This window comes from Halomonas marinisediminis, assembly GCF_004347715.1.
Classification (GTDB): Bacteria; Pseudomonadota; Gammaproteobacteria; order Pseudomonadales; family Halomonadaceae; genus Halomonas; species Halomonas icarae.
On sequence record NZ_SLTR01000009.1, the window covers coordinates 1 to 57,671 of the forward strand.

Here is a 57,671-nt window from a genome sequence, read left to right on the forward strand (position 1 = left end):
AGCTCGAAGCTCGAAGCTCGAAGCTCGAAGCTCGAAGCTCGAAGCTCGAAGCTCGAAGCTCGAAGCTCGAAGACGAGCTTAAATCAAACCACCTCCGTAGCAAGGCCACGGAGGTGGTTTTCTTCCAGCTTCGAGCTTACGGCTTACGGCACCGGGCGTAGCCCGGCATGGCTAATTCACCTGATAACGGTGCAGGCGGTTGCGACGCACGAAATCCTGTACGCGCTGTCGAGCGAACTCCACCGTCTGGGCGGTCATCACGCTCTGGTGCTCGTCCTTCAGCTCGCCGCCCAGGTGGCGCACGATGACCATGGCGGTCTCGACCATCGCCTCGAAGGCGGCACCGCTGTCCTCGGCTCCCGGCAGCGGCATCAGCAACGTGATGCCCGGCGTGCGGAAATCATCGATCGCCTCAATGGGGAAGGTCCCGGGCTTGACCACATTGACCATGGAGAACTGCAGACGGCTCTCGGGGTCCTCGGTCTCGAAGCGATGGAAGATGCCCATCTCGCGATCGTAGCGCAGGCCACAGGCAAGCATCAGATCGAGTAAAGCGGTTCCGGAGAACCCCTCCTCGTCACGGGCCATGACCGAGATGACGATAATCTCCTCGGCCTGGCTGAGCGTCAGTCGGGCATGTTCCGCACTCACATCGTGGCGTAGCGCCTTTTCCAGCACCGGATGGACACGTACCTTGTCGCTGTGGCGGGGTGCCTCGAAGGCCTTCTCCTCGGCGGATACCGCCGCCGCTTCGTTTGCTTCCGCTTCGGACGCCAGGCGACGGCGCTCGGCACCACGGGCAGATTCCGCTTCTGCCTGGGCCTGACGCTTGCGTTCGGCCTCATCGGCCAGCTTGCGTGCCTTCTCTTCCTTGCGCTCCTCCTCACGTCGCGCCCTGTCCACACGCTTCTGCTCACGGCGCTCGGCCAGATTCTTCTGCAGCGAAGCACCGAAGCGCTGAACCGAGCTCCCCATGCGCTTCGAACCGCTCTTCAGGGAGTCACCCATGCCGTCGAAATCCACCAGGCGATAGTGCTCATCTTCGTCGACACTGTCATGATCCTGTGGGTCGGCAACCAGCGGCTCGGTAGAACGATGCGAAGGGCCAAACTCTGCCCTCCCCTCATCGGACGCAGGCGCAGAAACGTCCTGGGACGTGTCATCCAACGAGGCAAGCGTTGGTTCAAGACGCTCCTCCGCATGAAAATCACCCTGTGTGGCGAAACTGCTGGCTGGCGACGTCATCGGCTCGGCAGACTCTGACGCGGCCTCTCCCTCCCGAGAGGTAGAGGCCTTCCAGCTGGAAAGCACCCGCGATGGACCAGGATGTTCCTGGCGCTCCAACTTGGGTTTGGGCTGCACATGGCCGTAGTCCGCAGGTCTGACGACCCGCGCCCCTCCATTGGGCAATTCCCAGTTAACCTCGGCCTTGCGGGCCGCTTCGTCGGGGTCGGTGCCAAGGACGTCCTCCGCCACCTCATCGAGGCGTGGGGTTCGTCGTTGACGCTGCAGACGCCGCACTCCATCCACCACGATAAGGGTTACCAACGCCAACCCCAGGATGATCAGCCACTCTCTAAGTTCCATGGATCGTCAGCCTTTCGCTAGGGCGCCATGCCAGATGCGTGTTTGTCACCAGCATAGCGCGATTGCCGAAAAAGGAGCTAATTTTTTTATTTGTCAAGCATCGGTGATCTATCAAGACAAGCTTGACTCGCCCCTTGCAATCGCCCTTCGATAATTCCCCTGCTTCCATGCACTGCAACATATAATCTTTCCTTGTTACCCCTTTTCGACGCTTCCTTCAAGCGTTCAAGCCTCGGCCAGCGCCGCGGCTTCCTCGACATCCACCGCGACCAATCGTGACACCCCCGGCTCCTGCATCGTCACTCCCATCAACCTCTCGCCGGCCTCCATGGCGATCTTGTTGTGGGTGATATAGATGAACTGCACGCTCTCGGACATCTCCTTCACCAACCGGGCATAGCGCCCCACATTCGCATCATCCAGTGGGGCGTCCACCTCGTCGAGCATACAGAAGGGGGCAGGATTGAGCTGGAAGATGGAGAATACCAGCGACAGGGCCGTCAACGCCTTTTCGCCACCCGAGAGCAGATGAATAGTGCTGTTCTTCTTGCCCGGGGGCCGCGCCATGATCGCCACTCCCGTCTCCAGCAAGTCCTCACCGGTCAGCGTCAACCATGCGGTCCCGCCACCGAAGACTCGAGGAAAAAGCGATTGCAGCCCCGTATTGACCCGTTCGAAGGTATCACGGAAACGACTGCGGGTTTCCTGGTCGATGCGCCGAATGGCGCGATCGAGGGTCTCCAGCGCCTCGTTCAGCTCGGCGTGCTGCGCCTCCAGATAGTCGCGGCGCTCGGCCTGCTGGTCATACTCCTCGATGGCCGCCAGGTTGATGGCACCCAGGCGACGAATGCGCTCGGCAAGCTGCTCCAGGCGTGCCTGCCAGGCGGATTCGGTGGCGGCGGGGTCCAACGTCTCGGACAGCTGGCGCTCGTCATGCCCCAGCTCCCGCAGCTGTTCATCCTGCCCCTCGGCCTTGAGACGCAGCGCCTGAACCTGCATGCGCGACTCCTGCAGGCGCTCGCGGATACCCTCCAGTGCCCGCTCGTGGGACTGGCGTGCCTGCTCGTCCTCGCGCAGCCGCTCGACCAGCTCGGCGGCACGCGCGCGCACCGCATTGAGACTACGCTCCTCGCGCTCACGCCGGTCGAGCAGCTCCTCCAGGCGCTCACGGCGCTCCTCCTCCGGCTCGCTGAGCCGCTCGCGCTCCTCTTCCAGCTCCGCGAGGCGCTCCTGGAGTCGCTGACGGCTCTCGCCGGCACGCTCCCGTTGCTCGGCCAGGCCGGCTCGCTCGGCCACCAGGCGTTCCTGCTCCAGTGCCAGACGCTGCAACTGCTCGGCCAGGGGGCGCTGCTGCACGCGCAGGCTACCCAACCGCTCGCGTGCCGCCTGACGCTCTCTCTCCAGCCGCTCACGGTGATCGGCGCCGGCCTCCAGGCGCTCCATGGCGGCCTGCCACTGCTCGCGCACCTCGTCGATGGCCAGGCGGGCCTCTTCGCGTGACTCCCCCAGACCGGCGAGCTCCTCCGCCAGCTCTGCGGAGCGCCCCTGCAGGTGCTCCAGCCGACTGCTCAGGCCACTATCCTGGACGGCGAGCCGCTGATAGCGTCGTTCGAGGTCACGCTCCGCCTGGCGACACGCCTCGAGGTCGGCCTCGGTTCGCTCGGCGCGCTCATTGGCCGATGTCAGGCTTGCCTCATGATCGGCCAGGCGTGCCTCGACCCGGTCGAGCGCCTCGCGGACCTCTCCCTGTCGACGCCGGCTCACCAGCAAGGCATCCGGGCCATCGCCGCTGGCGCGCTGACGCGCCCAGCCACGGCCCAGCCACAGGCCATCGGCGGTGATCAGGCTCTCCCCTGGCCCCAGCTCATCACGTCGACGCCAGGCCTCATCGCGGCTTTCGACACAGCGCACCGCCGCCAGCCACTGGGCGGCGGCCCCGGCACCCTCCACCTTGGCGGCCAGGCTCTCTGATGCGACCCGGGGCTCGTTCGCGTCGATCAGCCCCAGCTCCCCCGGTGTGGCCACCAGGGCCTCGAGGCGCCCCTCGAGGGGGGCGACCCGGGCGCGCAGCCAGGGGGCCAATACCCAGGAGGCGACCGCCTCCCAGCCGGGGGCCACCGTGAGACACTCGCCGAGGCGCGGCGCCTCTCCAAGGCCATGTTCGGCGAGATGCGCCTCCAGGGCGTCATCGTGGTCGGCCAGTCCTGCCTCGATCAGCGCCTCCAGCGAGGCCAGCTCACCGGCCAGCTCGCTGCGCGCCTGGCGCTCCTCCTCTCGCCCGGCTTCTGCGGCGCGCGATGCCTCACGGGCCACCTCTCGGGCATCGGCGAGGGCCTCGCGACGCCCCTCGAGAGCCTCGCGCTCGAGCTCGATCTCGGCCAGCTGTTCGGCGAGCTCATCGCGCTGGGCGGTCAACGCCTGGAGATCGGGCAACTCCTGCTGCTGCTGGCGGCGTCGCGCCAGGTCGGCATCGAGCCCCTCCAGACGCGATTCCAGCCCGCGCAGGCGATCCTGGCAACGCTCGGCGTCTCGACTCTGTTCGCGCCAGCGCTCGCCGAACGCCTCCCAGGCGGTGTCGGCCTCCTCCGCTTCGGGCTCCGCCTCCTCCAGTGCGGCCTCGAGCTCCTCGAGACGCTCGGCGAGCTCTTCCCGCTCGGGAGCCAGGGTCGCCAGGCGCTCATCCAGGCTGACCAGACGCTCGCCATCGTTCTCGCCGAGGCGGTCGAGGTCGGCGAGCTCACGGCGCGCCGCCTCGAGGTCACGGGCCAGCTGAGCATCACGGGTACGGCCATGCTCCAGATCCTGCTCCAGGCGGGCAATGGCGGTGGTGGTCTCGAAGAATCGCGACTGTTCGGCATCGAGTTCGGAAGCGAGGCGGTCGTGGTCGGCCCGCGCCTCTTCCAGGCGGGTCTCGCACTGACGCAGCCCCAGCACCTCGCGCTCCACGGCGGTCTCGAGCTCGGCGACGCGGCTCTCCTCCTCGCCCTGGCTGGCCCGCAAAGCCCGTGCGCGCAGCAAGGCCAGCTCGCCCTTGACGCGATGCTCGTCATTCTTGAGCTGCTGGTAGCGGCGCGCCGCCTCGGCCTGACGCTTCAGGCGCTCGAGCTGCTTGTCGAGCTCCTCCCGGATATCCTCGAGACGCTCGAGATTCTCCTGGGTGCGCCGCATGCGGTTCTCGGTCTCGCGGCGCCGCTCCTTGTACTTGGAGATGCCCGCCGCTTCCTCGAGGGTGGCGCGCAGCTCCTCGGGGCGCGCCTCGATCAGTCGTGAAATCATGCCCTGGCCGATGATCGCGTAGGAGCGTGGGCCGAGCCCGGTCCCCAGGAAGAGGTCGGCAATATCCCGGCGTCGGCACTTCTGGCCGTTGAAGAAATAGCTCGACTGCCCTTCGCGGGTCACCTGGCGCCTTACCGCGATCTCGGCATACTGGGCATAGGGGCCTCCCATGGCCCCGTCACGATTGTCGAAGTGCAGTTCGATGGCGGCCTGTCCCACCGGCTTGCGGCCGGTGGAGCCGTTGAAGATGACATCGGCCATGGACTCGCCACGCAGGGTCTTGGCCGACGACTCGCCCATCACCCAGCGCACGGCGTCGATGATATTGGACTTGCCGCAGCCATTGGGCCCGACGATGGCGGTCATGTTGCTGTCGAAGGGGACCGTGACCGGATCGACGAAGGACTTGAAGCCCACCAGGCGTATCGATGTCAGACGCATCGGCGGCTACCCCACGGGCTCATTCGACGACGCGATCGATCACGACCTCGACCGGCTCGCCGTCGGTCTCCCCCACGGCCACGCCGGTACGCTCGCCGAACATGTCCCCGGCCTTGGGCGTGGCCTGCCCGCTCGACGAGACACGAACCACCAGCCGCGCTTCATCCACCTGTGCGAGACTGGCTTGGGGCGACATGGCATGGCGACGGTCGAGCACCAGCTCGGCAGGCAGATCACCCAGCGTCAGGCGTGCCACGGCCAGTGGCGGCAGTTCGCCGGCCATGTCCCGGGCCACCACGAACACCGCGGTCGTGTCGTCGAGACGGCCTGCGAGCCCGTCACCCAGGCGGACCCGGGCGAGGATGCCCGGGCCCTGAGGCTCGGCGTCGGCCAGCGGGGCGCCCTCGGGCACCTGGCCGAGGCGCTGCTGGGCGATCTGGATACCCTGGCGCAGGGCCTCGCCGGTAGCGGGGTCGTTCATGCCGGCGATGGCGCGCCGCCAGTTGTCGATGGCTTCCTGATAGGCACCGCGGTCGAAGGCCTCGATACCCAGCAGGCCGAGCACCGTGGGTTCGCTCGAGTTCTTCTCCAGGGTCTCGTCGACCAGCGACTGAACACGGTCGGTCAGCCGACGGCCGGCGACGAAGAACTCGATCTGGGCCAGCTGTGCCAGCAGCGCGGGCTGCCGGCCCTCGATCTCGATCAGCCGTTCCAGGGCGTCGATGGCCTGCTGACCCTGGCCGCCGTCGCGATAGAGGGGGAACAGCATGCCCCAGACATTGGGGTTGTCCGGCTGGCGGGCGGCCTGCTCCTCGAGGCGCTCGACCAGCATCTGCGCCGAACCCTCGGGATGGGCCATGACCTCACTCTGCACCGCAAGCAACGCCAGGTCGCCCTCGGCCCCCTGCCGCTGATACCAGAGCACACTGGCCACCACGACCCCAAGCATCACCAGCGGTACCGCCAGCCGCCCGGCGGCCGACGGCTTGAGCGGTGCGCGCTTGAGGCGCTCGGTGTCCTCGAGCAGGCCACGCTCGAGTGCCAGGCGATCCTCCTGGTAGCTCGCCTCGTCGGTATCGCCACGTTCGAGGGCCGCCTCCAGGGAGGCGAGGCGGCGCTGGTAGATGGCCACGTTCTGCTCGGCCGAGCGGTCGTTGTCCTCATGATCGCGCTGGGCATCGTGCAGCGCGCGAGCTCGCTTGAGCGGCGCCACCAGCAGCCACAGGGCCGGCAGCAACAGTAGGGCGAAGGCGATCCACAGCAGGGTCATTCGGTTCTCTCGCGGTTGATCAGGGCATCCAGGCGGGCACGCTCCTCGGCGGAGAGCGCCCTGTTGGAGGCGTTGCGACGGGCGCGCACCAGCAGGCCCACCAGCACCAGGCCAAGCAGGCCCAGGACCACGGGCAGCCCCCATAACAGGAAGGTGCGACCCTCGAGACGCGGGTTGTAGAGCACATAGTCACCGAAGCGCTCCACCATATGGTTGCGGATCTCGATATCGGCCCGCCCATCCATCAGCAGCTGATAGACGCGGTCACGCATATCGCCGGAAACCGGCGCATCGGAGTCATTGATCGCCTGATTCTGACAGGTCGGGCAGCGCAGGGAGGCGGTGATATCGCGATAACGTTTCTCGAGTACCGGGTCGTCGAACTCGCGCACCTCGATGGCGGCAGCCTGCGCTAGCCCGGCCATCAACAGCAAGAACAGGCCGGCCACCAAAATCAGCGGATCTCGTCGCATCAACGCCATTGCTCCACCTCCGGAAGGATCGTCTCGGCGACATCGTTGGGCGCGATGTAGCCGGTGTGGTGATAGCGAATCACCCCGTCACCGTCCACCAGGAAGGTTTCGGGGGCGCCATAGACGCCGAGCTCGAAGGCCAGCTTGTTTTCGGGATCGAAGATATTGACCTCGAAAGGGTCACCGAACTCCTCCAGAAAGCCCAGCGCCTTCTCCCGGGTATCCTTCCAGCTGACGCCGACCAGGCGTATGTCATGGCGCTCGGCGAGATCGAGCAGCTGAGGCATCTCGCGCTTGCATTCGGGGCACCACTCCCCCCAGACGTTGACCAGGGTCAGTTCGCCGGTGGTCAACAAGTCGCGGTTGACCCGTCGCTCGGGCGCCTTGAGGGTCGCCAGATCGAACTCGGGAAAGTCGCGCGCCATCAACGCCGACTCGCGATGGAAGGGGTTCAGGGAGAGCCCCTGGTAGAGGAACACCGCCAGGGCCAGGAAGCCGGCGAGCGGCAGCAGCAGAAGCAGACGACGATTCATGCATTGGCCTCCCGCCGGGTCGTGCCGAGCGCCCGGGACTCGGGGTCGGGCGCGGTAGCCAATCGGCGATAGCGCTTGTCGGCCACCGCCAGCACACCTCCGAAGGCCATCAGCAGCCCTCCCAGCCACAGCCAGCGAACAAAGGGCTTGTACTGCACCCTCAGTGCCCAGCTACCGTCTCCCAGGTCCTCGCCCATGGCCACGTAGAGGTCACGCAAAAAGCCGGGGCGCAGCGCCACCTGGGACATCGGCATGCGTGTCGCCAGATAGAGACGCTTCTCGGGATTCATCATGAAGCTGCGGCGGCTGTCACCCCGCTGTACCGAGATATTCGCCCGGTCGGCCACGAAGTTGGCCCCCTCACGATGGGAGAGCTCGTTCATGGTGAAGGTGTAGCCCGCCACCTCGACGCTGTCGCCCGGCGCCATGCGCACGTTCTGCTCGATGCTGTAGTTGGAGACCACCGCCACCCCGACGATGGTCACCGCGACCCCAAGGTGGCCGAGCTGCATGCCCCAGTAGGCCAGTGACAGCCTCTTCAGCCCAGCCCCCACGGAGCTTGCGTTGCGGGTCTTCTCGACGAGGTCACGCAGCATCGGCAGCACGATCCAGAGCGCCGCCACCAGGCCCAGGGCGACCGCCGGGCTCCACCGCTCGGCGAACAGCAGCGGCAGCGCCACCCCCAGTACCACGGCCCCCACGGCGGCGAGCCATAGCCGTCTGACCAGCAGGCCCACCGGGGTCTGCTTCCAGCGCGCCACCTGCCCAAGGCCCATAAACAGCGCCAGGGTCAGGGTGAGCGGCACGAAGAGCGCATTGAAGTAGGGAGGGCCAACGCTGATCTTGCCCAGATCCAGGGCGTCGAGCAGCAGCGGGTAGACGGTGCCCATCAGCACGGTGATCGTCATGATCACCAGCAGGATGTTGTTGATCAGCAGCAGCGCATCCCGGGAGAGCCAGGTGAACCCCACCTTGTGGCCGACTCGCGGCGCGCGCAGCGCGAACACCAGCAGCGACAGGCCCACGGTGATGCCCAGCAGCATCAGGATGAACTGGCCGCGCGAGGGGTCGTTGGCGAAGGCGTGTACCGAGGTGAGCACTCCGGAGCGCACCAGGAAGGTGCCCAGCAGCGACAGCGAGAAGGTGAAGATCGCCAGCAGCAGCGTCCAGCTCTTGAAGGCGCCACGCTTCTCGGTCACCGCCAGCGAGTGCATCAGCGCCGTGCCCGTCAGCCAGGGCAGCAGCGAGGCGTTCTCCACCGGATCCCAGAACCACCAGCCGCCCCAGCCCAGCTCGTAGTAGGCCCACCAGCTGCCCAGGGCGATGCCCACGGTCAGGAAGGCCCAGGCGAGGTTGGTCCAGGGGCGAGCCCAGCGTGCCCAGGCGGCATCCAGACGCCCCCCCAGCAGGGCGGCAATGGCGAAGGCGAAGACCACCGAGAAGCCCACATAGCCCATATAGAGCATCGGCGGGTGCATGATCAGGCCGATATCCTGGAGCAGCGGGTTGAGGTCGGCACCATCGGCCGGCACGCTGGGCAGCAGGCGCTCGAAGGGATTCGAGGTGATCAGCACGAAGGCCAGGAAGCCCATGCCGACCAGCCCCAGCACTCCCAGCACCCGCGCCACCATGTCGCGGGGCAGCTCCCGGGAGAAGCGTGCGGCGAAGTAACCCCAGGCCGCCAGCAGCAGGCTCCACAGCAGCACCGAGCCCTCATGGTTGCCCCATACGGCGCTGAGCTTGTAGTACCAGGGCAGCATGGAGTTGGAGTTGTTGGCCACGTTGGCCACGCTGAAGTCATCCAGCATGTAGCTGGCCGTCAGGCAGGCGTAGGCGATGGCCACGAACAACAGCTGCCCGGCCGCCATGGGCCGGGCATAGGCCATCCACAGCGGGCGGCGGGTGGCCGCTCCGGCCAGTGGCAGCACACCCTGCACGGTGGCCATCAGCATGGCGATCACCAGGGCATAGTGGCCGATCTCGGGGATCATCAGGATCTGCATGGGGTCTCCGCTCGTTACTGGCTGGCGCCTTGCTGCTTGGCGTCCATACGCGCGCCCACTTCGGCGGCCTTGGCCTGGTAGTCCTCCGGCGAGTAGCCGGCTTCTTCCAGGGCCTGGGCCACCTCGGGGGGCATATAGTTCTCGTCATGGCGCGCCAGCACCTGATCGGCGCGCAACCACCCTTCGGGCTGCAGCTCACCGACCACCACCACCCCCTGCCCCTCGCGGAACAGGTCGGGAAGAATGCCGCTGTAACGGACCTCGAGATCATCGACGTAGTCGGTCACCATGAACTCGACATCGAGACTCTCCGGGTCCCGGGCCACGGTGCCCTCCTTGACCATCCCGCCGGCGCGGATCTGGCGCTCGAGGGGCGCGTCTCCGGCGGCGATCTGGACCGGGCTGAAGAACAGGTTGATATTGCTGCGCAGGGCATAGAGGGTCAGCCCCACGGCGATTGCCGCCAGTGCGATCAACCCCAGCGACAGATAGAGCTTCTGCCTGCGTTTAGGCCTCATGGCGTGGTCCCCCCGTTCGATGTGAAGTCTGGTGTGTCGCTGCCTGGCGGCGACGGCGACGCTGGAGCATGTGCAGCAACCGACAGCGCTCCGCCCTGGCATGCAAGACGATGCCGATCAGCAGGGCGCCGGTCACGCCCCAGCTGGCCCATACATAGGGGGCATGCCCCCCCATGGCGAGAAAGTCCTGGAAGGAGTCGAAAGCCATCAGCCCTGCTCTCCGGCGATGTCGCGCACCCAGCGCTTGTTCGATTCACGGCGCAGGATCTCGCTGCGCGTGCGCATCAGGGTGACGGCGATAAAGAAACAGTAGAAACCCAGCACCATGATCAACAGCGGCGCCCACATCTCCATCGGCATCGCCGGGCGCGAGGTCACGCTGAAGGTGGCCGGCTGGTGCAGGGTGTACCACCAGTCCACCGAGTACTTGATGATCGGGATATTGATCACCCCGACCATGGCCAGCACCGAGGCCGCCCGCGAGCCACTGTCACGACTGGAGAAGGCGCCACGCAGGGCGATGACGCCCAGGTAGAGGAACAGCAGGATCAGCATCGAGGTCAGGCGTGCATCCCACATCCACCAGGTCCCCCAGGTGGGCACGCCCCACACCGCCCCGGAGAACAGCGCGATAAAGGTCATGGCGGCGCCCAGCGGCGCCATCATCGCCGCCGCCATGTCGGCGACCTTGATCTTCCAGACCATGAAGATCAGCCCCGCCACCGCCATGCTGACGAAGATCGACTGGGCCAGAAAGGCCGCCGGGACATGTACGTAGATGATGCGGAAGCTGTTGCCCTGCTGATAGTCCTGCGGAGCGAAGGCCAGTCCCCAGACGCTGCCCGCCAGGATCAGCACCACGGCGGCGGTCCAGAACCACGGCATCAGGCGTGCACTGATACCGTAGAACCATTTGGGCGAACCAAGCTTGTGAATAAAGGACCAGATCTTGCCCATTGATTGCGTCTCTCGCTTGAACGTTCAACCGTTGATGCTGATGCGCAGCGATGCCGCGATCGCCCAGGGAGCCAGCATCAGTGACAGGGCCAGCAGGGCCCCCAGGATCGCCAGATGCGCCGCGGCGCCATCCCCCATGATTGCCGCTTGTACCGCTCCGGCACCGAAGATCAGCACCGGGATATAGAGTGGCAGCACCAGCAGTGACAGCAGCACCCCACCACGTGACAACCCCACGGTGAGTGCCGCGCCGATGGCGCCGATAAGACTCAGGCTGGCAGTGCCCAGGGCCAGGGAAAAAGCCAGAATCAGATAGCTCCCTGACGGCAGCGCCAGCATGATGCCCAGCAGTGGTGCCATCAGCGCCAGGGGCAGGCCGGTCAGCAGCCAGTGCACCGCCACCTTGGCGAGCCCCAGCATGGCCAGCGGCTGCGGGGTCAGCAACAGCTGCTCGAGAGAGCCATCCTCGTAATCGCTGCGAAACAGACTGTCCAGTGACAACAGTGCCGCCAGCAGCGCCGCCACCCACAGCAGCCCGGGGGCGATGGTCGCCAACAACTCCGGGTCCGGCGAGATGCCGATCGGAAACAGCGTAATCACCAGGGCGAAGAACACCAGCGGGTTGAGTACCTCGCTACGCCGACGCATCAGCAGGGTCAGATCACGCTTGAGTGTTGCCCAGACTGCGACCAGCAGACCGCCGCGAGGTTCCCCGTCGCTGCCTTGACGCCCCTCGCTCATACGCGTGTCAATGCTCGGCATCCTGTCCTCCCCGACCGAGACGAATATGCCGCAGCTGATGTGAAGCCTTGAGTTCATGGTGGGTGGTCACCAACACACACCCGCCCGAGCGGGCATGTGTCACCAGGCGAGCCTCCAGCGCCTCGACGCCTTCGCGATCGATGGCGGTGAAGGGTTCATCGAGTACCCATAGTGGCCGCGGCGTCAGCTCCAGTCGGGCCAGCGCCACCCGGCGCTGCTGACCGGCAGAGAGCTGACCTGCGGGAAGATCCTCGAAGCCAGCCAGCCCCACCGCCTCCAAGGCCGCCAGTCGCGTTGGCTCCTGAACCAGCTCACCGGCCAGCGCCTGATACCAGGCGAGATTCTCCAGCGGCGTCAGGGCCGCCTTCACACCTGGGGCATGGCCCAGATAGAGCAGATTCTCGAGGAAGGCCTGGCGCGCTTGGCGCATCGGACGCTCGTTCCAGAACAGCTCACCCTGATAGTCGGCGAGCTGCCCGGAGAGGATCTTGAGCAGGGTGGTCTTGCCGCTGCCGTTGGGGCCCTCAACGCGCACGATCTCGCCCCCTCGAATATCGAGGTCGAGGCCCTTGAACAGCCACCGGTCATCCCGTTCACAGGCCAGGTCACTAGCTTGCAGGCGCAGGGTCAAGACACACTCCGGTGGATGGGTAGTTTGGCCCGAGACTCTACACGTAAAGCCCTTTTCCTGCCAGAGAGGGGTACCGCGTCGGCCGGTCGCAGTTGACGTGCATCAAGCGCATCGTCGATTACTCACCTTGCCAGATTTGGCGTCCCTGCTATGCTCCCTAAACACTGTATGTTTCAACAGGAGGTATGCCATGTTCGAGGCCAGCACGCGGTACATGATACGTCACCCCAACCGGCGCCTCGCCGAGGCGTGGTCGCCCTGCCCTCTTCCCGGCGATCCCCAGGACGCACTCGAGGAAATGGTCGACATCCCCCTGCTGGGCAGCGTCGCGGCGGGGATGCCTATCGAGGCCTGCCCCAGCGTCAGCCATATTCGCGTTCCTCGTCGCATGGTGCGTCGCAACACCTACGCCCTACGGGTGTGTGGCGACTCCATGATCGATTGCAACATCTTCGATGGAGATGTGATCATTATCGAACAGTGCGAAAGCGCGGAGAATGGCGAGACCGCGGTGGTAATGATCAATGGCCAGGAGGTCACCCTGAAGAAGCTCTATATCGAAAAGTCCGGCGTGCGTCTGCAACCCGCCAACCGGCAGATGGCCCCCATCTTCCTGAAGAACAGCGATATCCAGGTGCTGGGGATGGTGATGGGCGTGGTACGTCAGGGCGAGCTGGCCGCCTGATGCGTTACCCGGTACCCGATCTGCCCCCCGGCGAATGGCAGGAGAGCGAACTGGAGGTGGAGAGGAGCCGCTTTATCACCTGGCTCTGCCATGCCCCGACCATCGCCGACTTCGAGGCGCTGCTGGCGCAGGCGCGCGAGCGCCACCCCAGCGCCAGCCACCACTGCACCGCCTTTATCGCCGGACCTCCCGGTGAGCAGGCGGCCATTGGCTTCTCCGATGATGGCGAACCCGGCGGAACCGCCGGGCGCCCCATGTTTCAGGTGCTCGAGGGCTCCGGGCTGGGTCAGGCGGGCTGCGTGGTCATTCGCTACTTCGGCGGCACCAAGCTAGGCACCGGCGGACTGGCCCGAGCCTACGCCCAGGCCGTCTCCCAGGCACTGGAGGTGCTGCCCCGTCGCGAGGTGGTCGAGCGTACCGCTCTGAGGCTCCGGGTCGATTTCTCGGGAGAAGCCGAGGCGCGGGGCTGGCTGAGCGAGCGCCGGATCCCGGTGGAAGAGGCCGATTACGCCGCCGATGGTGTCTGGCTGACCGTTGGCTGGCCGAGTGATGTCGAGGTCGACCTGAGTCCGCTGGCCTCGCGGCTGCGTGGCAACCTCGAAATTCTCGCCGACGACTAGTCAAGACTCGGAAAGGCATGCAGAAAGGCATCCGGAAAAAAGAAAGGCGCCCGCGGGCGCCTTTCACTCGCATGGCCGATGCCGTCATCAGCCAAGGTACTTGATCATCACCCCCGCGGCCACCGCCGAGCCGATGACACCGGCCACATTGGGCCCCATGGCATGCATCAGCAGGAAGTTGTGCGGGTTGGCCTCGAGCCCCACCTTGTTGGAGACCCGGGCCGCCATCGGTACCGCCGAGACACCCGCCGAGCCGATCAACGGGTTGATCGGTACACGGCTGACCACGTTCAGCAGCTTGGCCATCAGCACGCCGGCGCAGGTGCCGATTCCGAAGGCCACGATGCCCAGGGCCAGGATCCCGAGTGTCTCCACGGCCAGGAAGCTGTCGGCCATCAGCTTGGAGCCCACCGAAAGGCCCAGGATGATGGTGACGATATTGATCAGCGCATTCTGTGCCGTGTCGGAGAGGCGCTCCACTACCCCACACTCGCGCATCAGGTTACCGAAGCAGAACATCCCCAGTAGCGGCGCCGCATCGGGCAGGAAGAAGGCAACCAGCAGCAGGATGGCGATGGGGAAGGCGATCTTCTCGCGCTTCGACACTGGCCGCAGCTGGGTCATGGTGATCTCGCGCTCCTTCTGGCTGGTCAGCAGCCGCATGATCGGCGGCTGGATCAGCGGCACCAGCGCCATGTAGGCGTAGGCCGCCACGGCGATCGCCCCCAGCAACTCCGGCGCCAGCACGCTCGACACATAGATCGAGGTGGGGCCGTCGGCGCCACCGATGATGCCGATGGCGGCGGCCTGGTTGAGCGAGAAGTCCATCACCCCCAGCGACGAGAGCCCCACCGCCCCGAACAGGGTGGCGAAGATGCCGAACTGCGCGGCCGCTCCCAGGAACAGGGTACGCGGATTGGCCAGCAGCGGCCCAAAGTCGGTCATCGCCCCCACGCCCATGAAGATGATCAGCGGCGCGATACCGGAGGCGATGGCCACCTTGTAGAAGCTGTAGAGCATGCCGTCACCGTAGCCGACGCTGGCTGCCACATCGCGACCCGCACGCAGCGCATCCGCCGTGGCCCCCTCCTCGACCATCCCCTTGAGGAGTTCGCGCCACGACTCGACGCTCGCCTGAGGATCGAGGGCCACCCCGAGGGCCCCGGCGATCCGCTCCAGCACCGCCGGCTTGGCCACCTCGATGGCCTGGTCCAGCGCCGACAGCGCCAGGCCCGCCTCGGGAATATTGGCCAGAATGCCACCGAAGCCGATCGGTACCAGCAGCAGCGGCTCGAACTTCTTGGCGATGGCCAGATAGAGCAGCAACATGCCGACCAGAATCATCACGGCCTGGCCCGGGGTCAGGTTATAGACCCCCGAGCCGTACCAGAGTGTCAGTAGTTTCTCCATGACGGGTCCCTTAGAGCTCGATCAGCACGTCACCGACGGCGACGCTGTCGCCCTCGCCGACCTTGACGGCGGAAACGGTGCCGGCGCTCGAGGCACGCACCTCGGTCTCCATCTTCATCGCCTCGAGGATGATCACCACATCCCCCTCGGCGACGCTGTCACCCTCACGCACGTTGACCTTGAAGATATTGCCGGCCAGGGGGGCAGTGATCGTCTCGCCGGGCGACGCTTCGCCCGGCGACGCTTCGCCGCTCGCGGCAGGGGCAGCCGGTGCGGCCTGCTCCTGGATGGCGCCGACCTCGCCGCCTTCGGCGACCTCGACCACGTAGGCCTTGCCGTTGACCTTGACGGTGTAGGTCTCCGGGCCGGAAACCGGCGCCTTGGCCTCTGCCCCGCCCTGCTGTGAAGCGGCCGGCAGCTTAGCACCGGCACCGGGGCTCTCACTGCCTGGTGCCTGAGGAGTCGGTTCGAAGGCGTCGGGGTTATCGCGGTTGGCGAGGAACTTCAGGCCGATCTGGGGGAAGAGCGCATAGGTCAGCACGTCGTCGATCTCGCGCTCGCCTTCGGCCAGGCGGATGCCGTCGGCCCTAGCCTTCTCCTTGAGTTCGGCGGCCAGCCTGTCCATCTCGGGGCTCAGGTTGTCGGCCGGGCGGCAGGTGATCGGCTCGCCTCCCTCCAGGACGCGCGCCTGCAGCTCCTTGTTGAACGGCGCCGGGGCGGCACCATACTCGCCCTTGAGCAGCGCCTGGACCTCCTTGGAGATCGACTTGTAACGCTCCCCCATCATCACGTTCATCACCGCCTGGGTGCCGACGATCTGGGAGGTGGGGGTGACCAGCGGGATGAAGCCCAGGTCCTCGCGCACGCGCGGGATCTCCTGGAGGACGTCGTCGAGCTTGTCGCCGGCCCCCTGCTCCTTGAGCTGCCCCTCCATGTTGGTCAGCATGCCGCCCGGCACCTGGGCGATCAGGATGCGTGAATCGATGCCCTTCAGCGAACCCTCGAAGGCGGCGTACTTCTTGCGCACCTCGCGGAAGTAAGCGGCGATCTCCTCGAGCAGTTCGAGGTCCAGGCCGGTGTCACGCTCGCTGCCCTGGAGAATGGCCACCACGGACTCGGTGGGGCTGTGACCATAGGTCATGGACATCGAGGAGATGGCGGTATCGACGTTGTCGATGCCCGCCTCGGCGGCCTTGATGGCGGTAGCGGTGGACATGCCGGTGGTGGCATGACACTGCATGTGGATGGGAAGATCCACGGCCTTCTTGAGCCTGGAGACCAGCTCATAGGCATCGTAGGGCTTGAGTAGCCCCGCCATGTCCTTGATGCAGAGCGAGTCGGCCCCCATGTCGGCGATGGTCTTGCCGAGCTCCACCCAGCCATCCAGGGTGTGCACCGGGCTCACGGTGTAGGAGAGCGTGCCCTGGGCATGACCCTCGACCTTGCGCACCGCCTGAATGGCACGCTCCAGGTTGCGCGGATCGTTCATGGCATCGAAGACCCGGAAGACATCGACGCCATTGGTCCTGGCGCGCTCGACGAAGCGATCCACCACATCGTCGGCGTAATGGCGATAGCCAAGCAGGTTCTGGCCACGCAGCAGCATCTGCTGGGGAGTATTGGGCATGGCGGCCTTCAACGCCCGTATCCGCTCCCACGGATCCTCGCCGAGGTAGCGGATACAGGCGTCGAAGGTGGCCCCGCCCCAGGATTCCAGCGACCAGAAGCCGACACGGTCGAGCTTCTCGGCGATGGGAAGCATGTCATCCAGACGCATGCGGGTAGCAAACAGCGACTGGTGGGCGTCGCGCAGGACGACATCGGTAATGCCCAGCGGGCGAGCGTTGTCAGTCATGGGGAGACCTTGGAGTTGTGGTTGGTGGTGGTAGGAAAGACACCGGAGAAGGAGGGGTCAGCGACGGTGGCGGCGGCGATAGCGATGCACCGCGGCAGAAATCGCCACCATGACATCATCGTCCTGACTCGCCTGAGAGGCTGCACGGCCACGTGTCGGCGACACCGCCGGCGTCACGGGCTCGGGGAAGAAGCGACCGATAAACTTCGACATCAGGGTGGTCACAATGACTAGCAAGGTAAGAAAAACAAAAACAAAGCCCATGCCCAGGGCCATGAGGGAAAGTCCCTCCTCCAGAAGCTGCATGTCCTGCATTGGGCGCCTCCCGTATGAATCGTTCGCCACCACCGGCGCGGTTACGCCATGCTGGGTGGCTTGCGTAGAATCTGCAATGCTATAACCTGCCAGATTGTCGACAAATTGCAATGGGGTCATGGTGGAAGTCAGCGTTGTTAATTTACTACAAGATACTCCCGGACGTCTCGGCCTGGCCCCCATGGAGGGCGTCATCGATGCCCACACCCGGGCCCTGCTGACTCAGCAGCCGGGCTTCGACTGGGTGGTCACCGAGTTTGTGCGCGTGGTCGATACCCGCCTGCCGCCACGGGTCTTCTACAAGCACTGCCCCGAACTGCAGCACTCCCCCCGGACGACCCCCTCAGGCGTACCGGTCCAGCTGCAGCTGCTTGGCTCCGACCCCAAGGCCCTGGCCGCCAACGCCGTCCAGGCACTGCGCCTCGGCGCCATTGGCATCGATCTCAACTTCGGCTGTCCAGCCAAGCTCGTCAATCGTCATGATGGTGGCGCCTCGCTGCTGCGCGACCCGCGGCGCGTGCATGCCGCGGTTGCCGCCGTCCACGAAGCGGTCGGCCACCGCATCCCGGTGACCGCCAAGATTCGCCTGGGATACGCCGACCGCCGCCTGGCACTGGACTGCGGGCGCGCCGCCCAGGCCGGCGGCGCTCGGCACCTGGTGGTGCACGGCCGCACCCGTGAAGAGGGCTATCGCCCACCGGCCCATTGGGAGTGGATCGGCCGCATACGACGCGACCTTTCCATCCCGGTGATCGCCAATGGCGATATCTGGACTCTCGAGGACTACTGGAAGGCGCGTACGCTCTCCGGCTGTCGACATGTCATGCTTGGACGTGGCGCCCTGGCCGACCCCTGGCTGGCGGCCCGCATTCGCCACTGGCATCTCACCGGTGAGCGGCTGGCAGCCACGCCCTGGGCGGCGCGGGCAGAGATCCTGCACGAGTTCGCCACCCTCAAGCGCAAGACCCTTCCCGAACGCATCGTGGCCTCGCTGATCAAGCAGTGGCTCAATCATATGCGCCGGGCAGACGCCGAGGCGGCTCGCCGCTTCCAGCGAGTCAAGCGGCTTACCCTGCTCGACGAGCTACTGGCGGGCCTGCAGGCAGACAGTGCGCAGTCAGCCAGTCCTCCTCCGAGCCTGGCAGGCGCGGCGGCGGGGTAAGCTGACGCCACTGCAGGATAGACAGACACTATTCTCAGGAAAGAACGGCATTAACCGAGGAAAGAAAGGTACTATCGCAGTAAAGAAAGGCACTATCGCAGGAAAGAAAGACACTAGGGCAGGAAAGAAAGACACTAGGGCATGAAAGAAAGACACTGGGGCAGGCAAAAAAAGAGGCGCACGTCGCAATGGCGACGGCGCCTCAAACGATCGCGGAACCGGTGCCCACGCTGGGTACGACCGGTCCGGCTAGCGAGAAAACATCACGAACAAAACAGAAGACCCGCCCTGCGAGAGGACGGGTCGGTATCTGGCGCGCCCGGGAGGATTCGAACCTCCGACCACCTGATTCGTAGTCAGGTACTCTATCCAGCTGAGCTACGGGCGCTTAGTGCGGTGTTGTCACGGTGACCGCCATCACCTGCTGCGTGTAAAGCTGGCGCGCCCGGGAGGATTCGAACCTCCGACCACCTGATTCGTAGTCAGGTACTCTATCCAGCTGAGCTACGGGCGCTGATGCTTCACGGTATCGTTATGGCGGAGAGGGAGGGATTCGAACCCTCGAAGAGGCTATAAACCCCTTACTCCCTTAGCAGGGGAGCGCCTTCAGCCACTCGGCCACCTCTCCCTAACGACACGGCGCATATCTTACCGTTTCCGAAGGGGTTTGTCCAGCACCCCGGCGGTTTTTTTATTAACCGCCCCTGCGCACTACACGTCGTGGTCAGAACCTTCCTCGTCGCTCCTCTCACGCTGAATGCGCTGGTAGATCTCTTCGCGATGGACTGCCACATCCTTCGGTGCATTCACACCGATACGGACCTGGTTACCCTTCACGCCCAACACCGTCACGGTGATGTCATCACCGATCATCAGGGTCTCGCCGACACGGCGGGTCAGGATGAGCATGGCTGATCTCCTTCTCAGACTTGTTCTCTGGCTGGCAACGGGGTGCTGGCCGACGGCATCACGCCGTCTCAGTATGTGGCAGAACGCCTTCCATGACCAACACGGCGGCCCATGAAACACCAGGCCCCCGTTGAAGGGAAGCCCCACCGAGAGATGCAGCGGACCTCCCTACCAGCGTAGAAGGGAATCTGCCCCCGAGGGGTCGGCTTATTCCTCGTTCTCGATATCGGCCTTGTCAAGGCCGAAGGCCTTGTGCAGGGCGCGGACGGCGAGCTCCATCTGCTTCTCGTCGATCACCACGGAGATCTTGATCTCGGAGGTCGAGACCATGCGGATATTGATGCTCTCCTCGGCAAGCACGCGGAACATCTTGGAAGCCACACCGGCATGCGAGCGCATGCCGACACCCACCAGCGAGACCTTGGCGATATTGTCGTCGCTCTTGACCTCACCCTCGCCCAGGTCGGGCAGCACCTGCTCATTGAGGATCTTGAGGGTCTGCTTGTAGTCCCCCTTGGCCACGGTAAAGGTGAAGTCGGTGTAGTCGCCAGCCGGAGCCACGTTCTGCACGATCATGTCGACTTCGATATTGGCGCCGGCGATGGGCCCGAGAATGCGCGACGCCACACCCGGCACGTCCGGGGTATTGAGCAGCGTCAGCTTGGCCTCGTTGGCAGTGAAGGCGATACCGGAGATCAGTGGTTCTTCCATGGAGTCCTCTTCTTGGTCGGAGTCTGCAACGATCAGGGTGCCGGGGCCATCCTGGAAACTGGACAGCACGCGCAGCGGAACATTGTACTTGCCGGCGAATTCGACGGCGCGAATCTGCAGCACCTTGGAGCCGAGGCTGGCCAGCTCCAGCATCTCCTCGACGGTGATGCGCTCGAGACGCTGGGCCTTGCTGCAGACGCGGGGGTCGGTGGTGTAGACACCGTCGACATCGGTATAGATCTGGCACTCATCGGCCTTCAGCGCCGCGGCCAGGGCCACACCGGTGGTGTCGGAGCCGCCACGACCGAGAGTGGTGATATTGCCCTCCTCGTCGACGCCCTGGAAGCCCGCCACCACGACCACCTGGCCATCATCCAGGTCGGCCTGCAGCTCATCGGTCTCGATGCGCTGGATCCGCGCCTTGGTGTGGGCGCTGTCGGTCTGGATGCCCACCTGGGAGCCGGTATAGGAGGTCGCCGGCACCCCCAGCTTGTGCAGGGCCATGGCCAGCAGCGAGATGGTGACCTGCTCACCGGTGGAGACCAGCATGTCCATCTCTCGCGGAGTGGGCTCGTCATTGATCTCGTTGGCCATGCCGATCAGGCGATTGGTCTCGCCACTCATCGCCGACACCACCACCACGACCTGGTGGCCGTTGTCACGGAAGCCCTTGACCTTCTCGGCCACGGCCTTGATGCGCTCCACGGAGCCCACCGAGGTACCGCCGAATTTCTGTACGTATAGTGCCATCTGCAATTTTCCCTCGTGCGTCGGGCGCGAGCGCCCGGGTGAGTGAAAGGTGACTCCTTGCGAACAGGGCCGGCGCCTCACGGCAACCGGCCCTGTCAGATCCTATTTCAGGCGCTCTTCGACCCAGGCGGCGACACCCTCCAGGGCCCCCGGCAGGGCGGCGACGTCGCTGCCGCCCGCCTGGGCCATATCGGCTCGCCCACCGCCCTTGCCGCCCACCTGGCCGGCCACGTGATTGACCAACTCGCCGGCCTTGATGCGACCGGTGAGGTCGTCGGTGACCCCGGCGATCAGGCTCACCTTGCCGGCAGCCTCATCGCCCACTCCCAGCACGATGATGCCGGAGCCGAGCTTGTTCTTGAGCTGGTCGAGCATGCCACGCAGCTCCTTGCCGGAGACGCCCTCGAGGGACCGGGCCAGGACCTTGACCCCGGCCACCTCGCTCGCCTCGGCAATCAGGTCGCTGCCGGCGGCGCTGGCCAGCTTGGCCTTGAGTCGCTCGAGCTCCTTCTCCAGGCCACGATTGCGCTCCACCAGTGACGCCACGCGCTCCTCGACCTGCTCGGGCTTGGCCTTGAGCCGTTCGCCGATGCGGTTGAGCCGGGCCTCCTGCTCATGGAACCAGGACAGCGCCCCTTCGCCGGTGATCGCCTCGATGCGGCGCACGCCGGAGGCAATGCCCTGCTCGCTGACAATATGGAAGCAGCCGATATCGCCGCTGCGCGCCACATGGGTGCCGCCGCACAGCTCGATGGAGAAATCGTCGGCACCGATGGTCAGCACCCGTACGCTGTCGGCGTACTTGGCCTCGAAGAGCGCCGCTGCTCCCCTGGCCTTGGCCTCGTCAAGGGTCATCTGTTCGACACGGGTCGGGGCATTGGCCAGGATCTGCTCGTTGACCAGACGCTCCACCTCGGCAAGCTGGTCGGCGGTTACCGGCTCGAAATGGCTGAAATCGAAGCGCAGGCGCTCTGGAGTGACCAGAGACCCCTTCTGGGCCACATGATCGCCCAGCACCATACGCAGCGCCTTGTGCATCAGGTGGGTGGCGGAGTGGTTTCGTACCGTGGCGGTGCGCAGGCCGGCATCCACCACCGGGCGCACCCTGTCTCCCAGGGCCAGCGCGCCCTCGAGCAGCACGCCGTGGTGCAGGTGGTGGTCGCCCTGCTTCTGGGTATCCTCCACCAGGAAGCGACCACCGCCGTCGAGATGCAGATAGCCGGTATCGCCCACCTGGCCGCCGGACTCGCCATAGAAGGGAGTACGATCCAGCACCACCACCGCCTTGTGCTCCGGGGTGAGCCGCTCCAGGGCATTGCCCTCGCGGTCGGCCAGCGCGCTGACGGTGGCGTGATCCTCGAGACGCTCGTAACCGGTAAAGGCGGTCTCGCCCTCCAGCTCCAGGGTGCCGCCATAGTCGGCGCCGAACTGGCTGGCCGCTCGGGCACGCTCGCGCTGGGCCGTAAGCGCTCGTTCGAAACCGACCTCATCGAGGGTCACGCCACGCTCGCGACAGACATCGGCGGTCAGGTCGTAGGGGAAGCCATAGGTGTCATACAGCTTGAAAACCGTCTCGCCGGGCAGCACCTCACCGTCGAGACCGGCCAGCGCCTCCTCGAGCAGGCCCATGCCATGTTCCAGGGTGCGGGCGAACTGCTCCTCCTCCTTGAGCAGCACCCGCTCGATCTGGGGGCGCGCCTCACGCAGCTCGGGATAGGCCTCGCCCATCTCGGCATCCAGTGAGCCCACCAGCTGGTGGAAGAAGTTACCCTGGGCGCCCAGCTTGTGGCCGTGGCGGATGGCGCGCCGAATGATACGTCGCAGCACATAGCCCCGCCCCTCATTGGAGGGCAGCACGCCGTCGGCGATCAGGAAGGCGCAGGAGCGGATATGATCGGCGATTACCCGCAGCGAGGGGTTGCGGGTATCCGCATGTCCGGTATGTTGCGCCGCCGCTGCCAGCAGGTTCTGAAACAGGTCGATCTCGTAGTTGGAGTGCACTCCCTGCATCACCGCGGCGATGCGTTCCAGCCCCATGCCGGTATCGATGGAGGGCTTGGGCAGCGGGTGCATGTTGCCCTCGGCATCGCGGTCGAACTGCATGAACACCAGGTTCCAGATCTCGATATAGCGATCGCCATCCTCCTCGGGGCTACCGGGAGGGCCACCCCACACCTCGGGACCGTGATCGAAGAAGATCTCGGAGCTCGGCCCACAGGGACCGGTGTCACCCATCTGCCAGAAGTTGTCTTCGTCGAGCCTGGAGAAGCGCTCGGGGTCGATCCCGACCTCCTCCTTCCAGATGCGCTCGGCCTCGTCATCGCTGACGTGCACCGTGACCCACAGCTTCTCCTTCGGCAGCCCCAGAGTCTCGGTCAGGAACTCCCAGGCGAAGCGGATGGCATCACGCTTGAAGTAGTCGCCGAAGCTGAAGTTACCCAGCATCTCGAAGAAGGTGTGATGGCGAGCGGTATAGCCGACGTTATCGAGATCGTTGTGCTTGCCCCCGGCACGCACGCAGCGCTGGGAGGATGTCGCACGCACATAGGGGCGCGGATCGCGACCCAGGAAGACGTCCTTGAAGGGCACCATGCCCGCATTGGTGAACAGCAGGGTCGGGTCGTTGCCGGGAACCAGAGAGCTGGAAGGCACGACGCTGTGGCCGTGCGCCTCGAAGTAACTCAGAAAGGCCTGTCTGATGTCTGCGCTTTTCATGGGGTATCCGTGGCGATGAACGGGAGGACCCGGCGGGCGACGCTGGCTCGAGACGGGCACCGCGACGTGCCTGAGCAGGCCACATCGCACTACCACGGGATGCCACCCGGGGCGTTCGCAAAGGGAGTCATTATAGCGCAGTCGTCAAGGGACTGAAGGGGCAGCCGCGTCGGCGGCGAAGGAACGAGTGCACAGCGAGCCTGAGCTAGGCATCGTCAGGGTCAGCACTCCAGGCGTGGGTCAGGGCGTGGCGCACCTGGTCGAAGTCGAAGCCGCGTCCCGCCAGAAAGCGCTCGCGGCGGGCGCGCTCCCGGGGGGAGTCACCGGGACCGGGGAAGCGCCGCGAGAGTGTCTCACAGGCCAGGGCCTGCCAGTCCACCTCACCCGACGCGAAGGCCTCTCGCACCTCCTCCGGGTCGAGGCCACGACGCTCCATCTCCAGACGGATCTTCACGGGCCCCTGCCCGCGGAAGAGGCGCGAGCGCAGGAAGCCCTCGGCGAAACGGGTATCCGACTGCAACCCCTGCGCGACAAGCTCGTCGAGACACTCGCCGATGTCTGCCTGCGCATGCCCCTTGGCCGCCAACCGCTCTGCCAACTCGGCGCGAGAGTATTCGCGGCGAGCCAGCAGGCGGAGCGCATCGTCTCGGGGCGTGGAGTCACCTGCGCTGCGCTCGAACATGGCTTACAGCCGATCGCTGCCCTGATCGCCATCGGCTGGCAAGGCGACCTCATTGCCCTCCTCCTTGGCGGGCTCTGCCGTGGCAAGCAGCTGAGCACGAATCTGGCTCTCGATCTCCTCCATCACCGCCGGATTATCCTCGAGGAACTGGGCGGCATTGGCCTTGCCCTGGCCAATCTTGTTGCCCTGGTAGCTGTACCAGGCACCGGCCTTGTCGACCAGCTTGCACTGCACGCCGAGATCGACCACCTCTCCGGCATGGTAGATCCCCTTGCCATAGAGGATCTGAAACTCGGCCTGGCGGAACGGGGGCGCCACCTTGTTCTTGACCACCTTGACCCGGGTCTCGTTGCCGGTCACCTCGTCGCCCTGCTTGACCGAGCCGGTACGCCGGATATCCAGACGCACACTGGAGTAGAACTTGAGCGCATTGCCGCCGGTGGTGGTCTCGGGGCTACCGAACATCACGCCGATCTTCATGCGGATCTGGTTGATGAACACCACCATGCAGTTGGCGTTCTTGATATTCCCGGTGATCTTGCGCAGCGCCTGGGACATCAGGCGCGCCTGCAGACCGACATGGGAGTCGCCCATCTCGCCCTCGATCTCGGCGCGCGGGGTCAGCGCCGCCACCGAGTCGATGATGATCACGTCGACACCACCGGAGCGCACCAGCATGTCGCAGATTTCAAGGGCCTGCTCGCCGGTATCGGGCTGGGAAACCAGCAGGTCATCCAGATTGACGCCCAGCTTTTCGGCATAGCTGGGGTCCAGGGCATGCTCGGCGTCGATAAAGGCGCAGGTCTTGCCCTGCTTCTGTGCCTGGGCGATCACCGAGAGCGTCAGGGTGGTCTTGCCCGAGGATTCCGGGCCGAAGATCTCGACAACCCGACCCAGCGGCAGACCGCCGATGCCGAGGGCGATATCCAGCCCCAGCGAACCGGTAGAGACCGAGGGCATCACCACCCGCGGCGCATCGCCCAGGCGCATCACGGTCCCCTTGCCGAACTGGCGGTCGATCTGGGATAGGGCGGCGTCCAGCGCCTTGGAGCGATTGTCTTCCTGAGCCATCACGGATCTCCTCAATCTGGGTCTCTTCATACTGTATGACTGAACAGTATTATGGGGAAAAATGGCGCGCTCGGCCAGCGAAAGTTTTCCAGGGCGCCCATGGACTCAGCGCTCCTCAAGGCGTTGCACCACGCCGACCAGCGCCTCGCGCACCGCCTGCTCGCGAACAGCTCGGCGATCGCCAGGATAGCGGTAGCATTCGGCCTCGGCCCCCTTGCCATCGCCCCAGGCCAGCCATACGGTACCTACCGGCTTGTCGGCGCTGCCACCGCCCGGCCCGGCCACGCCACTGACCGCCACGCCGAGATCGGCACCGCTGTCACGGCAGGCCCCCATCACCATCGCTTCCACCGTCTCACGGCTCACGGCACCGTGCTGGTCGAGCAGCGCCTCGGGCACCCCGAGAAGACGGACCTTGGCGGCATTGGAGTAGGTCACATAGCCGGTCTCGAAGTAGTCGGAGCTGCCGGCGACCGAGGTGACCACGCTGGCCACGCCACCACCGGTGCAGGACTCCGCACAGGTGAGGGTGACCCCCTTTTCGCGACACAGTCGGCCCAGGCGCTCGGCCAGGGTAGCGAGGTCGAGATTGGCAAGGCTCGCGGCTGAGTGGGACATGCTGAAGACTCCTGCTCGGTGGATCGAAGGCAAGCCTGACGAGGCGAGACCATCTGCGTAGAATACTGCCTTTGCCGCGGGGTTGCAGGCACCGCCACCCTGTGTGCGTCTCTGCCGACCGCTCAACGAGACCATCGACAAGACCTTCTACAAGATCAGGAGCCCAGCAATCGCCATGTCCCAGGCCAGCACCCAGCATACGCCGATGATGGCCCAGTACCTGAAGATCAAGCGCGAGCATCCCGAGGTGCTGCTCTTCTATCGCATGGGTGACTTCTACGAGCTATTCTTCGACGATGCCAGGCGCGCCGCGGCACTGCTCGACATTACCCTGACCCAACGCGGCCAGTCTGCCGGCCAGCCGATTCCCATGGCCGGGATCCCCTACCATAGCGCCGAGGGCTACCTGGCGCGCCTGGTGGCCGCCGGCGAATCGGTGGCGATCTGTGAGCAGATCGGCGACCCCGCCACCAGCAAGGGGCCGGTAGAGCGGCGCGTGGTACGCATTGTCACCCCCGGCACCCTGTATGACGAGGCGCTGCTCGATGCTCGTCGCGACAACCTGCTGGTGGCTGTGCATGCCCCCGCCGAGCGTATCGGCCTGGCCTGGCTGGAGCTCTCCAGTGGACGCTTCAGCGTGCTGGAGGTGGAGGGTGAGAGCGAACTGCTCGCCGAGCTCCAGCGCCTCGACCCGGCCGAGCTGCTGGTGGCCGAGGGTCTGAATCTGCCGCCGGCCCTGGAGGGGCGTCGGGGGCTGCGTCGCCAGAGCGACTGGCTGTTCGACCCGGAGAGCGCGACCCGTCTGCTCTGCGACCAGTTCGGCGTCCAGGATCTGCGTGGCTTCGGCTGCGCGCACCTCTCCGCGGCCATCACCGCCGCCGGCGTGCTGGTGGAGTACGCCCGGGATACCCAGCGCTCGCGCTTGCCCCATGTCACCGCCATCGGCGTGGAGAGCCGCGACGACGCCGTGGTCATCGACGCCGCCAGCCGTCGCAATCTGGAGATCGACACCAACCTCGCCGGCAGCGGCGACAACACCCTGGCGAGCGTGCTCGACACCACCGCCACCGCCATGGGATCACGCCTGCTCAAGCGCTGGCTCAACCGTCCACTGCGTGACCGCGAGCGTGTCCAGGCTCGCCAGTCCGCCGTGACGCTGCTGCTGGAGGCGGATGGCTTCGTGGCACTCGGCGACTCGCTCAAGGCGATCGGCGATGTGGAGCGCATCCTGGCCCGGGTGGCCCTCTTCAGCGCCCGCCCGCGTGATCTGGCCCGGCTACGTGACGCCTTCAATGCCCTGCCCGACCTCGAGGCCCGGCTCGCCGACTTTCCCGGGGGCTCCACCCTGGACGAGCTGAAGCACCATATTCGCCCCTACCCCGAGCTCGCCGACACCCTGAATCGCGCCCTGGTGGAGAACCCCCCGGTGGTGATCCGCGACGGCGGGGTGATCGCCGAAGGCTTCGATGCCGAGCTCGACGAGCACCGCGGCCTCGCCGAACACGCCGGCGATTACCTGGTGAGACTGGAGACCCGGGAGCGCGAACGCACCGGCCTGCCCGGCCTCAAGGTCGGCTACAACCGAGTGCACGGCTATTTCATCGAGATCCCCAGGGCACAAGCCAAGGATGCCCCGGCGGACTATATCCGTCGTCAGACCCTGAAGAATGCCGAGCGCTTTATCATCCCCGAGCTCAAGGAGTTCGAGGACAAGGCCCTGTCGGCGAAGTCCCGCGCCCTGGCACGCGAGAAGCTGCTCTACGAGGGGCTGCTAGAGACCCTGAACAGCGAACTCGACGCCCTTCAGGCCAGCGCCCGGGCCCTGGCGACGCTTGATGTGCTGTGCGCCTTCGCCGAGCGCGCCCATGCGCTGGAATTCGTGCGCCCACACCTTGCCGAGGCCCCGGGCATCACCATTCATGGCGGCCGTCACCCGGTGGTGGAGCGGGTCAGCGACGCTCCCTTCGTACCCAATGACCTGATCATGGAAGAGGGTCGCCGCATGCTGGTGATCACCGGCCCCAACATGGGCGGCAAGTCGACCTATATGCGCCAGGCCGCGCTGATCGTGCTGCTCGCCCACACCGGCAGTTTCGTGCCTGCCAGCGCGGCCGACATCGGCCCGGTGGATCGCATTTTCACCCGCATCGGTTCATCGGACGACCTGGCCGGCGGCCGCTCCACCTTTATGGTGGAGATGACCGAAACCGCCAGCATCCTGCACAACGCCACCGATCACAGCCTGGTGCTGATGGATGAGATCGGCCGCGGCACCAGCACCTTCGACGGCCTCTCCCTGGCCTGGGCCAGCGCCGAGCACCTGACCCGAACCCGTGCCTTTACACTGTTCGCCACTCACTATTTCGAGATGACCGCCCTGGCCGAGCAGGCCGAGGGGGTGGCCAACGTGCACCTGACCGCGGCGGAACACAAGGATGGCATCGTCTTCATGCACCGGGTTGAGGAAGGCCCCGCCAGTCAGAGCTACGGCCTGCAGGTGGCTCAGCTGGCCGGTGTCCCCCAGGGGGTGATCGCCCGGGCCCGAGAGAAGCTTGCCCAGCTCGAGCAGCAGGAGGTCGACCAGGGCAGTCGGGCCCGACTGGCTGGCACAGACGATGCTCAGACACCGCTGCAGAGCGACCTCTTCGCCAGCCCGCCACACCCGATGGTGGAAGAGCTCGACGGGCTTGCCCTCGATGACCTGACGCCACGCCAGGCGCTCGAGATGCTCTACCGCTGGCGCGAGATACGATGAGGCCATTGCCGATGCTGACGGCACTATCGCTCGAGGGGGCGCCACCTCCGGGTCGGCCAGGCCTTTGCTTGCGACGGTCAGGCAGCGGCGACTAGAATGGACGAATCCCCGGACTCCTTAGAATAAGAGGCCTGGTTTTTATTACTTTTTAATATTTACATAGGTCGGGACCCGCCACGACAGCGCGAGCCAGGCCATGAGGGAGGAAAAAGCGGCATGACATTCGTCGTCACCGAGAACTGCATCAAGTGCAAATACACAGACTGCGTCGAAGTATGTCCCGTGGACTGCTTCTACGAGGGCCCCAACTTCCTGGTGATCCACCCCGACGAGTGCATCGACTGCGCCCTGTGCGAGCCGGAGTGTCCCGCCGAGGCGATCTTCTCGGAGGATGAGCTACCCGAGGGTCAGGAGGCGTTCATCGAGCTCAATGCCGAGCTTGCCGAGGTATGGCCCAATATCAGCGAGAAGCAGGACCCGCTGCCCGACGCCGAGGAGTGGGATGGCAAGCCGGGCAAGCTGGAGCAGCTGGAACGCTGAACCGCACTCGCTTACTGCCGCGGCTTCAGTCGGCAGGAAGCGATCAGCGAGGCACCAGATACAGCAGCGCCGACCGCCACAAGGCGGTCGGCGCTGCTGTATCTATCCGGTGAGTGGCGAGACAACGATAACGCCACGCAAGAAAAAAGGCGGCCCAGGGGCCGCCCGCTCCAAGCCATTCCATGAGCGACTCCTTCCGCTCAGACTCCCGTGATGACATCCCTGCCCGGAAACAGCATCCTGCCGTACCGGGCGCATCACCTGACTACATCCCATTGCATCCTGCCGAGGCGACATCCCGTGGGCCCCTGTGCTGCGTGGCTGATTGTCTCAGAATTGCGCCACGGCACAATCTGACATAAACGACGACATATCTAACGCCGGCACGCTCGACCGGCATGCAGACAGGAAACTTATCTTTTTATTTTCAACAAGATAAAACAAAGGCCGGCACCCTGGGTGCCGGCCTTCTCATTCAAATGGCGTCAATCACGACGCCACCTTGTCAGCAATCTCCTACACGCCACTACTGGCCCTTGATGGCCGACAGCCCCGGGTAGGTCGCCCCTTCGCCCAGCTCACTCTCGATGACCAGCAGTCGGTTGTACTTGGCGACACGATCGGAGCGACACAGCGAGCCGGTCTTGATCTGGCCGGCGCAGGTACCCACGGCCAGGTCGGCGATGGTGGTGTCCTCGGTCTCGCCGCTGCGATGGGAGATCACCGCGGTGAAACCGGCATCCTGGGCCATGCGAATGGCATCCAGGGTCTCGGAGAGGGAGCCGATCTGGTTGAACTTGATCAGGATGGAGTTGCCAATCTTCTCGTCGATACCACGCTTGAGGATGCGGGTATTGGTCACGAAGAGATCATCCCCCACCAGCTGCACCCGGTCGCCGAGCCTGTCGGTCAGCGCCTTCCAGCCGTCCCAGTCGGACTCATCCATGCCATCCTCGATGGAGACGATGGGATACTCATCGCAAAGGCCGGCCAGGTAATCGGCGAAGCCCGCGGCATCATACTGCTTGCCCTCGCCGGAGAGGTCGTACTGGCCATCCTTGAAGAATTCGGAGGAGGCGCAGTCCAGCGCCAGGGTCACATCGCTGCCGAGCTTGTAGCCGGCGTCTTCCACCGCCTGCTTGATCACCGCCAGGGCCTCGGCGTTGGAGGCGAGGTTGGGTGCAAAACCGCCCTCGTCACCTACCGAGGTGGACAAGCCACGCGACGAAAGCACCTTTTTCAGGGCATGGAAGATCTCGGCACCCATGCGCAGACCTTCACGGAAGCTCGCGGCCCCCACCGGCTGCACCATGAACTCCTGGATGTCGACGTTATTGTCGGCATGCTCTCCACCATTGAGGATATTCATCATCGGCACCGGCATGGAGTATCGGCCCGGCTGACCATAGAGCTCGGCGATATGGGCATAGAGCGGCACACCCTTGGCGTTGGCTGCCGCCCTGGCGGCGGCCAGCGATACGGCCAGGATGGCGTTGGCGCCAAGCTTGGCCTTGTTGTCGGTGTCATCGAGCGCCAGCATGGCGTCATCGAGGCCACGCTGATCACGCGCATCCATGCCGACTAGCCTGGCACGAATGTCGCCATTGACGGCGTCGACAGCCTTCAGCACGCCCTTGCCGAGGTAACGGGCCTTGTCGCCGTCGCGCAGCTCGAGGGCCTCGCGGGAGCCGGTAGAGGCACCGCTGGGAGCACAGGCCACGCCCACGGCACCGCTCTCCAGGCGCACTTCGGCCTGGACGGTGGGGTTGCCGCGGGAGTCGAGCACCTCAAGGGCACGAATATCGACGATCTTGGTCATGCGAATCTTCCTCAGTCGTGTCAGCGTTGGAGTGTTATGAGATTTCGAGCGGCGCGAAGCCCTTTACCAGGTCATCGAGAGCCTTGAGCTGGGTCAGGAACGGCTCGAGCCGGTCCAGCGGCAAGGCGCAGGGGCCATCGCACTTGGCGTGATCGGGGTCCGGATGGGCCTCCAGGAAGAGACCGGCCAGCCCCACGGCGACACCGGCACGCGCCAGCTCCGCCACCTGTGCCCGGCGGCCATCGGCACTGTCGGCGCGCCCCCCCGGGCGCTGCAGCGAGTGGGTCACATCGAAGAACAGTGGCAGGCCGCTCTGCTTCATCTCGCCGAAACCAAGCATGTCGACCACCAGATTGTTGTAGCCGAAGCTCGAGCCTCGCTCGCAGAGGATCACCCGGTCATTGCCGGCCTCCTCGCACTTGCGGACGATATGACGCATCTCGTGGGGCGCCAGAAACTGGGGCTTCTTGATATTGATCACCGCCCCGGTCCTGGCCATGGCCACCACCAGATCGGTCTGGCGGGCCAGGAAGGCCGGCAGCTGGATCACATCGGCTACCTCTGCTACCGGCTCGGCCTGCCATGGCTCGTGAACATCGGTGATGATCGGCACACCGAAGCGCTCTTTCACCTCGGCCAGGATCTCGACGCCCTTCTCCAGGCCGGGGCCACGGAAGGAGTGGATGGAGCTGCGGTTGGCCTTGTCGAAGCTGGCCTTGAACACATAGGGCATGCCGAGCCTGCCGGTTACCTCGACATAGGCCGCGGCCACCTCCAGGGCAAGCTCGCGGGACTCCAGCACGTTCATGCCGCCAAACAGCATCAGCGGCAATGAATTGCCGGCCTTCAGGCCGGCAATCTCGATGGTTCTTTCGGGAGCACTCATCCGACTCACTCCTGGTAAGAGGACTGGGCGCGGCCGCGTGCTGCCTTTTGCTCCAGCGCCGCGTTGACGAAGCCGGTGAACAGCGGGTGACCGTCTCGGGGAGTGGAGGTGAATTCCGGGTGGAACTGGCAGGCCACGTACCAGGGGTGATCGGGAAGCTCGACCACCTCGACCAGGGAGTTGTCCACACTCTTGCCCGAGACGACCAGGCCCGCCTGCTCGAGCTGCTCGACGAACTGCTCGTTGACCTCGAAGCGGTGACGGTGACGCTCGACGATCTCATCGGCGGCATAAGCCTCGCGGGCCTTGCTGCCGGCCTTGAGCTGGCAGACCTGGCCGCCAAGGCGCATGGTACCGCCAAGATCGGAGGCCGCGTCTCGCAACTCGATCTTGCCCTCGGGGCTCAGCCACTCGGTGATCAGGCCAACAACCGGGTGCTGGGTGTCGTGGGTGAACTCGGTGGAGTTGGCGTCCTCCCAACCGGCGACGTGTCGGGCGAACTCGATCACCGCCACCTGCATGCCGAGACAGATGCCGAGATAGGGAATGCCACTCTCACGGGCGTAGCGCGCCGTGGCGATCTTGCCCTCCACGCCACGCTCGCCGAAGCCGCCAGGCACCAGGATCGCATCCTTGCCGGCCAGACGTTCGGTGCCGTGACGCTCGATATCCTCGGAGTCGATATAGTCGACATTGACCTTCACGCGGGTCTGGATACCGGCGTGGATCAGCGCCTCGTTGAGCGACTTGTAGGCATCGAGCAGCTCCATGTACTTGCCGACCATGGCGATATTGATCGACTTGAGCGGATTGAGCTTGGCATCGAGTACATGCACCCACTCGCCCAGGTCGGCCTCGTCGGCCGTCAGGCGGAGCTTGTCGCAGACGATCTCGTCGAGCCCCTGCTCGTGGAGCATCAGCGGGATACGGTAGATGGTATCGGCGTCCTGCAGCGGAATGACCGCGCGCTCCTCCACATTGGTGAACAGGGCGATCTTGCGACGCTCGCTCTCCTCGAGCTCCACCTCGCTGCGGCAGATCAGGATATCCGGCTGGATACCGATGGAGCGCAGCTCCTTGACGCTGTGCTGGGTCGGCTTGGTCTTGGTCTCACCGGCCGTCTTGATATAGGGCACCAGCGTCAGGTGCATGAAGATCGCGCGGCTCGCACCGAGCTCGCTCCTGATCTGGCGGGTCGCCTCGAGGAAGGGCAGCGACTCGATATCGCCCACGGTGCCGCCGATCTCCACCAGTGCCACGTCGAAACCCTCGCCACCTTCATAGACGCGACGCTTGATCTCGTCGGTGATGTGCGGAATCACCTGTACGGTACCGCCCAGGTAGTCGCCGCGGCGCTCCTTGCGCAGCACGTGCTCGTAGACGCGCCCGGTGGTGAAGTTGTTGCCCTGGGTCATCTTGGTGCGGATGAAGCGCTCATAGTGGCCCAGGTCGAGATCGGTCTCGGCACCATCCTCGGTAACGAACACCTCGCCGTGCTGGAATGGGCTCATGGTGCCCGGATCCACGTTGATATACGGGTCGAGCTTGAGCATGGTGACCTTGAGGCCGCGAGCCTCGAGAATCGCCGCAAGCGAGGCCGACGCAATGCCCTTGCCCAAAGAGGACACAACGCCGCCGGTCACGAAGATGTATCGTGTCATGAGGAACCTGTCGAAGCGTGATCGGTAGGCACGGCAGGAAGCCGCGCCCGGATGGGAGGACAGAATAGCAGAGGGCGACCTTGGTCTCAATTTCGGCCGCTCGCGCCCAAGGCGATGAGGCGTTGTGGGAGGGAGCTTCAGCTCGCGAAGCAGCGCGTAGCGCTGCCCAAACCGGGCGCCTTTCGGCGCCTTCGCCCGGCACAGCCGGCCTCCCACAAGGGTAGTGCGAATGCCTCGTCAGACCCCCAGATAGTCCAAAATGCCCTCGGCGGCCTGCCGCCCCTCGTGGATGGCGGTGACCACCAGATCGGAGCCGCGCACCATATCGCCGCCGGCGAAGATCTTCTCGTGAGTGGTCCGGAAGGCGAACTCACCCTGCTCCGCTGCCTTGACCCGATCTCGTTCATCGACCTCCACGCCGGTCTCGGTGAGCCAGGCCGGCGGATCGGGCTGAAAGCCGAAGGCGATGACCACGGCATCGGCGGGAATCACCTCCTCGGAGCCCGGCACCACCTCGGGGCGGCGGCGACCGTTTTCGTCGGGTTCGCCCATCCGGGTGCGCACCACCTTGACCCCCTCGACCTTCCCCTCGCCCACCACGGCGACCGGCTGGCGATTGAACAGGAACTCCACGCCTTCTTCCCGGGCGTTGGCCACCTCCTTGCGTGAGCCAGGCATATTCTCCTCGTCACGGCGGTAGGCGCAGGTGACGCTGGTGGCGCCCTGGCGAATCGAGGTGCGATTGCAGTCCATGGCGGTGTCGCCGCCACCCAGCACCACCACCCGCTGCCCCTTGAAGCTGATGTACTCGCCGGGATCCTTCTCGAAGCCCAGGCAGTGATTGACGTTGGCGATCAGAAAGTCGAGCGCCTTGTGAACGCCCGGCAGGTTCTCGCCAGGGAAGCCCCCCTGCATGGACTTGTAGGTCCCCATGCCCAAAAACAGCGCATCGTACTCCTCGAGCAGGGTGTCGATGGCGATGTCGCGGCCGATCTCGACCCCCAGGCGGAACTCGACCCCCATCTCCTCGAACACCGCACGCCGACGCTCCATGACGTTCTTCTCGAGCTTGAACTCGGGGATACCGAAAGTCAGCAGGCCACCGATCTCCGGGTTGCGATCGAACACCACCGGCTTGACGCCGTTACGCACCAGAATATCGGCGCACCCCAGCCCCGCGGGTCCCGCACCGATCACTGCCACCTTGCGGTCGGTCCAGGTGACCCGAGACAGGTCCGGGCGCCAGCCCATGGCAAAGGCGGTATCGGTGATGTACTTCTCGACCGAGCCGATGGTAACGGCACCGAAGCCGTCATTGAGGGTACAGGCTCCCTCGCAGAGACGGTCCTGAGGGCACACCCGGCCGCACACCTCGGGCAGCGAGTTGGTCTTGTGGCAGAGTTCGACCGCCTCGAGGATATTGCCCTCGCTGACCAGCTGCAGCCAGTTCGGTATGTAGTTGTGTACCGGACACTTCCACTCGCAATAGGGGTTGCCACAGTGCAGGCAGCGATGCGACTGACCCGCCGCCTCCTGGGGCCTGAAGGGCTCATAGATCTCGGCAAACTCCCGCGAGCGGGTACGGGCATCCTTCTTGCTCGGATCCTGTCGACCCACCTCGATAAACTGGAAATCGTTGCTCAAACGGTTAGCCATGCTCTCTACTCCTGGAATTCCTGTCGGCCGCCACGCCCGCGCTCTGAGCTCGGCGGGCACTGGTCACCCTGACGGTGAAGGCTGATGCCGGCTCTCCACTCCGGCTGCTGCCGTCTCTTATTTCGGCTGACGCCGTCTCTTATTCCGGCTGCTGCCGGGATTGGGCCAACAGGCTCTTCAGGCTCGCCGCCTTGGGCTTCACCAGCCAGAAGTTGCGGACAAAGTCACTGAAGTCCTCGAGAATGGCGTGACCGCGGGCCGAGTCGGTCTCGAGGACAAACTCCTCGATGACCTCGCGCAGGTGACGCCGATGGGCTTCCATGGCCTCGGTATTGATTCGGTGGATCTCCACCAGCTCGTGGTTGACCTTGTCGACGAAGCTGCGGTCCTCGTCGAGCACGTAGGCGAAGCCACCGGTCATGCCCGCACCGAAGTTGTCCCCGCTCTCACCGAGCACGGCCACCAGCCCGCCGGTCATGTACTCACACCCGTGGTCGCCGAGGCCCTCGACCACCGCATGGACACCGGAGTTGCGCACGGCAAAACGCTCACCGGCGGTGCCCGCCGCAAACAGCTTGCCGCCGGTGGCTCCATACAGGCAGGTATTGCCGATGATGGCCGTCCTGTGACTCTCGAAGCGACTGCCACGGGGTGGCGTGATCACCACCTTGCCACCGTTCATGCCCTTGCCGACGTAGTCGTTGGCGTCACCTTCCAGATAGAGGTTGAGTCCGCGGGCATTCCATACGCCGAAGCTCTGGCCAGCCACCCCGGTAAAGCGTGCGGTGACCGGTGCTTCCGCGAGGCCCGCCTCGCCGTAACGCTTGGCGATCACCCCCGAGGCAAGCGCCCCCACGCTGCGATCGCAGTTGGTAATGGTGAAGGTGAACTCACCACCACCGCCGTGTTCGATGGCCTCCTCCAGCGCCGCCAATACCTCCTGGTTCTTGGCACCCGGGTCATGAGGCACGTTGCGGTTCACCTTGCAGAACTGCGGCGCATCCGCCGGCACATGATCGTTACCGAGCAGTGGCGTCAGATCCAGCTTGCGCTGGGAAGCGGTCGCGCCCTCGATCACCTCGAGCAGGTCGGTACGGCCGATCAGGTCGGTCAGCCTGGCCACGCCCAGCATGGCCATCAGCTCGCGCACCTCCTCGGCGATAAAGCGGAAGTAGTGCTTGACCATATCCACGGTGCCGCGGAAGTGCTCGTCACGCAGATAGTCGTGCTGGGTGGCCACGCCGGTGGCACAGTTGTTGAGATGACAGATGCGCAGGTACTTGCAACCCAGTGCCACCATGGGCGCGGTACCAAACCCGAAGCTCTCGGCGCCAAGGATCGCCGCCTTCACCACATCGAGGCCGGTCTTGAGGCCGCCGTCGGTCTGCAGACGAATCTTGTCGCGCAGACCATTGATACGCAGCGCCTGATGCACCTCGGGCAGCCCCAGCTCCCAGGGGGAACCGGCGTGCTTGATGGAGGTAATCGGGCTCGCCGCCGTCCCGCCGTCATAGCCCGAGACGGTGATCAGGTCGGCATAGGCCTTGGCAACCCCTGTGGCGATGGTGCCGATACCGGGCTCGGAGACCAGCTTCACCGACACTTGGGCGTCAGGGTTGACCTGCTTGAGGTCGAATATCAGCTGCGCCAGGTCCTCGATCGAGTAGATATCGTGATGCGGCGGGGGCGAGATCAGGGTTACACCAGGCACCGCATAGCGCAGCCGTGCGATCAACTCGTTGACCTTGCCGCCAGGTAGCTGGCCGCCCTCGCCGGGCTTGGCGCCCTGGGCCACCTTGATCTGCAGCACCTCGGCGTTGACCAGGTAGGCCGGGGTGACGCCGAAGCGCCCCGAAGCGATCTGCTTGATCTTGGAGGAACGAATCGTGCCGTAGCGCGCCGGATCCTCGCCCCCCTCGCCGGAGTTGGAGCGCCCGCCGGACTCGTTCATGGCCTGGGCCAGCGCCTCGTGGGCTTCGGGCGAGAGCGCCCCCAATGACATGCCGGCGCTGTCGAAACGCGGCAGCAGTGCCTCGACCGGCTCGACCTCCGAGAGCGGCAACGGCTCTGCTACCGGCTTCAGTCTGAGCAGGTCGCGCAGAGTGGCAGGAGAGCGCTCGTTGACCAGTGCGGCGAAGCGCTTCCACTTGGCGTAACTCCCCTCCTGTACCGCCTCCTGAAGTGACTTGACCACGTCGGGATTGAAGGCGTGGTATTCGTGACCGTGCACATACTTGAACAACCCTCCCTGGCTGATGCCCTTGCGTGGAACCCAGGCATCACGGGCAAGCAGCTCCTGCTGGAGCTGCAACTCGGCAAAGCCAGCGCCCTGAATGCGCGAGGCCATGCCCGGAAAGCATAGCGCCATCACCTCATCGTCGAGTCCAACCGCTTCGAACAGCTGGGAGCCGCGATAGGAGGCGAGGGTCGAGATCCCCATCTTGGAGAGAATCTTGAACAGCCCCTTCTGCAGACCCTTGCGGTAGTTCTCACGGGCATCGGCGGGATTACCGACCAGCTCACCGGTGCGATGCATGTCGGCCATCACCTGGTAGGCGAGCCAGGGAAAGACGGCGGTGGCCCCCACCCCGAACAGCACCGCCATCTGGTGGGCGTCGCGGGCATAACCGGTCTCTACCACGATGTTGCAGCGCGGGCGCAACGACAGCCGCCCCAGATGGTGGTGCACGGCACCAACGGCCAGGGCCGCATGAATTGGCAGCTCGCCCTTCTCGAGGCCGGCATCGGTAAGCACCAGAATCACCTTGCCGGCCTTGACCGCCTCCGTGGCCTGACGGCACAGCTCACTCAGGGCGGCCTGCAGGCCGTGGTGTTCGGGGTCATAGGCCATGCGCAGCCGATGACTGGCATAGGCCGCATCCTCCTGCTCCACTAGGGCGGTGAACTTGCGCGGCGAGAGGATTGGCGTCGTCAGGATGATGCGATGGGCATGCTCGGGGGTCGCCTTGAAGACGTTGCGCTCGGCACCGATACAGGTCTCCAGCGACATCACGATCGCCTCGCGCAGCGGGTCGATGGCCGGATTGGTGACCTGAGCGAACTTCTGGCGAAAATAGTCGCTGAGCAGACGCGGCCTGGCGGAAAGCACCGCCATGGGGGTATCGTCGCCCATGGAGCCTACCGCCTCCTGGCCGCTCTCGCCCAGCGGACGCAGCAGGAGGTCCCGCTCCTCGAAACTGACCTGGAACATCTTCTGGGCCACGGCCAGGCCATCGGCGTCCATGTTATGGAAGCTGGCCAGCTCGGTGAGCGACGACTCCAGATATTGCGCCTCTTCCTTGAGCCAGCGCTTGTAGGGATAGGCCGACTTCAGCCGGGCATCGATATCCTCGGTATGCAGCACCTCGCCGGTCACGGTGTCGACGGCCAGCACCTGCCCCGGCCCCACGCGCCCCTTGGCCACCACATCCTCCGGCGCATAGTCGTAGGTGCCGATCTCCGAGGCCAGGGTGATAAAGCCGTTCTTGGTGATCACCCAGCGCGCCGGCCTCAGGCCGTTACGGTCGAGCATGCAGAGTGCCTGGCGCCCGTCGGTCATCACCACGCCGGCGGGGCCATCCCAGGGCTCCACATGCATGGAATTGTATTCATAGAAGGCGCGCAGCTCGGGATCCATCAACTCGACGTTCTGCCAGGCCGGCGGCACCATCATGCGCACCGCACGGTGCAGCCCCATGCCCCCCATCAGCAGCACCTCGAGCATGTTGTCCATGCTCGAGGAGTCGGAACCCACGGTGTTGACGATCTCGTCGAGCTCGGCAATGTCGGGAAGCCGCTCGCAGACGAAATTCTCCTTGCGTGAATTGGCCCAGCCGCGATTGGCCTCGATGGTATTGATCTCGCCGTTATGGGCCAGCAAGCGGAACGGCTGCGCCAGCGGCCAGCGTGGCGCGGTGTTGGTGGAGAAGCGCTGATGGAAGACGCAGATGGCGGTCTCCAGGCGCTCGTCACCCAGGTCCCGATAGAAGGCCGGCAGGTCCACCGGCATCACCAGCCCCTTGTAGGAGATCACCCTCTCGGAGAGCGAGCAGACGTAGAACGCCTCCTCATCGCGTAGCGACTGCTCGGCCAGGCGACGAGCCATGAACAGGTCGACCTCGAAGCGCTCGGAGCTGCCGTTTCTGCCTGGCTCCACGAACAGATGGCGAATACGCGGCAGGCACTCCAGCGCCATGGGGCCACACACCGAAGCATCCACCGGCACCTCACGCCAGCCACGAATCACCAGGCCGCGGGCGCGTAGCTCGCCCTCGAGCACCTCGGCAGCATGCTCGGCGCGGGCATCATCATCGGGCAGGAACACCGCCCCCACCGCATAACGCTCGCCCAGGGCGGCGCCCAGCGCCTCCTCGGCCACTTCACGCATGAAGGTGTCGGGCAACTGCAGCAGCAGGCCGCAACCGTCGCCGGTCTTGCCGTCGGCGGCAATGCCGCCGCGATGCGTCATGCAGGTGAGAGATTCGATGGCGGTGCGCAGCAGCTCATGGCTGGCACGCCCCTCCATATGGGCGATCAGGCCGAACCCGCAGTTGTCGCGGAACTCGCCGGGCTGATATAGACCACTGTTCATAGGCGCGCCTCGATGAAATGGGTTTTGCTCGCAGCAACCCCATGCTATATTAAAGGGTTTTTATCTCATGATGCCAGGCGAGTGCCTCGCACCGACCTGCGCGGATAAGGTGCGCCCAGAATAGCCAGCCGCCACACTGCAGCGCAATACCGGCGACCTCTCCTTACTCAAAAACCACCGACAAATCCGTGAGTTGCCTTTCAGGCTCGCCAAAAAAAACCCCCACCGCTCAGTCACTTGCAATCACCATAAACGGAAAACAAACGAAACGAATCCCGCATTAGACTTTTGTCTAAAAAGAGCCATATCACCCATGCCAATAGCGCATACTCCATGCCAATCAATGGCTACCGCCTCCTCCGGAGCCGCCTACTCAGCAGCATAGACGAGGAACGCCCGCACCAAGGTGGCGCGGGCGTTCCGGTCAAAAGAGGTAGCGATCAAACGAGAAAGACGAGGTCAGCCGCGAGGGAACTGCTCCAGCAACTCCACCAGAAGCGCTTCCGGGGTGGCGTCATACACACAGGCATCGCCCATGGCACGCAGCAGCACCAGGCGCAGGCGACTGTCGACGTTCTTCTTGTCGAGACGCATGCGCGACAGGAAGTCATCAACACCCATTCCGGCCGGGGCCTCCAGCGGCAACCCCGCCAGCCGCAGGATCACCCGCAACCGCTCGACATCACGCACCGAGAGCCAGCACAGTCGCGCCGAAAGCTCGGCGGCCATCAGCATCCCGGCACCCACCGCTTCGCCGTGCAGCCAATCGCCATAGCCCTGATGCGCCTCGATGGCATGACCGAAGGTATGCCCAAGGTTGAGCAGCGCCCGCACCCCCTGCTCGGTCTCATCCTCGGCGACGATCTCCGCCTTGAGCGCACAGCTGCGCTGGATGGCGCCTGCCAGAGCGTCGGGTTCCAGCTCGCGCAATGCGGGCAGCGACCGCTCCAGCCAGGCGAGGAAGTCCGCATCGCGAATCAGGCCATACTTGATCACCTCGGCCAGCCCGGCGGAAAGCTCGCGGGGCGGCAGGGTGTCCAGGGTATCGGTATCGATCAACACCCCTCGCGGCTGCCAGAAGGCGCCGACCATGTTCTTGCCCAGCGGGTGGTTGATTCCGGTCTTGCCACCCACCGATGAGTCCACCTGGGCCAGCAGGGTGGTCGGCACCTGGATAAAGGCCACGCCACGCTGATAGCAGGCCGCGGCGAAGCCCACCATGTCACCGACCACCCCCCCCCCCAGAGCCACCAGGGTACAGCGCCGATTGAAGCCCGCCTCGAGCAGCGCATCCCAGATGCGCGAGACATGCTCGAGGTTCTTGGTGGCCTCGCCATCCGGCAGCACCAGCTCGCGCACCTCCACGCCCTCGGGCAGAGCGGCGCGACAGCGCTCGAGGTAGAGAGGCGCCACCGTCTCGTTGGTGACGATCATCGCCTGCTGTCCGGCCAGCCAGGGGGCCAGGACACCGGGCTCATCGAGCAGGCCGGGGCCGATATGAATGGGGTAGCTGCGACTGCCCAGCGCCACCTCGAGGGTGTGCGGGCCGGAAGGGGTCTGGGTCATGGTTCAGGCCTTGGCTTGCAGAGGGTCGACCAACCGCGTCACGCGGCGGACGATATCGTTGACCACCGAGCGTGGACCACGCCGATCGGTGCGCACCGTCAGGTCGGCGGTGGCACGGTAGAGGGGGTCACGCTCACCGAACATCTGGCGCAGCACCGCCTCCTTGTCGGGGCGCTGCAGCAGCGGACGATTGCGATCCTTGGCGGTTCGCCTGAGCTGCTGCTCCACGGTGGTGAAGAGGTAGATGACGGTGCCACGCTCACGCAGCATGCGACGATTCTCCTCGCGTAGTACCGCACCCCCGCCGGTGGCGATCACCACCCCCTCGCGATGGGTCAGCTCGTCGATCATCAAGGTCTCGCGGTCGCGAAAGCCACCCTCACCCTCGACGTCGAAGATCCACGGGATATCGGCACCGCAACGGTCTTGGATCTCATGGTCGGAATCCAGGAAGTCGCGAGAAAGCTCGGCCGCCAGGAGGCGGCCGATGGTGCTCTTGCCGGCCCCCATGGGGCCGATCAGTATCAGGTTGGGTAGTGCCAGCATCAGCGAAGGGCCACACCGTCATCCAGGATTCGTGGGGTAATGAATACCAGCAACTCTACCTTGTCATCACTCTCCTGAGTATACCTAAACAGCTTTCCTAACACTGGCAGGTCTCCAAGGAACGGAGTTTTCGATAAGGACCTCAGCTCTTCGGTCTGAAGAATCCCTCCCAACACCACGGTCTCACCATTATCCACCAGCACCTGGGTCTCGATCTCGTTCTTGTTGATCGGCGGCTCCTCGCCGGGGTTGAACTCGCCGAATGTATCATTGGTGATCGCCACATCCATGATGATGCGGTTATCCGGCGTGATCTGCGGCGTCACCTCCAGGGAGAGCACCGCCTCCTTGAACTCCACCGCCGAGGCGCCACTAGCCGACGCCTCGCGGTAGGCGCGCTCCTGACCCTGCTTGATCACCGCGGTGCTTTGATTGGCGGTGATTACCCGCGGCTGAGAGATCGTATAGCTCTTGCCATCGCTCTCCATAGCACGCAGCTCAAGATCGAGCAACACATCGCCGGATAAATATCCAAATGCAAAGGAGGTCATGCTGCCCCTGCCATCTCCTCCAAGATCAACAGCCAAACCACCTCTGTCACGATACACTAGCTCACCTGCGACTGGATCGAAAAAGGCCTGCTGGGGGCTATTACCTGACGCCGCCCCACCAACATTAAAGCCACTACTGCCAGGCGCACGATTACCAGAAACTCCCCAGTTAATCCCAAGCTCACGGGATGCACTATCACTGGCAATGACAATACGCGCCTCAATCTGCACCTGGCGCACCGCCACATCGAGACGCTCCAGGGTATCCATGATAGTGCTGATCTGCTCTGCAGTATCCTGAATCAGCAGGGTATTGGTGCGAGCATCTACCGCTACCTTGCCGCGCTCGGTCAACAGGCCGAAACCATCCTGTCCCCGCAGCAGCGCGGCGATATCATTCGCCTTGGCGTACTTCACCTCGATATATTCGGTCTCCAGCGGCGCCAGGACCTCCAGCTGCTCGCGAGTCTCGAGCTCCAGCTGCTCACGCTGGGCCAGCTCGGCGGCCGGGGCCACCACGATCACATTGCCCTCCTGGCGGCTGGCCAGACCATGACTCTTGAGCACCAGATCCAGTGCCTGATCCCAGGGCACATCCTCGAGATTGAGGGTCACGCGCCCCTGCACGCTGTCGCTGGCCACCAGGTTGAGGCCGGTGAAGTCGGCGATGATCGCCAGCACCGAGCGCACCTCGATATCCTGGAAATTGAGGGTAATCCGCTTGCCGGTGTAGGGAAACTGCTCGCGCACCCGCCGCTCCTGCTGCTGGCGGGTAACCGGCTGGGCCTCGATGGTCAGCTGGCGGCCGCTCTGGGTAGAGACCATGGCATAGTCTCCACTTCCCTGAATATTCAGGACGACACCGTTGCGCCCCACCTGCGGCGTCACCCGCTGCAGCGGGGTGTCGAAGTCGCTGACATCGTAGACCTGGTCCAGCGAGGCGGGCAGATCGACCCCCATCAGCTCGGCGGTGATCCGGTTGCGACCGGTCTCGCGCACCCGGGCATCGATGCCGACGCGATCGAAGGTGACCACCAGCCGGCCGGCACCATCGCCACCACGATGAAAGTCGATATCTTCGACGCTTGGTCCGCGACTGACCGGCTGGCGGGAGGACGATGCGGGCTCAGCCGTCGACGCGTCGGCAGTCGACGCCACGCCGGTATCGGCGGCACCGCCACCAATGGCCAGGCGCAAGCGGTTGCCCTGCTCTCGGGTGTTGTAGGGCAGCGGCCCCTCGAGATCGAATACCAGACGGGTCCGCGAGCCCGCCTCCAGGGCGGTAACCCGCTGCACCCCGCCAATACCCAGGGAGTAGCTGCGACGATCGAGGCGGTTATCGGTCTCCATCAGATCGATGGTCAGCCGTGCGGGATCGTCGATGCGATAACCACGCACCTCGGGAACCAGGCCGGAAAACTCAAGATCGACCTCAAGCTCGCCGCTGGAGCCTTGCCGAAAATCGAGCTCTTCGAGCGTCGACGCGGCCATGGCAGCCCCCGAGACCGCCAACATGGCGAGCAGCGCCACGGTACGCTTGATAATGTGTGCTTGCATGGTTGGTTCCCTTCCCCCTGCTTGACGTTGCTCCCCGGGAGCAATGATAAACTGCTGCGCTGTTCGCACTTGTTATTGACTGCCGTGCCTGCTGAGCTAGCCGCTCTGCTGGCCGTTGAGCTCGAGCCGCGTGGTGCGCTCGACCCAACCACCACGCCCGGTTGGCACGATCTCGATCAACTGTACCGTTGATGAGGTGATACTGACGATACGACCGAAATCGCTCCCCATATGATTGCCCACCCGCAGCCGGTGAACCTGGCCATCCGGTGCATGCACCAGCGCGGAGGGCTGGCCACCCTCGGTCAGGGTACCCACCAGACGCAGCTCCCCGAGGCTATAGGCCTCCAGCGCTTCCCGCTCACGGCCCAGATCGGGCGCCAGGTCGGTGGCAACCTCAGCTGGCTCCTCCTCCTCGGGCATGCGCGGCACAAAGGGACTGCGCAGATCGGCATATGTGTAGGGCACTGCTTCGAAATCGGGTATCTCCGGTAGCTCGATCTCCGGTGCGGGGGCGGGGTTGTTACGAATCTCGGCCAACTCGCGGTCGAGACTGGTCAGCTGCGGATCGGCGCAACCGGCGATCAGCAACAGGACTGCACTCCCTGCGACTACTCTCTGCCCGGCCCTCATGAGTCGCCCTCCGCGTCTTTCCGATAGCTGTAAGTTCGCGCCACCAGGGCAAGCCGCAGGTTGTGACCGTTATCCCCCTCCGGTGACAACGTCATGTCATGCAGGGTAACAATGCGCGGCAGGCCGGCGACGCCGGCCAGGAAGGCGGCGATACGGTGATAGTCGCCACGCACCTGAATATCGAAAGGCTGCACGACATAGTGTTCCTGGGCCGCCGTGCCACGCAGACGGATGTAGTCGATCGTCAGCTGGTTGTCGAGGGCAGTCTCGGTGATATTGTCGAGCAGGGCCGGAATCTCCGCACCACTGGGCAACATCTCGCGCAGTTCGTCCATGCGCACCTCGAGAGCCTCCACCTGCTCACGAAGAGGCTCAAGCCTGGCGGCCAGCGCCGCCTTGGTTCTGAAGGCGCGAATCAACTGTGGCTCTTCGGCCCTGACCTGCTCGAGCTGTGCCTTGGCTGGCGCAGCCAGATACCAGTGCATGGCGAAGAAAGTCACACCCAGCGTCAACAGACAGAGCAGCAGCTGCAATGACCAGGGCCACACCCCGGCCTCCTTGATATCGAGCTCGCGCCAGTCCAGCTCGCGCAGCCGACGCATCTCGGCATTGAGGTTCATGGCCTCTCCTCCTCGGTTCCGCCGGATGACTTTTCCGCGTGCGTTGCGGGCATGCGCTGACTCATGCTGAGACTGAAGCTTCTACGCTCCCCGCCGCCCTCGGCTTCGACTCCCGATAGCACCGGCTCGGTAAAGGAGGCTGCCGCCTCCAGGCGGCGCAGCTGATCGGAAACCTGGCCATTATCCTCGGCTCGCCCGGAGAGGCGCAGACCGTCATCCTGACGAGTGAACTGGGTGTAATAGACACCCTCCTCGAGGCTGGTGATCAGATCGCTCATCACGTGAACCGTCTGGCTGCGCCCGTTCTGCAGCTCGGTAAAGACGCCAACCTTCTCGATCACCTGATCACGAACCGTCTCCAGGTCGCCGACCTCTCTGATCGATGAGTCAAACTGACGAGTCTGGGTCTCGATATAGGCATTGCGCTGACGCTGAACCTCGACTTGCTGCTGATAGAACCAGGTCATGGCATAGCCTCCAGCAATTCCCAGCAGCGCCGCCCCCCCCAGTGCCACATAGAAGCGCTTGCTGCGCCGCGCCCGCTTCTCTTCTCGCCATGGCAGCAGGTTGATCTCGATCGTCATGAGCGCGCCCTCAATGCCAGACCACAGGCCGTCAACATGGCTGGCGCTTCGCCGGAAAGCGTCTGTACATCGATACGGCTGTTGACCTTCATGCGCGCCAATGGATTGGCGATGGAGACCTCCATGCCGCTCTCCTGGGCCAGGCGCTCGGCCAGGCCAGGCAGTACGCTGGTACCTCCGGCCAGCACCATATGGCGCACCTCCTGCTTGCGCCCGGCGGTGTAGTAGAGCTGCAGCGAACGCCCGACCTGCTGGGCCAGGGTGTCGATGAAGGGGGTAAGGACGCTGTGCTGGTAGTCTTCCGGCAAGCCGCCGCGCTTCTTGGCGAGCCCCGCTTCGTCATAGCTCAGGCCGTAGCGATTACGAATCTCCTCGGTCAGCTGACGACCGCCGAATACGGTGTCACGACTGTAGACGATCCGCCCATGACGCAGCACATGGAAGGTATTCATGTTGGCTCCGATATCCACCAGCGCCACGCAATCCTCCTCTTCGACATGTGCCGGCAACTGGCGGCGCAACTCGGTGAAGGCCCTCTCCATGGCAAAGGTCTCGACATCCACTGCTGCCGGCGTCAACCCTGACTGCATCACGGCGTCGGTCAGCTGGCCGACCTCCTGCTGCCGGCAGGCCACCAGCAGCACGTCCTGCTGGTCGGCATAGCGCGCATTGAGTCCCAGGCGCTGGAAGTCATAGGCGACTTCACTGAACGGAAAGGGAATGTGCTTGTCAGATTCAAGCTCGATTCGCGACTCGATTTCATCGCTGCTCAGCGATGCGGGTAGCGTGAGCGTCTTGGTGATCGCTGCGCTGGCGGGTACGGCTACCACTGCCTTGCGGGTGCGAGGCCTGGCCTGATGGACGGCTCGGGTAAGGGCGTCAACCACCTCGTCCATATCCTGTATGCGTCGCTCGACCACAGCCCCCTCGCGCAGCGGCCTGACGGCATAGCTCTCCACCTGATAGGTGGCGCCAGTTTGCCTGAGCTCCACAAGCTTGACCGTAGCCGAAGTGATATCGACACCGATCACCCCCTTGCTTGATGCCATCAATCGCATCTCTGTTTTGCCCCTGCTGAGTCGTGCGGCATGCTTGCCTTGACGTGGTGCCTGCCTTGCTTCTACCACGGCAGGTCTCGATTGTTTATCTCAGTCTTGTCGCATGAGGTTACATGATCTTGCCATTACTAACACGGTAAACCTTGGGCTAGCATCGTCAACGCTGGTGACCCTCGGCCGGGCTTTCTATAATGGCCCGGCAACCAATGTCGCAACCAACGTATCGTCATCGCTTCACATCCGCTCCAGTTCCCAGCATGGACACCACCACTTCATGACGTTTATCAGAACCCTGCTCTTTTCCCTGGTCTGGCTCACCGTCTCGCTGATCGCCGCGGCGGGCCTGGGCGTAGTGGGCGCCGCCCTCTACTTTGCGCCCGGGCTGCCCGACGTGCGCCAGCTCCAGGACTTCGAGCTGCATTCACCACTGCGCATCTATACCCGCGATGGCAAGTTGATCGGCGAATATGGTGAAGAGCGCCGCCTGCCCATCGACCATGACGAAATCCCTGCGGAGTTTATCCAGGCACTGCTGGCCGCCGAGGATGACGGCTTCTTCGAGCACCGTGGCGTCGACCCCATGGGCCTGCTGCGGGCGGCCGGCGAACTGGTAGCAAGCGGCGGCAAGATTCAGTCCGGCGGCTCCACCATTACGATGCAGGTAGCGCGCAACTATTTGCTGACCCTGGACCGTACCTTTACCCGCAAGATTCGGGAGATCCTGCTCGCCCTGCAAATGGAGCGAGTGCTCAGCAAGGAGGAGATCCTCGAGCTCTACGTCAACAAGATCTTCCTGGGTCATCGCGCCTACGGCATCGCCGCCGCCGCCGAAATCTACTATAACCGTCCGCTGGCCGAGTTGACCCTGGCCGAGAAGGCGATGATTGCCGGCCTGCCCAAGGCCCCCTCCAGCTTCAACCCTCTGACCAACCCCGAGCGCGCGCTGATTCGCCGCAACTGGATTCTGTTCCGCATGCGGGAACTGGGGCATATCGACCAGGCCACCTATGATGAGGCGGTGCAGGCCCCCATCACCGCCGAGCGCCATGTGGCTAAGGCCGAAGTCGATGCCGATTACGTCGCCGAGATGGCGAGACAGTATGCCGTCGACCGCTTCGGCGAAAGCGAGGTCTATACCGGCGGATACAAGATCACCACCAGCCTGGATAGCGAGCTCCAGCCCATGGCGCGCCGCGCCCTGGCCCGTGGCCTGATCGACTACGACACCCGCCACGGCTGGCGCGGGCCGGAAGAGCAGCAACTGCCGCCGAGTCTGGCAGAGGCCCAGGATCGCACCGAGCGCAGCGGCCTGGAGGAGGAGCTCGAGGAGTCCCCCGAAGTGCTGGAGACCGCCCGACGCGCCGCCGAGCGAAGCGAGACCCGTATCGAAGGAATCGACGGCGACGTCAGCAACTGGGTGCAGGTGCTGGAGCGCACGCCACGCTATGGCCTTCTCCAACCTGCCATCGTGGTAGAGAGTGAAGGCCGCCAGATGCGCGTGCTGATGCGCGAAGGCAAGCTGCGGACCATCGAGTGGGACGGCCTCTCCTGGGCCCGCGAGTACAAGAGCGCACGCTACCGCGGCGCCGAGCCAGGCTCGGCGGCCGAGATCGCCGGCCGTGGCGACCTGGTGCGCGTAATGGAGCGCGACGACGGCAGCCTGCGCCTGGCTCAGCGCCCCGACGCGGAAGGCTCCCTGGTGGTGATGCATCCCGATACCGGCGCCATTCTCGCCCTTCAGGGCGGTTTCGACTTCAACGCCAGCAAGTTTAATCGCGCCGTACAGGCTCAGCGCCAGTCGGGCTCCATCTTCAAGCCCTTCATCTATCTGGCGGCGCTCGAGAGCGGCATGATGACCGCCGCCAGCGTCGTCAACGACGCTCCGGTGGTGATCGACGACGGCAGCAACGAGCTGTGGCGCCCGGTCAACTCAAGCGGTGACTTCCTCGGCCCGATGCGCCTGCGCAATGCCTTGGCGCGATCTCGCAACCTGGTGACCATCCGCGTGCTTCGCGAGGTAGGCCTCAGCGAGACCATCGAGTTCCTCAAGGGGTTCGGTTTCGATGAATCGCGCCTTCCCCATGGCCTCTCCCTGGCGCTGGGCAGCGCCAGCCTGACCCCTCTGGAGATGACCAGCGCCTATGCGATTCTGGCCAACGGCGGCTTCAAGATCTCGCCCTGGTTTATCGAGCGCGTCGCCAAGGGCGAAACGATTGTAGAAGAGACGCAGACGGTCGTGGCTTGCCGCGAGTGCAGCGCCGGGCAGGAGGAGGTAACGATTGAGGGTGAGCGCCATGCCGTCGCCGAGCGCGTGGTCGATCCCATCAACCTCTATATCCTGCGCGACATGCTGCGTGATGTGATCGAGAACGGCACCGGCCGCCGTGCCCTGGAGCTGGGCCGCGAGGATATCGTCGGCAAGACCGGCACCACCAACGGCCAGCGCGACACCTGGTTCGCCGGTTTCAACAGCGATCTGGTGGCCACGGTCTGGCTAGGCAAGGATGACAACACCACCACCGCCGAATACGGCGCCAATGCGGCCCTGCCGATCTGGATAGCGTTCATGGGCGAGGCCCTCGACGGCAAGCCCCTGGCCATGCCCGAGGCGCCTGGCGAGCTGATCACCGCACGCGTCGACCCCGAGACCGGCCGACGCGTATCGAGCGGCGGCATCAGCGAGCTCTTCCACCCCGACCACCTTCCTGAGCGGCAACCCCGCCGTGTGGAGCGTGAGGTGGAACAACAGAGTGGCTCCCAGGGTACGGGCGTCTACGAGGCAATCTTCTAACGTTTCGACCAATCCCGGCATTCGCTGGCAGCGGCGCGGAGGCTCTCGTCCCTTGACTGCTTCACGCGCCGCTCTCCACTTACGATACCTGGCAACCCGAGAGACCGACCATGCCGCATTCTGCGTTTCGGTCCTGCACATCTGTATGGCTGGCGCTTTTTGGCCTGTTAGCAATTGCGGGCAAGGTGCACTCCAGCCCCTTCTATGCCCCGCCCTTGCCCACAGAGGACGACGAGGCCTTCAGCGGCAGCACCGAGCTGGGCTACACCCATATGTCTGGCAACACCGACAGCCAGACCTTGATCGCCAAGGGCCGACTCACCTGGTTTACCGACGACTGGACTCACACCCTGCGCGGCGAGGTACGCAATGTCAGTCGTGATGGCGACACCAGCGCCGAGCAGTACCTGGTGGCCGGTCGCGAACGCTTTGACCTCGAAGGCCCCCACTACCTCTTTGGCTTCGCTCGCGGAGAGAGAGACCGCTTCAGCGGCTATGACCAGCAATTCACCACCATCGCCGGCTATGGACGAGACCTGCTCGACGACGAGGGTCACCGACTTTCACTGGAAGCGGGACCGGGCTACCGCTACGACCGCATCGAGGGAAAGGAGAACGCCTCGCTGGGCGTAGCATATGGCGCGATGGCCTACGAGTGGGCTTTCTCGAAGACCGCGAGCCTGGAGCAAGAGCTGTCGGTGGAGGCCACCGATGCCAACACCACCTCGCGCTCACTTTCGTCACTCACCGCTCGGCTAAACTCACACCTGGCCTTGAAGCTGTCGCACGAGATCAAGGATACCTCGCGCCCTCCGGCGGACGCTGAGGCACGTACCGACGAGACCACCAGCGCCTCCATTCTCTACGACTGGTAATCCAGTAACACATAAATACTGACGCCGGCTCGAGGGCCGGCGTCGTCATGGGCGGTGGCGAGTACTCAGAGGCTCATGCTCCGTAGATGTCATCCACTGCGGTCAGCGGGTAATGGGAGGGGTAGGGCTTGCGCGCCACACCGGAGTCCACGGCAGCCTGAGCGACGGCGGAGGTCACCCGGTCCAGCAGGCGTACATCGACCGGCGTGGGAATGATGTAGTCGCGACCGAAGCTCATGCTCTCCTTGCCATAGGCCTCGAGCACATCTCCGGGCACCGGCTCCCGCGCCAGGTCCTTGAGCGCGTGCACCGCCGCCACCTTCATCTCCTCGTTGATTCGCGTGGCCCGAACATCCAGGGCACCGCGGAAGATGAACGGGAAACCCAGTACATTGTTGACCTGGTTGGGATAGTCGGAGCGACCGGTGGCCATGATCACATCATCACGGGTCTCGTGGGCGACATCGGGGTGGATTTCCGGGTCCGGATTGGTGCAGGCGAACACCACCGGGTTCGAGGCCATCTTGCGCAAATGATCGGCACTCATCAGCCCTGGACCGGAAAGTCCCACGAAGGCGTCGGCGCCATCGATGGCATCATCGAGGGTGCGCTTGTCGGTCTCCACGGCAAACATCGCCTTGTACTGATTGAGATCCTCTCGCCCACTATGGATCACGCCCTTGCGATCGAGCATCACGATATTCTCGGCGCGCGCACCACAGGAGACCAGTAGCTTCATGCAGGCGATGGCCGCGGCGCCAGCCCCCATGCAGACAATTTTCGCTTCGGAAAGCTTCTTTCCGGCAATATCCAGAGCATTGAGCATGCCGGCCGCAGTGACGATGGCGGTTCCATGCTGGTCATCATGGAACACCGGGATACTGCACTGCTCGATGAGCGTGCGCTCGATCTCGAAGCACTCTGGCGCCTTGATATCCTCGAGGTTGATTCCCCCCCAGGTATCGGCGATGCGCGCCACGGTATCGATAAAGGCCTGAGGACTTTCGGCATTGACCTCGATATCCACGGAGTTGATACCGGCGAAGCGCTTGAACAGCACTCCCTTGCCTTCCATGACCGGCTTGCTGGCCAACGCCCCGAGATTGCCCAGGCCTAGGATGGCAGTCCCATCGGAGATCACTGCCACCAGGTTACCCTTGCCGGTGTAACGGTAGGCATTTTCAGGGTCCCGAGCGATCTCGCGCACCGGCTCGGCCACGCCGGGGCTGTAGGCCAGTGCCAGATCCCTGGCAGTGGCGGTAGGCTTGGTGAGCTCGATGGAGAGTTTTCCGGGAATGGGTTTTGCGTGGTAGTCCAGCGCCGCCTGTCTTGCATCAGTCATGCTCGAGATCCATCAGGAAGGGTGACTTGTTCAACAAGTATAGAAAAATATTCCACAACTGAACAGCGCCCCACGAAGCGCCTGCTGGACGCTCGTTTGACGCCGTTGCCGGCACCTTGCCGCCAAAACGCAAGAACCCGCCAGGAAGGCGGGTTCTCGTGACGGCTGACCGACATCGGTCACGATCAGCGCTTGAGCGCGGCGCCGAAACGCTTGTTGAAGCGCTCGACACGACCACCGGTGGTGGCCTGCTTCTGCTTGCCGGTATAGAAGGGATGGCACTGAGAGCAGACGTCCAGTTCCAGATCGCGACCGGCGGTGGAGCCGACCTCGAAGGTGGCGCCGCAGGAACAGGTTGCGCTGATCGTCTTGTATTCGGGGTGGATACCTTGTTTCATCTTGAGCCTCGTTGCGCTGTATGCCGCCACCTGATCCGCTGCCAGGCACCGCACACGGTTGTCTATCGATTGACGAGCAACACTATTGATTGCCAAACAATCATGGGATCACCGGAACCCCTCGTCGCCAACCAGGCGCCGGGGAGCGCCGCATACTACCAGAGTCGCCGCCGGAGGCCAATTGCCAGGTTCACCAATTTTGCGGGTACTACGCGTCGCCATTCCCTCGCCGCTGCATCGCCTGTTCGACTACCGCCCAGCCCCCGACGTTCCGGCCTGCGGCTGGCAGCCGGGGCTACGAGTGCGTGTGCCCTTCGGTCGCCGCGAGGTGGTCGGCATCGTGGTGGAGTGTCGCGAGCAGAGTGACCTGCCGCTGACTGCCCTCAAGCGAGTCACTGCCTGCCTGGACGACGCCCCGCTGCCCCCGGACTGGCTATGGCTGTGCCGCTTTACCGCACGCTACTATCAACACCCACTGGGCGACACCCTGCACCAGGCATTGCCGGTCCTGCTGCGTCAGGGACGTGCGCTGGCCCCACGCACACGCGAGCGCTGGGCGCTTACCCCGGCGGGACACGCCGCGGGGAGCGACGCCCTGCCCCGTGCCCCACGCCAGGCGGCGTTGCTGGAGATGCTGCGCCAGCACCCCCACGGCCTGGTCAGCCAGGCGATCCTCGCCCAGTCATTCAGCCGCGACCAGCTCAAGGCTCTCTCCGCCAAGGGGCTTGTCGAACGTCACGAGGAACCCCTCACCGCCGCGCCCCTCCCCGACCCTGATCATCTGCTGGCCAGCCCTGCGCTGCCGCTCAACCGCGAGCAGGCTCATGCTCTTTCGGCGCTCCACGAGCGGCTCGATGGCTACCACCCCTGCCTGCTGGAGGGCGTCACCGGCAGCGGCAAGACCGAGGTCTACCTGCAGTTGATCGAGGCGGTCGTGGGGCGCGGCCGCCAGGCGCTGATACTGGTGCCGGAGATCGGGCTCACCCCCCAGACCCTGGCACGCTTCCGCAAGCGCTTCCGAGTACCGGTGGTCGCCCTGCACTCGGGGCTCACCGAGCATGAGCGACTGGATGCCTGGGAGGCCGCGGCCAGCGGCCGGGCCCCCATCGTGGTCGGCACCCGCTCGGCGATCTTCACCCCTCTGGCCCGCCCTGGTGCGCTAATCGTCGACGAGGAGCATGACGCCTCCTACAAGCAGCAGGATGGGCTGCGTTACCATGCCCGAGACCTCGCCGTGGCCCGCGCCCACCACCACCGCATCCCGCTATTGCTGGGCAGCGCCACGCCCTCGCTGGAGAGCCTGGCCCGGGCGCACAGAGGCGAGTGGCGTCACCTGCCACTGACCCGGCGCGCTACCCGCCACGCCCCCGCGCGCCTGGAGCTGCTCGACCTGCGGGGGCGCCCTCGCTTGGGTGGCCTGGCCCCACCGGCGCTGGAGGCGATCTCGGATACGCTCGACGCCGGCCACCAGGTATTGGTGTTCATCAATCGCCGCGGCTTCGCGCCCACCCTGGCCTGCCATGCCTGCGGCTGGCTGGCCGAGTGCGACAGCTGCGACGCGCGCATGACGCTTCATCGCCAGCCGCCGCTACTGGCCTGCCACCACTGCGATCGCCGCCGCGTCCTGCCCGACGCCTGTCCCGAGTGCCAGAGCATCGACCTGCGGCCGCTGGGCAGTGGCACAGAGCGAACCGAAGAGACTCTCGCCGAGCGCTTCCCCAAGGTGCCGGTGCACCGCATCGATCGCGACAGCACCCGCCGTCGCGACGCCTTCGAACAGGCCCTGACCGAGGTTCGCCGCGGTGACCCCTGCCTGCTGGTGGGCACCCAGATGCTCGCCAAGGGACACCACCTGCCTCATGTCACACTGGTCGTGGTAGTCAATGCCGACGCCGGCCTCTATGCCAGTGACTTCCGCGCCCTTGAGCAGGGTGCTCAGCTGCTGGTGCAGGTGGCCGGCCGCGCCGGTCGTGCCGCCCAGCCCGGGCGAGTGCTGGTCCAAACCATGCATCCCGACGACCCTCACCTGCGCCTGCTGGCCGAGCGCGGTTATGCCGCCCTCGCCGAGCGCCTCCTGGAAGAACGACGCGCCGCCGCGCTGCCACCATTCCGCTTCCTGGCCCTGCTGCGCCTGGAAAGTGCCAGGGAAGAGGCCGCCGGCGAGCTGGGCCGCCGCACCGCCGCCGCACTGCGGGCCTGGCTGGCCGAACGCCAGCTGACGGTGGACTGCCTGGGCCCGGTGCCGGCCCCCATGGAGCGGCGCCAGGGTCGCTATCATCTGCAGCTGATGCTCGGCGCCGAAAAGCGTAGCGCCCTTCACGAGGCCGGTGCCTGGCTCACCGCCTGGCTGGAGGCCACCCCCGAAGCCCGCCGGATACGCTGGTCGCTGGATATTGATCCGCAGACGCTCAGCTGAAGCCTGCCCTTTAAAGCCGCCCCACAATTGCCGATAATGGCCGGCCATGCCCGCTCAGGGCTCCATTTCCATGCCCACGCCGGGGCGAGCGCCTCTTTATCGCCGGTTCATCGGCCGCTCACCCCGACGCCACAGGACATCCAACGCCCCATGAAAGAGACCATCGTTGCGCTGCTCGAGGACGCCCTCGACTCCCTCAGGCAGCAGGGCGTGCTGCCCGCCGACCTCGCCCCGACCATCAAGGTCGATCCCACCCGAGACAAGGCGCATGGCGATTACGCCACCAACCTGGCACTGATGCTGGCCAAGCCAGCCGGCCGCAAGCCCCGTGAGCTGGCCGATATCCTGGTGGCCGCCCTGCCCGAGAGCCCGGCGGTCAGCCGGGTCGAAATCGCCGGTCCCGGCTTCGTCAACTTCTTCGCCGCCACCGACGCCGCCGCCCAGGTGGTCCGCCAGGTGCTCGATTCGGGCGATGCCTATGGACGCAGCCTCACCGGCCAGGGGCAGAAGGTGCAGGTGGAGTTCGTCTCCGCCAACCCCACCGGGCCGCTGCATGTCGGCCACGGTCGCGGGGCGGCCATCGGCGACTGCGTCTGTCGCCTGCTCGAAGCCACCGGCTTCGATGTGACCCGCGAGTTCTACTACAACGACGCGGGCGCCCAGATCACCAACCTGGCGCTCTCGGTACAGGCCCGCGTCAAGGGGCTCGGCCCGGAGGATGAAGGCTGGCCGGCGGACGGTTACCGCGGCGGCTATATCATCGATGTGGCCAATGCCTACCTGGGTGGCGAGACCGTGCATGCCGACGACCGCCACGTTACCGCCAAGGCCGACCCGGACGACCTGGCGGCGATCCAGGAGTTTGCCGTGGCCTATCTGCGCCGCGAGCAGGACCTCGACCTCAAGGCCTTCGGCGTGAACTTCGACGTCTACTTCCTCGAGTCCTCGCTCTACCGCGACGGCAAGGTGGAGGCGACCGTCGAGCGTCTGGTCGAGAATGGCCACACCTACGAGCAGGATGGCGCCCTGTGGCTGCGCACCACCGATTTCGGTGATGACAAGGACCGGGTGATGCGCAAGACCGACGGTCAGTACACCTACTTCCTGCCCGACGTGGCCTATCACCTCGACAAGTGGCAGCGCGGTTTCACCACCGTGATCAACGAACAGGGGGCCGACCACCACTCCACCGTGACCCGGGTACGCGCCGGTCTGCAGGCCCTGGAAGCCGGCATCCCTAAGGGCTGGCCCGACTACGTGCTGCATCAGATGGTAATGGTGACCCGCTCCGGCGTGGAGGTGAAGCTCTCCAAACGCGCCGGCAGCTACGTGACCGTTCGCGATCTGATCGACGAGGTGGGGCGCGATGCCACCCGCTTCTTCCTGGCCGCGCGACGAGCCGATTCCCAGCTCACCTTCGATATCGACCTGGCGCGCTCGCAGTCCAACGACAACCCGGTCTACTACGTGCAGTACGCCCACGCCCGGGTGTGCAGCGTCGAACGTCGTGCAACGAATGACGGACTGCCCTTCGACCACGCCCTGGCCATGGGCAATCTGGGTCGTCTGGAGGAGGACCAGGAGAAGGCGCTGCTGAACCGCCTGGCCCGCTTCCCCGAAGCGGTGACACACGCGGCCGCCGCCCGCGAGCCTCAGCAGATCGCCCAGTACCTCCTCGATCTGGCCGCCGACTTCCACACCTGCTACAACGCGGTGAAGGTAATGGTCGAGGATGACGCCCTGCGCAACGCCCGCCTGGCCCTGGGCCTGGCCACCCGCCAGGTGCTGCGCAACGGCCTGGAGCTGATGGGAGTCGGCGCCCCGGAGGAAATGTAACCCATGGCGACTCGCAAGCAGCCTGCGAAAAAGCGCGGCGCCACCAACAACCGGCGCCAGCCCAGCAAGAAGCCCCGTCGCGAATGGCGTCTTCCCGGCTGGATATGGGGCCTGGCCGGCCTGGTGGCCGGCTTCCTGCTCTCCCAACACCAGCACGGTGTGGCACCCTGGCAGGTAGAGGACTCACCGCTGGCCACGGTACTGCCGCGGAGCGTCTCGCCCGAGAGCGCACCAGCGCCACCCGCGGAGCCCAGCGAGCCGCCGATGCCGACCTTCGAGTTCTATACCCTGCTGCCGGAGTCCGAGGTGATCGCCCCCGGCGGGGAGATGCCCGCCTCCACGGCGACCCCGCCACCGGCGGCGGAGGTCGCAACCAATGCTGACTCGGCTCCCGCGGACGATCCGATCGCCGAGGTGATCGCCGCCAATCAGGCCGGCGACCGCCGGAGGTCGACTGAGCAGAGTACGACCGCCACCAACGCTTCGGGTCAGCGCTATATGCTACAGGCCGCCTCCTTCCGCGAGGCCAGCGATGCCCGGCAGCTGCGCAGTCGGCTACGTGACTTCGGCCTGCTGGCGCAGGTCAGCGAGGTCAAGGCAGGCGGCGGTCAGACCTGGCACCGCGTTCAGGTGGGACCCTACGAGGACCGCCGAGAACTGTCGCGCGCCCAGGACCTGATGACCACCCAGGGCATCGAGCCACTGCTTATCCAGCTCAACAACTGAGCAGGAACGCCCCATCTGCACGCTGCCCGCTTGAATTTCTGGCGCCACGCCCACACCTACTCCCACCAGACAGATCCATTACGGCGCCCGCAGGGCGCCGAAAGTCATCGGGAGCCGTTGACCCGCTCCCCCAAGGAGTCCCCTCCATGACGACGATCGTATCCGTGCGCCGCGGTGACCAGGTAGCGCTGGCCGGCGACGGCCAGGTTTCACTAGGCAACACCGTAATGAAGGGCAACGCCAGCAAGGTACGGCGCCTCTACCGCGGCGACGTGCTGGCCGGTTTCGCCGGCGGCACCGCCGATGCCTT

At 64.9% G+C, this 57,671-nt stretch carries 45 protein-coding genes and 3 tRNA genes (1 of these 48 running past the window's edge); 11 read left to right on the forward strand and 37 right to left on the reverse strand.

What is annotated here, in order from left to right:
* Positions 1-171: 171 nt before the first annotated feature.
* From zipA to ccmA, 11 genes are all read right to left on the reverse strand, one after another.
* Positions 172-1,587: a cell division protein ZipA gene (gene zipA / locus E0702_RS08205; RefSeq protein WP_132042709.1), complete on the reverse strand. Its 1,416-nt coding sequence runs from the start codon at positions 1,585-1,587 to the stop codon at positions 172-174.
* A 225-nt stretch (positions 1,588-1,812) separates the two neighbouring features.
* The gene (gene smc, locus E0702_RS08210; RefSeq protein WP_132042711.1) at positions 1,813-5,304 is read right to left on the reverse strand and encodes a chromosome segregation protein SMC; all 3,492 of its coding nucleotides are present in this window, start codon (positions 5,302-5,304) and stop codon (positions 1,813-1,815) included.
* Positions 5,305-5,323: 19 nt separating this feature from the next.
* A complete protein-coding gene (gene ccmI, locus E0702_RS08215) occupies positions 5,324-6,574 on the reverse strand; it encodes a c-type cytochrome biogenesis protein CcmI (protein WP_132042713.1) in 1,251 nt (416 codons plus the stop codon).
* Positions 6,571-7,056 (reverse strand): cytochrome c-type biogenesis protein, encoded by a 486-nt coding sequence (locus tag E0702_RS08220; protein WP_132042715.1) that lies wholly within the window; start codon positions 7,054-7,056, stop codon positions 6,571-6,573. The genes ccmI and E0702_RS08220 overlap by 4 nt, the downstream gene beginning before the upstream one ends.
* A complete protein-coding gene (locus tag E0702_RS08225; protein WP_132042717.1) occupies positions 7,047-7,580 on the reverse strand; it encodes a DsbE family thiol:disulfide interchange protein in 534 nt (177 codons plus the stop codon). The genes E0702_RS08220 and E0702_RS08225 overlap by 10 nt, the downstream gene beginning before the upstream one ends.
* The gene (locus E0702_RS08230) at positions 7,577-9,583 is read right to left on the reverse strand and encodes a heme lyase CcmF/NrfE family subunit (protein ID WP_132042718.1); all 2,007 of its coding nucleotides are present in this window, start codon (positions 9,581-9,583) and stop codon (positions 7,577-7,579) included. The genes E0702_RS08225 and E0702_RS08230 overlap by 4 nt, the downstream gene beginning before the upstream one ends.
* Before the next feature lie 14 nt (positions 9,584-9,597).
* Positions 9,598-10,101 carry a cytochrome c maturation protein CcmE gene (gene ccmE / locus E0702_RS08235; protein WP_132042720.1) on the reverse strand — a complete coding sequence of 168 codons (504 nt, stop codon included), beginning with the start codon at positions 10,099-10,101 and terminating at the stop codon, positions 9,598-9,600.
* On the reverse strand, positions 10,091-10,309 hold the full coding sequence (gene ccmD / locus E0702_RS08240; RefSeq protein WP_132042722.1) for a heme exporter protein CcmD: 219 nt from the start codon (positions 10,307-10,309) through the stop codon (positions 10,091-10,093). The genes ccmE and ccmD overlap by 11 nt, the downstream gene beginning before the upstream one ends.
* Positions 10,309-11,049: a heme ABC transporter permease gene (locus E0702_RS08245; RefSeq protein WP_132042913.1), complete on the reverse strand. Its 741-nt coding sequence runs from the start codon at positions 11,047-11,049 to the stop codon at positions 10,309-10,311. Before E0702_RS08245 ends, ccmD begins: the two co-directional genes overlap by 1 nt.
* A 33-nt stretch (positions 11,050-11,082) precedes the next feature.
* Complete coding sequence (gene ccmB, locus E0702_RS08250; protein ID WP_374708586.1) at positions 11,083-11,820, reverse strand: heme exporter protein CcmB; 738 nt, start codon at positions 11,818-11,820, stop codon at positions 11,083-11,085.
* Positions 11,807-12,451 carry a cytochrome c biogenesis heme-transporting ATPase CcmA gene (ccmA, locus tag E0702_RS08255; RefSeq protein WP_132042724.1) on the reverse strand — a complete coding sequence of 215 codons (645 nt, stop codon included), beginning with the start codon at positions 12,449-12,451 and terminating at the stop codon, positions 11,807-11,809. Before ccmA ends, ccmB begins: the two co-directional genes overlap by 14 nt.
* Positions 12,452-12,641: 190 nt before the next feature.
* On the opposite strand from ccmA, the gene lexA reads away from it, so the two are divergent.
* Both lexA and E0702_RS08265 read left to right on the forward strand, forming a co-directional pair.
* Positions 12,642-13,136: a transcriptional repressor LexA gene (gene lexA / locus E0702_RS08260; RefSeq protein WP_132042726.1), complete on the forward strand. Its 495-nt coding sequence runs from the start codon at positions 12,642-12,644 to the stop codon at positions 13,134-13,136.
* The gene (locus tag E0702_RS08265) at positions 13,136-13,756 is read left to right on the forward strand and encodes an IMPACT family protein (RefSeq protein ID WP_132042728.1); all 621 of its coding nucleotides are present in this window, start codon (positions 13,136-13,138) and stop codon (positions 13,754-13,756) included. The genes lexA and E0702_RS08265 overlap by 1 nt, the downstream gene beginning before the upstream one ends.
* An 87-nt stretch (positions 13,757-13,843) precedes the next feature.
* Here E0702_RS08265 and E0702_RS08270 read toward each other — a convergent pair whose 3' ends face one another.
* From E0702_RS08270 to E0702_RS08280, 3 genes are read right to left on the reverse strand one after another with little or no spacing between them, the layout of a single operon-like run.
* Positions 13,844-15,166 carry a sodium ion-translocating decarboxylase subunit beta gene (locus E0702_RS08270; protein WP_132042730.1) on the reverse strand — a complete coding sequence of 441 codons (1,323 nt, stop codon included), beginning with the start codon at positions 15,164-15,166 and terminating at the stop codon, positions 13,844-13,846.
* A 10-nt stretch (positions 15,167-15,176) separates the two neighbouring features.
* Positions 15,177-17,021: a sodium-extruding oxaloacetate decarboxylase subunit alpha gene (gene oadA / locus E0702_RS08275; protein ID WP_132042732.1), complete on the reverse strand. Its 1,845-nt coding sequence runs from the start codon at positions 17,019-17,021 to the stop codon at positions 15,177-15,179.
* 57 nt (positions 17,022-17,078) lie between these two features.
* Positions 17,079-17,336 carry an OadG family protein gene (locus E0702_RS08280; RefSeq protein ID WP_132042734.1) on the reverse strand — a complete coding sequence of 86 codons (258 nt, stop codon included), beginning with the start codon at positions 17,334-17,336 and terminating at the stop codon, positions 17,079-17,081.
* A gap of 181 nt (positions 17,337-17,517) precedes the next feature.
* Between E0702_RS08280 and E0702_RS08285 the strand changes: the two genes are divergently transcribed.
* Positions 17,518-18,498, forward strand: a complete 981-nt coding sequence (locus tag E0702_RS08285; protein ID WP_132042917.1) for a tRNA dihydrouridine synthase — start codon at positions 17,518-17,520, stop codon at positions 18,496-18,498.
* Positions 18,499-18,809: 311 nt separating this feature from the next.
* Here the strand turns inward: E0702_RS08285 and E0702_RS08290 are convergent.
* The 9 genes from E0702_RS08290 to E0702_RS08330 form a co-directional block, all read right to left on the reverse strand.
* Positions 18,810-18,886, reverse strand: a tRNA-Arg gene (locus tag E0702_RS08290).
* Positions 18,887-18,935: 49 nt separating this feature from the next.
* Positions 18,936-19,012 (reverse strand) — tRNA-Arg (locus tag E0702_RS08295).
* A gap of 21 nt (positions 19,013-19,033) precedes the next feature.
* A tRNA-Ser gene (locus tag E0702_RS08300) sits at positions 19,034-19,126 on the reverse strand.
* 83 nt (positions 19,127-19,209) lie between these two features.
* Positions 19,210-19,407 carry a carbon storage regulator CsrA gene (csrA, locus tag E0702_RS08305; RefSeq protein ID WP_132042736.1) on the reverse strand — a complete coding sequence of 66 codons (198 nt, stop codon included), beginning with the start codon at positions 19,405-19,407 and terminating at the stop codon, positions 19,210-19,212.
* A 207-nt stretch (positions 19,408-19,614) separates the two neighbouring features.
* Positions 19,615-20,868 (reverse strand): aspartate kinase, encoded by a 1,254-nt coding sequence (locus E0702_RS08310; RefSeq protein ID WP_132042738.1) that lies wholly within the window; start codon positions 20,866-20,868, stop codon positions 19,615-19,617.
* 102 nt (positions 20,869-20,970) lie between these two features.
* On the reverse strand, positions 20,971-23,583 hold the full coding sequence (gene alaS, locus E0702_RS08315; protein ID WP_132042740.1) for an alanine--tRNA ligase: 2,613 nt from the start codon (positions 23,581-23,583) through the stop codon (positions 20,971-20,973).
* A 205-nt stretch (positions 23,584-23,788) separates the two neighbouring features.
* Positions 23,789-24,265: a regulatory protein RecX gene (locus E0702_RS08320; RefSeq protein ID WP_132042742.1), complete on the reverse strand. Its 477-nt coding sequence runs from the start codon at positions 24,263-24,265 to the stop codon at positions 23,789-23,791.
* Between the two features lie 3 nt (positions 24,266-24,268).
* Positions 24,269-25,336: a recombinase RecA gene (gene recA / locus E0702_RS08325; protein WP_132042744.1), complete on the reverse strand. Its 1,068-nt coding sequence runs from the start codon at positions 25,334-25,336 to the stop codon at positions 24,269-24,271.
* A 105-nt stretch (positions 25,337-25,441) separates the two neighbouring features.
* Positions 25,442-25,954 carry a CinA family protein gene (locus tag E0702_RS08330; protein WP_132042746.1) on the reverse strand — a complete coding sequence of 171 codons (513 nt, stop codon included), beginning with the start codon at positions 25,952-25,954 and terminating at the stop codon, positions 25,442-25,444.
* Positions 25,955-26,129: 175 nt separating this feature from the next.
* Here E0702_RS08330 and mutS point away from each other — a divergent pair, with 175 nt between their 5' ends.
* Positions 26,130-28,709, forward strand: coding sequence for a DNA mismatch repair protein MutS (gene mutS, locus E0702_RS08335; RefSeq protein WP_132042747.1), 2,580 nt, complete (start codon positions 26,130-26,132; stop codon positions 28,707-28,709).
* 216 nt (positions 28,710-28,925) lie between these two features.
* Positions 28,926-29,249 carry a ferredoxin FdxA gene (fdxA, locus tag E0702_RS08340; protein ID WP_132042749.1) on the forward strand — a complete coding sequence of 108 codons (324 nt, stop codon included), beginning with the start codon at positions 28,926-28,928 and terminating at the stop codon, positions 29,247-29,249.
* A gap of 526 nt (positions 29,250-29,775) precedes the next feature.
* Here the strand turns inward: fdxA and eno are convergent.
* The 12 genes from eno to pilM form a co-directional block, all read right to left on the reverse strand.
* Complete coding sequence (gene eno / locus E0702_RS08345) at positions 29,776-31,068, reverse strand: phosphopyruvate hydratase (protein WP_132042751.1); 1,293 nt, start codon at positions 31,066-31,068, stop codon at positions 29,776-29,778.
* A gap of 34 nt (positions 31,069-31,102) precedes the next feature.
* Positions 31,103-31,954: a 3-deoxy-8-phosphooctulonate synthase gene (kdsA, locus tag E0702_RS08350; RefSeq protein WP_132042753.1), complete on the reverse strand. Its 852-nt coding sequence runs from the start codon at positions 31,952-31,954 to the stop codon at positions 31,103-31,105.
* Between the two features lie 5 nt (positions 31,955-31,959).
* Positions 31,960-33,615, reverse strand: coding sequence for a CTP synthase (locus E0702_RS08355; RefSeq protein ID WP_132042755.1), 1,656 nt, complete (start codon positions 33,613-33,615; stop codon positions 31,960-31,962).
* A 237-nt stretch (positions 33,616-33,852) separates the two neighbouring features.
* The gene (locus tag E0702_RS08360; protein ID WP_132042757.1) at positions 33,853-35,271 is read right to left on the reverse strand and encodes an FAD-dependent oxidoreductase; all 1,419 of its coding nucleotides are present in this window, start codon (positions 35,269-35,271) and stop codon (positions 33,853-33,855) included.
* A 139-nt stretch (positions 35,272-35,410) separates the two neighbouring features.
* Entirely contained in the window at positions 35,411-39,862 is a 4,452-nt protein-coding gene (gene gltB, locus E0702_RS08365; protein ID WP_132042759.1) for a glutamate synthase large subunit, read from the reverse strand.
* Positions 39,863-40,321: 459 nt separating this feature from the next.
* Positions 40,322-41,428 carry a 3-dehydroquinate synthase gene (gene aroB / locus E0702_RS08370; RefSeq protein ID WP_132042761.1) on the reverse strand — a complete coding sequence of 369 codons (1,107 nt, stop codon included), beginning with the start codon at positions 41,426-41,428 and terminating at the stop codon, positions 40,322-40,324.
* 3 nt (positions 41,429-41,431) lie between these two features.
* Positions 41,432-41,974 (reverse strand): shikimate kinase AroK, encoded by a 543-nt coding sequence (gene aroK, locus E0702_RS08375; protein WP_132042763.1) that lies wholly within the window; start codon positions 41,972-41,974, stop codon positions 41,432-41,434.
* Positions 41,974-44,082 (reverse strand): type IV pilus secretin PilQ, encoded by a 2,109-nt coding sequence (gene pilQ, locus E0702_RS08380; protein ID WP_132042765.1) that lies wholly within the window; start codon positions 44,080-44,082, stop codon positions 41,974-41,976. Before pilQ ends, aroK begins: the two co-directional genes overlap by 1 nt.
* A 96-nt stretch (positions 44,083-44,178) precedes the next feature.
* A complete protein-coding gene (locus E0702_RS08385) occupies positions 44,179-44,673 on the reverse strand; it encodes a pilus assembly protein PilP (RefSeq protein ID WP_240721698.1) in 495 nt (164 codons plus the stop codon).
* 38 nt (positions 44,674-44,711) lie between these two features.
* The gene (locus E0702_RS08390) at positions 44,712-45,335 is read right to left on the reverse strand and encodes a type 4a pilus biogenesis protein PilO (protein WP_132042769.1); all 624 of its coding nucleotides are present in this window, start codon (positions 45,333-45,335) and stop codon (positions 44,712-44,714) included.
* Entirely contained in the window at positions 45,332-45,919 is a 588-nt protein-coding gene (locus E0702_RS08395; RefSeq protein ID WP_132042771.1) for a PilN domain-containing protein, read from the reverse strand. The genes E0702_RS08390 and E0702_RS08395 overlap by 4 nt, the downstream gene beginning before the upstream one ends.
* A complete protein-coding gene (gene pilM, locus E0702_RS08400) occupies positions 45,916-46,977 on the reverse strand; it encodes a type IV pilus assembly protein PilM (protein WP_132042773.1) in 1,062 nt (353 codons plus the stop codon). The genes E0702_RS08395 and pilM overlap by 4 nt, the downstream gene beginning before the upstream one ends.
* A gap of 274 nt (positions 46,978-47,251) precedes the next feature.
* On the opposite strand from pilM, the gene E0702_RS08405 reads away from it, so the two are divergent.
* Together E0702_RS08405 and E0702_RS08410 are read left to right on the forward strand one after the other, a co-directional pair.
* Entirely contained in the window at positions 47,252-49,768 is a 2,517-nt protein-coding gene (locus E0702_RS08405; protein WP_132042775.1) for a penicillin-binding protein 1A, read from the forward strand.
* Between the two features lie 110 nt (positions 49,769-49,878).
* On the forward strand, positions 49,879-50,643 hold the full coding sequence (locus E0702_RS08410) for a DUF481 domain-containing protein (protein ID WP_132042777.1): 765 nt from the start codon (positions 49,879-49,881) through the stop codon (positions 50,641-50,643).
* 73 nt (positions 50,644-50,716) lie between these two features.
* On the opposite strand, the gene E0702_RS08415 is transcribed toward E0702_RS08410, so the two are convergent.
* Both E0702_RS08415 and rpmE read right to left on the reverse strand, forming a co-directional pair.
* The gene (locus E0702_RS08415; protein ID WP_132042779.1) at positions 50,717-51,985 is read right to left on the reverse strand and encodes a malic enzyme-like NAD(P)-binding protein; all 1,269 of its coding nucleotides are present in this window, start codon (positions 51,983-51,985) and stop codon (positions 50,717-50,719) included.
* Between the two features lie 185 nt (positions 51,986-52,170).
* Positions 52,171-52,383, reverse strand: a complete 213-nt coding sequence (rpmE, locus tag E0702_RS08420; protein ID WP_132042781.1) for a 50S ribosomal protein L31 — start codon at positions 52,381-52,383, stop codon at positions 52,171-52,173.
* Between the two features lie 199 nt (positions 52,384-52,582).
* On the opposite strand from rpmE, the gene E0702_RS08425 reads away from it, so the two are divergent.
* The 4 genes from E0702_RS08425 to hslV form a co-directional block, all read left to right on the forward strand.
* A complete protein-coding gene (locus E0702_RS08425) occupies positions 52,583-54,799 on the forward strand; it encodes a primosomal protein N' (RefSeq protein WP_306766908.1) in 2,217 nt (738 codons plus the stop codon).
* Positions 54,800-54,949: 150 nt separating this feature from the next.
* On the forward strand, positions 54,950-56,635 hold the full coding sequence (gene argS, locus E0702_RS08430; RefSeq protein ID WP_132042785.1) for an arginine--tRNA ligase: 1,686 nt from the start codon (positions 54,950-54,952) through the stop codon (positions 56,633-56,635).
* Between the two features lie 3 nt (positions 56,636-56,638).
* Positions 56,639-57,361: an SPOR domain-containing protein gene (locus E0702_RS08435; RefSeq protein WP_132042787.1), complete on the forward strand. Its 723-nt coding sequence runs from the start codon at positions 56,639-56,641 to the stop codon at positions 57,359-57,361.
* A gap of 146 nt (positions 57,362-57,507) precedes the next feature.
* Positions 57,508-57,671: the 5' end (the start) of an ATP-dependent protease subunit HslV gene (hslV, locus tag E0702_RS08440; RefSeq protein ID WP_132042789.1), read on the forward strand. It continues 370 nt past the right edge of the window; the window shows 164 of its 534 coding nt (coding positions 1-164); its start codon is at positions 57,508-57,510; its stop codon lies beyond the right edge, outside the window.

What these genes read in the sequence shown, in the direction of transcription:
- zipA (WP_132042709.1), bottom strand. Translation starts at nt 1,587, where the DNA reads ATGGAACTTAGAGAGTGGCTGATCATCCTGGGGTTGGCGTTGGTAACC.
- smc (WP_132042711.1), bottom strand. Translation starts at nt 5,304, where the DNA reads ATGCGTCTGACATCGATACGCCTGGTGGGCTTCAAGTCCTTCGTCGAT.
- ccmI (WP_132042713.1), bottom strand. Translation starts at nt 6,574, where the DNA reads ATGACCCTGCTGTGGATCGCCTTCGCCCTACTGTTGCTGCCGGCCCTG.
- E0702_RS08220 (WP_132042715.1), bottom strand. Translation starts at nt 7,056, where the DNA reads ATGGCGTTGATGCGACGAGATCCGCTGATTTTGGTGGCCGGCCTGTTC.
- E0702_RS08225 (WP_132042717.1), bottom strand. Translation starts at nt 7,580, where the DNA reads ATGAATCGTCGTCTGCTTCTGCTGCTGCCGCTCGCCGGCTTCCTGGCC.
- E0702_RS08230 (WP_132042718.1), bottom strand. Translation starts at nt 9,583, where the DNA reads ATGCAGATCCTGATGATCCCCGAGATCGGCCACTATGCCCTGGTGATC.
- ccmE (WP_132042720.1), bottom strand. Translation starts at nt 10,101, where the DNA reads ATGAGGCCTAAACGCAGGCAGAAGCTCTATCTGTCGCTGGGGTTGATC.
- ccmD (WP_132042722.1), bottom strand. Translation starts at nt 10,309, where the DNA reads ATGGCTTTCGACTCCTTCCAGGACTTTCTCGCCATGGGGGGGCATGCC.
- ccmB (WP_374708586.1), bottom strand. Translation starts at nt 11,820, where the DNA reads ATGCCGAGCATTGACACGCGTATGAGCGAGGGGCGTCAAGGCAGCGAC.
- lexA (WP_132042726.1), top strand. Translation starts at nt 12,642, where the DNA reads ATGTTCGAGGCCAGCACGCGGTACATGATACGTCACCCCAACCGGCGC.
- E0702_RS08265 (WP_132042728.1), top strand. Translation starts at nt 13,136, where the DNA reads ATGCGTTACCCGGTACCCGATCTGCCCCCCGGCGAATGGCAGGAGAGC.
- E0702_RS08270 (WP_132042730.1), bottom strand. Translation starts at nt 15,166, where the DNA reads ATGGAGAAACTACTGACACTCTGGTACGGCTCGGGGGTCTATAACCTG.
- oadA (WP_132042732.1), bottom strand. Translation starts at nt 17,021, where the DNA reads ATGACTGACAACGCTCGCCCGCTGGGCATTACCGATGTCGTCCTGCGC.
- E0702_RS08280 (WP_132042734.1), bottom strand. Translation starts at nt 17,336, where the DNA reads ATGCAGGACATGCAGCTTCTGGAGGAGGGACTTTCCCTCATGGCCCTG.
- E0702_RS08285 (WP_132042917.1), top strand. Translation starts at nt 17,518, where the DNA reads ATGGAGGGCGTCATCGATGCCCACACCCGGGCCCTGCTGACTCAGCAG.
- csrA (WP_132042736.1), bottom strand. Translation starts at nt 19,407, where the DNA reads ATGCTCATCCTGACCCGCCGTGTCGGCGAGACCCTGATGATCGGTGAT.
- E0702_RS08310 (WP_132042738.1), bottom strand. Translation starts at nt 20,868, where the DNA reads ATGGCACTATACGTACAGAAATTCGGCGGTACCTCGGTGGGCTCCGTG.
- alaS (WP_132042740.1), bottom strand. Translation starts at nt 23,583, where the DNA reads ATGAAAAGCGCAGACATCAGACAGGCCTTTCTGAGTTACTTCGAGGCG.
- E0702_RS08320 (WP_132042742.1), bottom strand. Translation starts at nt 24,265, where the DNA reads ATGTTCGAGCGCAGCGCAGGTGACTCCACGCCCCGAGACGATGCGCTC.
- recA (WP_132042744.1), bottom strand. Translation starts at nt 25,336, where the DNA reads ATGGCTCAGGAAGACAATCGCTCCAAGGCGCTGGACGCCGCCCTATCC.
- E0702_RS08330 (WP_132042746.1), bottom strand. Translation starts at nt 25,954, where the DNA reads ATGTCCCACTCAGCCGCGAGCCTTGCCAATCTCGACCTCGCTACCCTG.
- mutS (WP_132042747.1), top strand. Translation starts at nt 26,130, where the DNA reads ATGTCCCAGGCCAGCACCCAGCATACGCCGATGATGGCCCAGTACCTG.
- fdxA (WP_132042749.1), top strand. Translation starts at nt 28,926, where the DNA reads ATGACATTCGTCGTCACCGAGAACTGCATCAAGTGCAAATACACAGAC.
- eno (WP_132042751.1), bottom strand. Translation starts at nt 31,068, where the DNA reads ATGACCAAGATCGTCGATATTCGTGCCCTTGAGGTGCTCGACTCCCGC.
- kdsA (WP_132042753.1), bottom strand. Translation starts at nt 31,954, where the DNA reads ATGAGTGCTCCCGAAAGAACCATCGAGATTGCCGGCCTGAAGGCCGGC.
- E0702_RS08355 (WP_132042755.1), bottom strand. Translation starts at nt 33,615, where the DNA reads ATGACACGATACATCTTCGTGACCGGCGGCGTTGTGTCCTCTTTGGGC.
- E0702_RS08360 (WP_132042757.1), bottom strand. Translation starts at nt 35,271, where the DNA reads ATGGCTAACCGTTTGAGCAACGATTTCCAGTTTATCGAGGTGGGTCGA.
- gltB (WP_132042759.1), bottom strand. Translation starts at nt 39,862, where the DNA reads ATGAACAGTGGTCTATATCAGCCCGGCGAGTTCCGCGACAACTGCGGG.
- aroB (WP_132042761.1), bottom strand. Translation starts at nt 41,428, where the DNA reads ATGACCCAGACCCCTTCCGGCCCGCACACCCTCGAGGTGGCGCTGGGC.
- aroK (WP_132042763.1), bottom strand. Translation starts at nt 41,974, where the DNA reads ATGCTGGCACTACCCAACCTGATACTGATCGGCCCCATGGGGGCCGGC.
- pilQ (WP_132042765.1), bottom strand. Translation starts at nt 44,082, where the DNA reads ATGCAAGCACACATTATCAAGCGTACCGTGGCGCTGCTCGCCATGTTG.
- E0702_RS08390 (WP_132042769.1), bottom strand. Translation starts at nt 45,335, where the DNA reads ATGAACCTCAATGCCGAGATGCGTCGGCTGCGCGAGCTGGACTGGCGC.
- E0702_RS08395 (WP_132042771.1), bottom strand. Translation starts at nt 45,919, where the DNA reads ATGACGATCGAGATCAACCTGCTGCCATGGCGAGAAGAGAAGCGGGCG.
- pilM (WP_132042773.1), bottom strand. Translation starts at nt 46,977, where the DNA reads ATGCGATTGATGGCATCAAGCAAGGGGGTGATCGGTGTCGATATCACT.
- E0702_RS08405 (WP_132042775.1), top strand. Translation starts at nt 47,252, where the DNA reads ATGACGTTTATCAGAACCCTGCTCTTTTCCCTGGTCTGGCTCACCGTC.
- E0702_RS08410 (WP_132042777.1), top strand. Translation starts at nt 49,879, where the DNA reads ATGCCGCATTCTGCGTTTCGGTCCTGCACATCTGTATGGCTGGCGCTT.
- E0702_RS08415 (WP_132042779.1), bottom strand. Translation starts at nt 51,985, where the DNA reads ATGACTGATGCAAGACAGGCGGCGCTGGACTACCACGCAAAACCCATT.
- rpmE (WP_132042781.1), bottom strand. Translation starts at nt 52,383, where the DNA reads ATGAAACAAGGTATCCACCCCGAATACAAGACGATCAGCGCAACCTGT.
- argS (WP_132042785.1), top strand. Translation starts at nt 54,950, where the DNA reads ATGAAAGAGACCATCGTTGCGCTGCTCGAGGACGCCCTCGACTCCCTC.
- E0702_RS08435 (WP_132042787.1), top strand. Translation starts at nt 56,639, where the DNA reads ATGGCGACTCGCAAGCAGCCTGCGAAAAAGCGCGGCGCCACCAACAAC.